This is a genomic window from Pseudomonas sp. 22072, from assembly GCF_052046095.1.
Taxonomy (GTDB): Bacteria; Pseudomonadota; Gammaproteobacteria; order Pseudomonadales; family Pseudomonadaceae; genus Aquipseudomonas; species Aquipseudomonas paracarnis.
Genome location: NZ_JBQEQE010000024.1, coordinates 1 through 57,671, shown reverse-complemented (window position 1 = coordinate 57,671; position 57,671 = coordinate 1). Strand labels below are relative to the sequence as shown.

Sequence of the window (57,671 nt, the reverse complement as noted above, 5' to 3'; positions counted from 1 at the left end):
TTCAGACACGGACTCGGAGGTGAAAAGGGAGTATTCGCTCATCTCGATGTTTTCCTGATATTTACCGATGGTGAGTGTCGCCAGCCGGTCGCTGAAAATGGCGGACCTGAATCTGGAAACCATTACGTAAACCTACATAGAGGCTTTCCCCGGGAACGAGTCCCGCAGCGGTGGCCCAACGGGCCAGATCGTCCTGTTCAAAACCTAGCCAGAGATCACCGCAGGCCTCCTTGGCCCAATTCTGGTTGTGGCTGCATAAATCCGTAACCAGCAGGCTACCGCCGGGGTGCAGCAACCCGGCCATTTGCTTGAGAGCTTCTGCCGGGGCGGCGAAATGGTGCAAGACCATGTTCAGCACCACGCAATCGGCTCGCAGGCCGGTGTCACTCAGGGCGTCGGCCAACTGCAGGCGCACATTGCCCAAGGCTTCGCGCTCACAGAGTTGGCGCGCCAGTTCAAGCATCGCCGGGCTGTTATCCAGCGCGGTGACCTGCTCGAAGCGACGCGCCAGTTCGGGCAGGAAACCGCCGTCGCCAGGGCCGACTTCCAAGGCCGTGGCCTCTTCACTGAAGCTCAGCTTGTCCAGCAGCGCCAGTACGCTTTCGCGGTACTGGGCCAAGCCGGCGATCAGATCCTGCTGGGCGCGAAACTTGTCGGCCACCCGTGAGAAAAAATCCTGGCTGGCGGCGGCGCGTTGTCCGTGCACCTGGCCGATGCGCGATTGCACATCGCCGGGCAGGCACAAGTTATCCACTTCTTCGAGCAGGGCAGCGTGTAATTTGCCGCCAAGCAGTTCGGTATGGGGCAGTGCACGCCGGTAGAAAATCGCATTGCCTTCGCGACGGGTGGCCACCAGGTCGGCCTGGGCCAGCACCTTCAAATGGTGGCTCATGCCGGACTGGCCGATGGCGAAGATCTGCGCCAGCTCCAGTACTCCGAAAGAATCGTTGGCCAGTGCGCGCAGTACGTTCAAGCGCAACGGATCGCCAGCGGCCTTGCACAAGGCAGCCAGTTCATCGCCGTCGTCAGGACGCAGGGAGGGCACGGGTAGGTTCATAAGGCCAGCAGTCTAGTGACGGGTGTAGATCCTCGCAAGGCCAATATCAAAAAGTTTTGATATTGAACGATAAGTGGCGGTTATAAGCCGTCGCTATAACCTTAAGACGAACCGGTTAAAGGTTTCTGCAAGGGATTGATGCCCAAAGCACAGGAAAAACGCCCTCAAGTGACTATCTGTCATTGCCCGCAGGCGGTGGCTGAGGGAAAATGCCGGTCCTTTTTTCCGTTTCTTTTCAGCAAACTCCAGGAGATCAGCGATGCCCAGCCGTCGTGAGCGTGCCAACGCCATTCGTGCCCTCAGCATGGATGCCGTGCAAAAAGCCAACAGCGGCCATCCCGGTGCCCCGATGGGCATGGCGGATATCGCCGAGGTACTTTGGCGTGACTACCTGAAACACAACCCGAGCAACCCGTCGTTCGCCGACCGTGACCGCTTCGTGCTGTCCAACGGCCACGGCTCGATGCTGATTTATTCGCTGCTGCACCTGACCGGCTACGATGTCACCATCGACGACCTCAAGAGCTTCCGTCAGCTGCACAGCCGCACCCCGGGCCACCCGGAATTCGGCTACACCCCGGGCGTCGAGACCACCACCGGTCCCCTGGGCCAAGGCCTGGCCAATGCGGTTGGTTTCGCCCTGGCGGAAAAAGTCCTGGGCGCGCAGTTCAACCGCCCTGGACACGACATCGTTGACCACCACACCTATGTATTCCTGGGTGATGGCTGCATGATGGAAGGCATCTCCCACGAAGTCGCTTCCCTGGCCGGTACCCTGGGCCTGGGCAAGCTGATTGCGTTCTACGATGACAACGGCATCTCCATCGACGGTGAAGTCGAAGGCTGGTTCACCGACGACACGCCAAAGCGTTTCGAAGCCTACAACTGGCAGGTGATCCGCAACGTCGACGGCCACGATCCGGAAGAAATCAAGATCGCCATCGACACCGCTCGCAAGAGCGCGCAGCCAACCCTGATCTGCTGCAAGACCACCATCGGTTTCGGCTCGCCGAACAAGCAAGGTAAAGAAGATTGCCACGGCGCCCCGCTGGGTGACGCGGAAATCGCCCTGACCCGCGAAGCACTGAAGTGGAACCACGGCCCGTTCGAAATCCCGGCAGACATCTACGCCGAATGGGATGCCAAGGAAAAAGGCCTGGCGGCTGAATCCGAGTGGGACCAGCGTTTCGCTGCGTACTCCGCCGAATTCCCGGAATTGGCCAACGAGCTGGTACGCCGCCTGGCCGGTGACCTGCCTGCCGACTTCTCGGAAAAGGCCTCGGCCTACATCGCTGAAGTCGCGGCCAAGGGCGAGACTATCGCCAGCCGTAAAGCCAGCCAGAACACCCTGAACGCTTTTGGCCCGTTGCTGCCTGAGTTCCTCGGCGGTTCTGCTGACCTGGCCGGTTCCAACCTGACCCTGTGGAAGGGGTGCAAAGGTGTCTCGGCCGAAGACGCCAGCGGCAACTACATGTACTACGGCGTGCGCGAGTTCGGCATGAGCGCCATCATGAACGGCGTGTCCCTGCACGGCGGCCTGGTGCCTTACGGCGCGACCTTCCTGATGTTCATGGAATACGCACGTAACGCCGTACGTATGGCGGCGCTGATGAAGAAGCGCGTGATCCACGTCTACACCCACGACTCCATCGGCCTGGGCGAAGACGGCCCGACGCACCAGCCGGTCGAGCAACTGACCAGCCTGCGCACCACGCCGAACCTGGATTGCTGGCGCCCAGCCGATGCGGTGGAATCCGCCGTGGCCTGGAAGCACGCCATCGAGCGCAAGGATGGCCCTTCGGCGCTGATCTTCTCGCGTCAGAACCTGCAGCACCAGGTGCGTACCGACGCGCAGATCGCCGACATCAGCCGTGGCGGTTATGTGCTCAAGGACTGCATCGGCGAGCCGGAGCTGATCCTGATCTCCACCGGTTCCGAAGTGGGCCTGACCGTTCAGGCGTACGACAAGCTGACCGAGCAAGGCCGCAACGTTCGCGTTGTGTCCATGCCGTGCACCAGCGTGTTCGAAGCCCAGGACGCCGGCTACAAGCAATCGGTGTTGCCGTTGCAGGTCAGTGCGCGTATCGCCATCGAGGCGGCTCACGCCGACTACTGGTACAAGTACGTGGGCCTGGAAGGCCGTGTGATCGGCATGACCACCTACGGTGAGTCGGCGCCGGCGCCAGCGTTGTTCGAAGAGTTCGGTTTCACCCTGGAAAACATCCTGGGTCAGGCTGAAGAGTTGCTGGAAGACTAAAGCGCTAACGCGGTGGCCTACTGGNAACGATAACGCAGCGTTTCTGGTTTAACGCGGCGCTCTCAGGTTCTTCGCGAGCAAGCTCGCTCCTACAGTGGTTTGTGTCGCCCACAATGCGAGAACCCCATGCCCCAACCGCGTCCCTACAAAGTTGCACTCAACGGCTACGGCCGCATTGGTCGTTGCGTCTTGCGTGCTCTGTTCGAGCGAGGGGCGGCGGCCGGGTTTGAAATTGTCGCGATCAATGATTTGGCCGACATGGCCAGCATCGAATACCTGACACGCTTTGACTCCACCCACGGCCGCTTCCCTGGCGAAGTGCGGGTTGAAGGCGATTGTCTGCATATCAATGGCAACTGCGTGCAAGTGTTGCGCAGTGCCACCCCCGAAGGCATCGACTGGAAAGCACTGGGCGTCGACCTGGTGCTGGAATGCTCCGGTGTCTATCACACCCGTGCCGATGGCCAGCGTTTTCTCGACGCCGGCGCACCGCGTGTGCTGTTTTCCCAGCCGATGGCCAGCGAGGCGGATGTCGACGCCACCATCGTCTACGGCATCAACCAGGATTGCCTGACCGGCGATGAGCTGCTGGTGTCCAACGCGTCGTGTACCACCAACTGCAGCGTGCCGTTGTTACGCCTGCTGGACCAGGCGATCGGCCTGGATTACGTGTCGATCACCACGATTCACTCGGCGATGAACGACCAGCCGGTCATCGACGCCTATCACCACGAAGACCTGCGCCGCACGCGTTCGGCGTTTCAGTCAGTGATTCCGGTGTCCACCGGCCTGGCGCGCGGCATCGAGCGACTGCTGCCGGAACTTGCCGGGCGAATCCAGGCCAAAGCCGTACGGGTGCCGACGGTGAATGTGTCTTGCCTGGATATCACCATGCAAACCGTCAGTGACACTGACGCGGCCGAGGTCAACCGAATCCTGCGCGACGCCGCCACCAGCGGCCCGCTCAAAGGTCTGTTGGCCTACACCGAGTTGCCCCACGCCAGTTGCGATTTCAACCATGACCCGCATTCGGCGATTGTCGATGCCAGCCAGACCCGCGTTTCCGGCCCCAGGCTGGTGAACATCCTGGCCTGGTTCGACAACGAATGGGGCTTTGCCAACCGCATGCTGGATGTTGCCGAACACTATCTGCACATCGCTTCTAAACAACCTCAACAGTAATTCAGGAACTGCGACCCATGACCGTGTTGAAGATGACCGACCTCGATCTGCAAGGTAAGCGCGTACTGATCCGCGAAGACCTCAACGTCCCCGTCAAGGACGGTGTTGTCACCAGCGATGCGCGAATCCTGGCCTCGCTGCCGACCATCAAGCTGGCCCTGGAAAAAGGCGCGGCCGTGATGGTCTGCTCCCACCTGGGTCGCCCGACCGAAGGTGAGTTCTCCGCCGAAAACAGCCTCAAGCCGGTCGCCGAGTACCTGAGCAAGGCCCTGGGCCGTGACGTGCCATTGGTCGCAGACTACCTGGGCGGCGTGGACGTGAAAGCCGGCGATATCGTGTTGTTCGAAAACGTGCGCTTCAACAAGGGCGAGAAAAAGAACAGCGACGAACTGGCCCAGCAATACGCCGCCCTGTGCGACGTGTTTGTGATGGACGCGTTCGGCACCGCCCACCGCGCCGAAGGTTCGACCCACGGCGTGGCCAAGTTCGCCAAGGTCGCCGCGGCGGGCCCGTTGTTGGCTGCCGAGCTGGATGCGCTGGGCAAGGCCCTGGGCGCTCCGGCCCAGCCCATGGCCGCTATCGTGGCCGGCTCCAAAGTGTCCACCAAGCTGGACGTGCTCAACAGCCTGAGCCAGATCTGCAACCAACTGATCGTCGGCGGCGGCATTGCCAATACCTTCCTGGCCGCTGCCGGCCACCCGGTGGGCAAGTCCCTGTACGAGCCAGACCTGCTCGACACCGCCCGCGCCATCGCCGCCAAGGTCAGCGTGCCGTTGCCGGTGGACGTGGTGGTTGCCAAGGAATTCGCGGAAAGCGCCGCGGCGACCGTCAAGCTTATCGCTGACGTGGCCGACGACGACATGATCCTGGACATCGGCCCGCAAACGGCAGCCAACTTCGCCGAGCTGCTCAAGGCATCCCAGACTATCCTGTGGAATGGCCCGGTGGGCGTATTCGAGTTCGACCAATTCGGCAACGGCACCAAAGTGCTGGCTAAAGCGATCGCTGAAAGCTCGGCGTTCTCCATCGCTGGCGGTGGCGATACCCTGGCGGCTATCGATAAATATGGTGTGGCTGATCAGATCTCCTACATTTCTACCGGTGGCGGCGCTTTCCTCGAGTTCGTCGAGGGCAAGGTGTTGCCAGCCGTGGAAGTGCTGGAAACCCGAGCCAAAGGTTAAGGCTCGCGTGATCAGGAAAAGGAGCGTTCCCATGATCAAGTCGTTGGCACTGGTGATCGCAGCGGGCCTGTTGGCCGGCTGCGGCAGCACACCCAGCGCGGCGCCGGAGGCGGATAACGCCAAGGCACCGTTGAGAAAAAGCTGTTACCAGGCTGACTGGCAAGCCGAGACCATGCCGGTGATCAACAAGCGCATCGGCAACGAACGGCTGGAGAAATACGACTCCGCGCCCAACGGTCAGGAACAGGGTTGCCCATGACGGGTCTGATCCACTAACCGATAGCAACGGTGGCCCCAGGTCGCCCTGCGAGGATTGGCAATGAAAGGCGTTTTCGCCCTGGCAGCCCTGGCCCTGTTGGCCGGCTGCAGCAGCATGAACCTGTTCGACAAGGCAGAGCCAGCCGACAAATGGACCACCTGGACCTGCGACAGCAAAGCCGAGGTCAACTGGCGCTTTGCCAACCAGGCCCGCTCCGAAGTGGATGTACGCCTCGGCGGTTCGGACCAGGTTTACCGTCTCAAGCAAGAGGTAGCCGCTTCGGGCGTGCTGTACAGCGACGGCCAGTTGGCGTTTCACACCAAAGGTGAGGAAGGCCTGGTTTACTGGGTAGCGACGGATGATTTGATTGGGCGCGGCTGCAAAGCCAACTGAACCCAACAGCAATAACGATTCAGCAGCACAAGGCTCAACCCCTTGATCTGCAATAACTTGAATAGCAGCCGCCGCTACGGCAGGCTTGCACGATTAACGACCCTCGACCGGGAGAGACAACACAATGGCACTTATCAGCATGCGTCAAATGCTGGACCACGCAGCCGAGTTCGGCTACGGCGTCCCAGCCTTTAACGTCAACAACCTTGAGCAGATGCGCGCCATCATGGAAGCCGCTGACAAGACCGACTCCCCAGTGATCGTCCAGGCTTCGGCCGGTGCGCGCAAATACGCTGGCGCCCCGTTCCTGCGTCACCTGATCCTCGCCGCCATCGAAGAATTCCCGCACATCCCGGTGTGCATGCACCAGGACCACGGCACCAGCCCTGACGTGTGCCAGCGCTCGATCCAACTGGGCTTCAGCTCGGTGATGATGGACGGTTCCCTCGGCGAAGACGGCAAGACCCCAACCGACTACGAGTACAACGTACGCGTCACCCAACAAACCGTGGCCATGGCGCACGCCTGCGGCGTTTCGGTTGAAGGCGAGCTGGGCTGCCTGGGTTCGCTTGAAACTGGCATGGCCGGCGAAGAAGACGGCATCGGCGCCGAAGGCGTGCTGGACCATAGCCAGATGCTGACCGACCCGGAAGAAGCCGCCGATTTCGTCAAGAAGACCCAGGTCGACGCCCTGGCCATCGCCATCGGCACCAGCCACGGCGCCTACAAGTTCACCAAGCCACCTACCGGCGACGTGTTGGCCATCGACCGCATCAAGGAAATCCACAAGCGCATCCCCAACACCCACCTGGTGATGCACGGTTCTTCCTCGGTACCGCAAGAGTGGCTGGCGATCATCAACCAGTACGGCGGCGACATCAAAGAAACCTACGGCGTACCGGTTGAAGAAATTGTCGAAGGCATCAAGTACGGCGTGCGCAAGGTCAACATCGACACCGACCTGCGCCTGGCATCCACCGGTGCGATGCGTCGCCTGATGGCCACCAACCCGAGCGAGTTCGACCCACGTAAATTCTTCGGCGCCACTGTGACGGCGATGCGTGATGTGTGTATTGCGCGTTATGAAGCCTTTGGTACTGCGGGTAATGCTTCGAAGATCAAGCCGATCTCGTTGGAAGCGATGTACCAGCGGTATTTGAAAGGTGAGTTGAACGCTAAGGTGAACTAAGCCTCAAGTGTTAATAAAAGCCCGCAGCGATGCGGGCTTTTTTATGGACACCATTTAATCAACTTGCAGATGAAGCGCCGAAACCACGGCGTTCTTTGGCTTGTCGCAACGGTGCTGTAGCACCCACACCGGACCTTTAGCCGACGCACGGTCAATGTGGGAGCCGGGCTTGCCCGCGATGGCAGTGTGTCAGGCGCCGAGGATATTGGNCGCCGCCATCGCGGGCAAGCCCGGCTCCCACAGGGTGCAACGGTGTGTTTAAGACTTTGGGTTTATCTGGGAAAAATCCTGTGTCTCACGGGACGATTCACTCGTGATCAATATCCAATTTCGCAAACGTCACCCGCGCACCCTCATTGGTGTCGCCCGTATTGTCCTGCACATACACCCCCGCCTTGAAGTACAACGGCTTGTCGCCCCATGCCGCGCCAATCCGTTCATTCCACTCACTGTCAGCGGCATACACGCTCAGCAGCCCGGCTTTGTTGAGGTTGATCACGTAGGTGAAGCTCTTCTGCAGTGGCACATTGGAGGCGACGATGATCACCTGGCTTTCGGCCTCGTCCGGGCGCATGCGCACTTTGGCGACGATGTTGCCGGTCTGGGTTTTCTCCTTGAATTGGTACTCCAGCTTGATCAGCGGTTTCTGGCTGTCGTAGGCATGGATCTGGCCGATCACGATCTTGCCGGAGGAGGGCACCTGGTTGACGGTGAGGGTGGCGCGCAGGAAGTTGTCGGCCTCGGGGTAGGTCCAGTTACGCAGGCGGCCGTCGGCGTAGGTTTCGCGCAGTTCGCTGCGTGGGTAGATGGCGTTTTCGGTGCGCGAGCCCGTCACAGGTGTCCAGAACTGCACGTCGCTGCCTTCGGCCTGGAAGTATTGATCGTTGAAGCCGCTCAGCAGCCTTGGCGTTTCAATGGTCGTGGGTGGGGAGCCGACCGGAATGCTCAGGTTCCAGGTGGAAAGGTCGATCATGGTGTTGGCCTTTTTACAGAGGGTGTAGGCATTGGCCCAAAGGGCCTTCCAGGTTCTTTATAGGCCGTGCTGGTGAGATTGTTAAACAATTGCTGGCAATTTATTGGCGTCAGCTAAATGTCAAAAAGCCATGTCGCCCGTGAACCGCGGGCTACAGGGCCTTACCGTTAGTCGGCTTCCTGGCCTTTGGCACAATGAGGGCACCCACGTCACTTCTGCTTTTTTGGCCGCGCGGCTAGAGTGAGCCCTCAGTGTTTATCCGGCCTTGGTAGCAAAAGTGACCGGTGCAGCTCCCTAAGGAAGAGACGTAGCATGGATGGCGCTCCACAACACGACGATGCAATTTCGGTTCTGTTGGTGGTCGATGACTACCCGGAAAACCTCGTCAGCATGCGTGCGCTGTTGCAGCGTGACGACTGGCGGGTGATAACCGCCGCGTCTGGCCTGGAAGCCTTGGAGTTACTGCTGGCCCACGAGGTCGACCTGGTGCTGCTGGACGTGCGCATGCCGGGCATGGACGGTTTCGAGGTGGCGCGCCTGATGCGTGGCAGCCAGCGTACGCGCATGACGCCGATTATCTTTCTGACGGCCACCGCCCATTCGCCCGACGCGGTGCTGGAAGGCTACGCCAGTGGTGCGATCGACTACCTGTTCAAGCCCTTTGACCCGCACATCCTCAAGCCCAAGGTGCAGGCCTTGCTCGAGCACCAGCGCAATCGCCGTGCCTTGCAGCGCCTGAGCCATGACCTGGAATTGGCCCGCGCTTTTAATGCCTCGGTGCTGGATAACGCCGCCGAGGGCATTCTGGTGGTGAGCGAAAACAGTGTGATCGAGTATGCCAACCCGGCCATTTCCCGGCTGTTGAATGCAACGATGGCTGAGTTGCAGGGCGAAAGTTTCCTCAGTTTCCTGCAAAAGCCCCATGTGCCAGCCTGGTTGGGCTTTCCCATGTACGAGGCATATCGCCGGGGCGAGACGTGGCGCCAACACGATGCCATTTTGCGCACCGGTCGGGGCCAGCAAGTGCCGGTAGCGTTGTCCTGCGCGCCTTTGCCTGCGGAGCAGAAGGCAATGGTGGTGACGGTGCTGGACATGTCTGAAGTGCGTCACCTGCATCAGCAACTGGAATTCCAGGCCGTGACCGACCCGCTGACCGGGCTGCTGAACCGGCGCGGTTTCCATCAGGCGATGGAGAATACGTTGCTGCGCAGCGAACGTAGCGAGCAGGCGCTGGTATTGCTGTACCTGGACCTGGATGGCTTCAAGCGGGTCAACGATACGTTGGGCCATGACGCCGGGGATCGCGTGCTGCGTTGGGTTTCGGAGCAGATGCAAGCATGCCTGCGTTCCTACGACATTCTCGGGCGCATGGGTGGGGATGAATTCACCGCGTTGCTGGAGCTGGAGTTTCCCGAGCAGGCCGCGAAGATCGCGGAAAAGCTCATCGAGCGGGTATCGGTGTGCCAGCAGGTCGATGGTCTGGAGGTGATGCTTGGGGTCAGTATTGGCATCGCGACGTTCCCGGATTGCGGCTCGGACTTGAGCGGCCTGCTACGGGCCGCGGACATTGCCATGTACGAAGCCAAGCGCGCCGGCCGTCAGCAGTATCGTTACTACGACCAGGAAATGAACGGCCGCGCCCGCTCGCGGTTGATGCTGGAAGACAGTGTACGTACCGCCATCGCCAACAAGGATTTCACCTTGGTGTACCAGCCTCAGGTCTGTCTGGAAGACGGGCGTTTGCGCGGCGTCGAAGCGCTGTTGCGCTGGCAGCATCCCAGCGTCGGCGATGTGCCGCCGGGCCTGTTCTTGCCACTGCTGGAAGAGGCGCGGTTGATCAACCAGTTGAGTGCCTGGATCTACCAGCAAGTCGCAGCCCAGCGCCAGGCCTGGCAAGCCACCTTCGACCCCGAACTGGTGTTGAGCGTGAGCCTGAGCAGCAGCCAGTTCAACATGCCCAACCTGGCCAACCAACTGCAGCAGATGCTGGAGCGACATGGGTTACAGGCGCGACAACTGGAGGTGGAAATCGGCGAAGACTGCTTGATGAGCAATCTCGCCGAGTCCACCAAGCAACTCCAGTTACTGCGCCGGATAGGGGTGCGGATTGCCCTGGACGATTTTGGCTGCGGCCAGTGCTCCCTGGCCCATTTGCGCGACTTGGCGTTCGACACCCTCAAGCTCGACCCTCAACTGGTGGCGCGCCTGCCTGGCTCGGTGCGGGATGCGGCGATGGCGCGCAGCATCATCCAACTGTGTGAGCATTTTGGTGTGCTGGTGATCGCCGAAGGCGTGGAGACCCTTGAGCAAACCCAGTGGCTCAAGGCCAATGGCTGCGCCCATATCCAGGGGCCGTGGGCTGCGCTGCCGTTGATGGCCGAGGACGTTGCCGGCTGGTCGTACCCTCGCGCGCTTTGAATTCGCTACACTGGCGCCCGTCCCAATTGCGTTGCAGAGCCCATGACCGCGTTGAAATACCTCCAGGCATACCCCGCCGCGCTCCAGGAGCAAGTGCGCCAGCTGATCGCCAAGGACCAGTTAGGGGCTTACCTGGACCAGCGTTACCCCGAACGCCATGCGGTGCAGAGCGACAAGGCCCTGTACGCCTATGCCCTGGCCTTGAAGCAGGAGCACCTGCGTAACGCGCCGTCTATCGACAAAGTGCTGTTCGACAACCGCCTGGACCTGACCCATCGTGCCTTGGGTTTGCACACCACGATTTCCCGGGTGCAGGGCGGTAATCTCAAATCCAAGAAAGAAATCCGCATCGCTTCGCTGTTCAAGGAGGCGGCCCCGGAGTTTCTGCGCATGATCGTGGTGCACGAGCTGGCGCACTTCAAGGAATCGGACCACAACAAGGCGTTCTATAAACTCTGCCAATACATGATGCCGGGCTACCATCAGGTGGAATTCGACCTGCGTGTGTACCTCACCTGGCGCGATTTGCAGGGCAAGCCCTAACCCCAAGGCGACTGACCATGGATGTGAGCAAGACCAAAAGCAGCTTCTACCGCCGCCTGTACGTGGCGTACTTGATCGACAGCCAACTGGCCAGCAGCGTCCCGGCGCTGACCGAGGCCACCGGCATGCCTCGGCGTACCGCCCAGGACACCATTGCGGCGTTGGCCGACCTGGATATTGTGTGTGAGTTCGAGCAGGAGGACGGTGCGCGTCACCATGCCGGGCGCTATCGGATTCGGGACTGGGGGGCGATTGATCGGGGGTGGATCGAGGCTAATCTGGCGTCGATCAAGCAGGTGTTGGGCTATCCCTGAAGGTCGGCTTTGGCAGGACTGAGGCTATCGCGGGCAAGCCCGGGCTCCCACAGTCCAATGTGGGAGCTGGCTTGTCTGCGATGGCACCCTCAGATGCGCCGCATACCAATATGTGGAATATCATCTTCCAGGTATTCCTCACCCGCCACCACAAACCCATACCGCCCGTAATACCCCTGCAAATGTGCCTGGGCCGAGAGAAAAATCGGCGTTTGCGGCCAGATATCCTCAATGCGCTCAAGCGCCTCCTCCATCATGTGATGCCCCAGCCCGGTGCCCCGTGCCGCTGGCGAAACGATGACGCGACCAATCACCACATCGCCGCCCTGGGACTCCGGGTCCAGCAGGCGCAGGTAAGCCAATAGCTCATTATCTTGCCAGGCCATCAGGTGATGGGTGTCACCCGCCAGGTCCTGCCCGTCGATGTCCTGATACGCGCATTTCTGCTCGACGACGAATACCTCGCTGCGCAAGCGCAGGACGGCATACAGCTGGTCCTTGCCCAAGTCGTCGTGATGTTTGCAAATCCAATCAACCGTCATGATGTGTGCTCTTGTAAAGACGTGCCTGGATAGTAAGCGCGGCGGGCGCTGCTGTCTAAAATTGGCAAATGTGTGAATGGCGTCAATTTGCCATCATTGAGTGCGTGCGCTGCTGGTTGCTTTGTGTAATCTGCAATGCAGGCTCATTGATGAGCTACTGTTATCAGGCCACCGCCTGCCCGCCAAGGACTTTGAGCATGCCGAGATTGACTCGTGCCGTTGCTTTGATCGCAGTGCTGCTGCTGGCCCAGCCGGTGCTGGCACAACGTCTGCGTCTGGTGGCGGATGGCTGGCCGCCCTTCACCGATGCCACCTTGATCAATGGCGGTTTGGCCACGGATATCGTCAGCACGGCCCTGGCCCGTGCGGGGTACGCCAGTGACTTTGAGCAGGTGCCCTGGGCCCGTGCGCTCAAGGGCGTGGGCGATGGGCGCTACGATGTGCTGATCAACGCCTGGTACGACGAGGCCCGCACGCAGTTTGGCCAGTTTTCTGCTGAGTACCTGCTTAATCGTGTGCGCTTTCTCAAGCGCAGCGACGATGACATTGTTTATCACAGCCTGGCCCGACTGCACGATGAGACCATCGCCGTGGTACGCGGTTACGCTTACTCGGCGGCGTTCGATCAAGACTCCCAGCTACAGAAAGTACCCGTGCACAACTTCGCCATGGCGGTGCGCATGCTCGCTGCGCGGCGTGTGCGGTTGACGCTGGAGGACGAATACGTAGCGCGTTATTACCTGGCTCGGGAGTCGCCGCGGGTGCGCAATGCGGTGGCGTTTATGGGCAAGCCGTTGAGCGAGAACAGCCTGCACATTCTGGTCAGTTTGAAGAACCCCGAGCACGCGCAGATTGTCGCCAGCTTTGATCGGGAGATTGCCAGGATGAAGGCTGATGGCAGTTATGCGCGCTTGATGAAGGCGCATGGGATGTAGCGTGCTTGCGGGCCTCATCGCGGGCAAGCCGGGCTCCCACATTTTGCCCGCATTCTTATGTTGGAACTCGGTCAAATGTGGGAACTGGCTTGCCTGCGATAGCGGTCTAAGCCGCACCGGTATCCTTGATCAGATGCGCCGCCAACGTACGCAACGGCCCTAACTGCCGGCAGATCAACGCCAACTGCGTCTGCACCAACCGCTGCGCCTCATCGATCTCATCGGGCATTTGCTCCAGCTCGGCTGCCAACCCCTCCTCGGCATCACTCTGGATCGCAATCGACTGTTTGTTGGCCAGGCCCGTAGCAATCTCATCGATACTCGCCGCCAGTCTGTTGCCCGCGCCTTCGATCAAGTGCTCGCGCACGTCGGCCGGTAACTGAGTATCGCGGTGCGCACCCAACCCCGACAAATAGCTGAGCAAGGTGTGAGACAGCACCAGGAACCGAAAACCCACGTCGGCTTCCTTACGAAAATGCCCCGGCTCCATCAGCATATTGGCCAGGGTGGTGGACAACGCGGCGTCGGCGTTGTGCGCGTTGCGGCGGGCCAGGCGGTAAGCCAGGTCGTCGCTCTTGCCGGCGGCGTATTGCTGCATGATCTGGCGCAGGTAGATGCTGTTGCAGGTCAGGGTGTTGGCCAGCACTTTGTTCAAGCGCCGGCCTTGCCAGTCCGGCAGGAACAGGAATACCGCCAGGCCAGCGATCAGGCTGCCGAGCAAGGTATCGAACAGGCGTGGCAGGAACAGCCCGTAGCCATCACCCACCTGGTTGAAGCAGAACAGCACCATCAGCGTGATCGCCGCCGTCGCCAGGGTGTAGCGGGTGGTGCGGTTGATAAAGAACACCAGGCCCGCGGCGATAGCGAACATCGACTGCACCACCGGGTTGGGGAACAGATCGAACAGCGCCCAGGCCACGGTGAGGCCGATGGCGGTGCCGATAATCCGCTGGCCGAGCTTGCGCCGGGTAGCGCCGTAGCTCGGTTGGCAGACGAACAGGGTGGTGAGGATGATCCAGTAACCCTGGGACGCGTGGATAGCGTGCAGGGTGGCGTAGCCGACGGTCAACGCCAGGGACAGGCGCAGGGCATGGCGAAACAGCAGCGAGGTGGGTGTGAGTTGGGTGCGCAGGCGCGTCCACATTTCCTTGAGGTTGCGCGGGGCGCGGTCCAACAGGTTACTGTCGGTGGCGTCCGCCAGGGCATCGGGATTGCTGGCGTCGCCCAGCAGGCGGTCGAGTGTGGACAGGTTGGCCGCCAAGGCGCGCAATGAACGCAGCAGGCCGCGCCAGGCCGGGTTGCTCTGGATGCGCAGATGCTCCAGGGACGCGTTGAGGTCGCCCAGGGCCTGGGCAAAACTGTCGTCATAGATGAACGGTTGGCGCAGTTGGATCGACTCGGCCAGGGTCTGGCAGGCCTTGCCTTGCTGGCGCAGCAAGCGCTGGCAGCGAAACAGCACATCGCTATGGAAGAAGGCTTCAGTGAGGGCGTTGTAGGGGTAGTGGGAGGAACTGGCGCGCTCGTGGATGTCCTGGGCCAGGAAGTACAGTTTCAGGTAGCGGCTGACCTTCGAGCCCGGTCGCCCATTGCCGACGCGGTGCAGGATGATTTCCTTCGCGGCATTCAGCGCAGCCACTACCCGGCCATTTTGCTGGGCTAATTCCAGGCGCCGCGCTTCCACGTCCAGCTGCCGGATCGGTTCGAACAACGATGACTTGAGCTTGAGGTAGCGCCCCAGCTCGCGGAACAATCGCGCCAGGCTCTGCTGTACCGGCTGGTTGGAAAACAGCGCCTGCCACAGTACGGACAACACACCGTACCAGGCGGCACCGGCCACCAGCAGCAGCGGCTCATGCCAGAAATCCGTGACGGCGCCACCGCGCTGGTCCACGCCGATCATGGTGTATACCGACAGAATCAAGGTGGCCGAAGCAATCGCGCCATAGCGTTCGCCCAGTGCGCCGAGCATGGTCAGGCCGAAACTGGCCAGGGCCAGGGCGATGGCAAATATCCAGGGGTAAGGGAACAGCAGCTCCACCGACAGCGCGGCAATGCTGAAACACACCAGTGTCACCGCCAGCGCGTTGAGGCGGCCTTGCCAGCTGTCATCGGTCTCGGCCAGGGCGCTGGCGATAATCCCCAGGAAGAGCGGGATCAGCAGCGTCATTTCATCCTGGTACCAACACAACGCCATGCTGCCGGTGAGGGCGATGAACACCCGTACGCTGTAGCTGAATTTATCCAGCGCCCACAGGCGCCGCATGGACTGCTTGAACGAGGTCGATGACATGAAGTCTGGAGTCTTCCGGGACGTTGTCGCTAAATTGAGCCAGTAATGACGCCACGGCAAGCGTAGCGATCACATCGGACAGCAAAATTTTCAGTATCACTGCAAAACCAATGTGGGAGCGGGCATGCCTGCGATAACGATGTGGGATTCACTGCCGCTATCGCAGGCAAGCCAGCTCCCACAGGGGATTGCATCTCAAGGTGCACGTCAGGCGTATTGCGCGGCCGCGTAGCCCGAGGCCCACGCCCACTGGAAGTTGAACCCGCCCAGGTGGCCGGTCACGTCCAGCACTTCGCCGATAAAGTACAGGCCGGGGCTTTTCAGCGATTCCATGGTCTTGGAGGACACTTCCCGCGTATCCACCCCGCCCAATGTTACCTCGGCCGTGCGATAACCCTCGGTGCCGGCCGGTACCAGTTGCCAGCTCCCCAGCTTTTGCGCGATATCGGCAATTTCAGCGTGGGTGTACTGCTTCATAGGCTTGGATTCGAACCAGCTTTGGGCCAGCAGGTTGGCCATCTTCTTGGTGAAGATCTCACCCAACAGGGTTTTCAATTCGCTGTTGGGGTGTTCGGCCTGTTGCTGTTGCAGCCAGGCATGGGCGTCGTGGTCGGGCAGCAGGTTGATTTCTACCGTGTCGCCGGAGTGCCAATACGAGGAAATCTGCAAAATCGCCGGCCCGCTCAGGCCGCGATGGGTGAACAGGATATTCTCGCGAAAGCTCTGGCCGTTGCAGCTCACCAGGCAGTCGACCGAGGTGCCGGACAACTCGCCGCACAGCTCCTTGAGCTGGTCGGTGATGGTGAACGGCACCAGCCCGGCGCGGGTCGGCAGCAGTTCATGGCCGAATTGCCTGGCCACTTGGTAGCCGAAACCGGTGGCGCCCAGCGTCGGGATTGACAAGCCGCCAGTGGCGATCACCAGGGATTCACAGCGCAGCTCACCCAGGGTGGTTTGCAGTTGATAGCCGCTTTCGAGCTTGGCGATTGCCTCGATGGAGGTGTCCAGGTGCAGGCTCACGCCGGTCTGGATGCACTCGTCGAGCAGCATGCCGAGGATGTCGCTGGACTTGTTGTCGCAGAACAGCTGGCCGAGTTTCTTCTCGTGGTATGGCACGCCGTGCTTGGCCACCAACCCGATGAAGTCCCACTGGGTATAGCGGGCCAGGGCGGATTTGCAGAAGTGCGCGTTGTGCGAGAGGAAGTTGGCCGGCTCGGTGTACATGTTGGTGAAGTTGCAGCGGCCGCCACCGGACATCAGGATTTTCTTGCCGGCCTTGTTGGCGTGGTCGATCAACATCACCTTGCGCCCACGCCCGGCGGCGGTCAGCGCGCACATCAAGCCTGCGGCGCCGGCGCCAATGATCACAACTTCGGTCGAGCGCACAGCCATGTCCTCACAAAACTATTGATTTGAAATGCAATCAACACTGTGGGAGCTGGCNCCAGCTCCCACAGTGATTCGGTCCTTGCAGTCACTATGTTGTTACAGGATCCGCACGCGCAGCGAACGACCTTTGATCTTGCCGTCATTCAAACGCTGCAACGCCTGCTTGGCGATGCCGCGTTCCACGGCCACGAAAGCCTGGAAGTCAAAGATCGCGATCTTGCCGACCTGGGCACCCGGAATGCCGGCTTCACCGGTCAATGCACCGAGGATGTCGCCTGGGCGCACCTTGTCTTTACGCCCGGCGGCGATGCACAGGGTGCTCATCTGCGGCAGCAACGGGCCACCGCTTTGCGGCTTGAGGTTGTCCAGTTGGTCCCAGTTCAGCGGCGACTTCTGCAGTTGCTCGATGGCCTGGGCGCGGTGGGCTTCGGACGGCGCCACCAGGCTGATGGCGATGCCGGTCTCACCGGCACGGCCGGTACGGCCTACACGGTGGATGTGAATTTCCGAGTCGCGGGCCAGTTCGACGTTGATCACCATGTCCAGGGCGTCGATGTCCAGGCCGCGGGCGGCTACGTCGGTGGCCACCAGCACCGAGGTGCTGCGGTTGGCAAACATCGCCAGTACCTGGTCACGGTCGCGCTGTTCCAGGTCACCATGCAGGCCAACAGCGGAAATGCCTTTGGACGTCAGGTGGTCGACGGTTTCCTGCACTTGCTGCTTGGTGAAGCAGAACGCCACGCACGAAGCAGGGCGGAAGTGCGCCAGCACCTTGGTCACGGCGTCCATGCGTTCTTCCGGGGAGATCTCGTAGAAGCGCTGTTCGATCTGATCGTCGGAGTGGAACGCTTCGGCTTTCACTTGCTGAGGCGCACGCATGAACTTGGAGGCCAGTTGCTTGATGCTCACCGGGTAAGTGGCCGAGAACAGCAGGGTCTGGCGGCGCGGTGGGGTCTTGCTGATGATGTCTTCGATGGCGTCGTAGAAGCCCATGTCGAGCATGCGGTCGGCTTCGTCGAGGATCAGGGTGTTCAAGCCGTCCAGCACCAGTGAACCTTTACGCAGGTGCTGCTGGATGCGGCCCGGGGTGCCGACGATGACGTGGGCGCCGTGCTCCAGGGAGGCAATCTGTGGGCCGAGGGACACGCCGCCGCACAGGGTCAGTACCTTGATGTTGTCTTCGGCACGGGCCAGGCGACGGATTTCCTTGGCGACCTGGTCGGCCAGTTCGCGGGTCGGGCACATCACCAGCGCCTGGCACCCGAAGTAGCGCGGGTTGATCGGGTTCAGCAGGCCGATGCCGAATGCGGCAGTCTTGCCGCTGCCGGTCTTGGCCTGGGCAATCAGGTCCAGCCCTTTGAGGATCACCGGCAAGCTTTGCGCCTGGATCTGCGTCATCTCGACGTAACCCAGCGAGTCGAGGTTAGCCAGCATGGCGGCGGACAGGGGCAAAGTATTAAAAGCGGTGGCGATGGTAGTCACGGGACTGGCTCTGCAAAACAAAATGTCGCGCAGTGTAACAGGCCCCCTTGGGTTTCTTTGTATGTTCTCGACGAGGAGTAGGGGGGCGCGGCAAGTTATCAGCTGCAAGCCGCAAGCTTGAGGCTTACAACTTGAAGCTTGCAGCTGCTTCAATGCTCGATATCGTGCTCGCGGCTGACCACCCGTTTGCCGTCCTTGGGCGACAGCTGCAGGAAGATCGCCGCTGCCAGCATCGCCATGAGGCCCACGGTGAGGAAGGTCAGTTGGAAGGCGCCCAGCACGGTATTGACCCCGTCATTGCCGGCTTCGGCGGTAAAGCCGCCGAGCAATGCACCGGCACAGGCCACGCCCAGGCTCAGGGACAATTGCGCCACTACCGACAGCAAGCTGTTGCCACTGCTGGCCTGGGCGTCGTCGAGGTCGATCAGGGTGACGGTGTTCATGGCGGTAAATTGCAGGGAGTTGATGGCCCCCAGTACCGCCAGCATGGCCAACAGCAGCGGGTAGGGCGTTTGTTCGCTGACCAGGCCCATGCTCGCCAGCATCAGGCCCAGGGCCAGGGTGTTGCCGGTCAGGACGATGCGGTAGCCGAGGCGCTCGATAAGCGGGCGTGCGATGGACTTGGCGAACATCGCCGCCGCCGCCAGTGGCAACATGCTCATGCCGGCTTCCGACGGCGAATAGCCCAGCGCCACCTGCAGCAGCAGCGGTACCAGGAACGGCAATGCGCCGCTGCCCAGGCGCGCAAACAGATTGCCCAGGATCCCCACGGCAAAGGTGCGCGTCTTGAACAGCACCGGCGAGAACAGCGGGTTATCGATATGCCCGGCGCGCAGCCAGTACGCCGCCAGGCAGGCGAACCCGCCGAACAGCAGCAATATCACGCGCAGATGCGGCAGGTGCAGTTCGCCCAGGCCTTCCATGGCGATGGTGATCAGCACCATCGCCGCGCCGAACAGCAGAAAGCCCAGGCCGTCGAAGCGCGTGCGCTCGCTGCCGCGCAGGTCGGGGATGAATTTCCACACGGCGTAGCAACCGATCATGCCCACCGGCAGGTTGATCAGGAAGATCCAGTGCCAGGTCAGGTATTGCACCATCCAGCCGCCCATTGTCGGGCCAAGCAAGGGGCCGAGCAGGCCGGGAATGGTGATGAAGCCCATGATCCGCACCAACTCGGAGCGCGGATAAGCCCGCAGTACCACCAGCCGTCCGACCGGCAGCATCAGCGCACCGCCCAGGCCCTGGATCACCCGTGCGCCCACCAGCATGCTCAAGCTACTGGACAGCGCACACAGCAGCGACCCGATGCTGAACAGCATGATCGCGCCAAAGAAAATTTTCTTGGTGCCAAAGCGGTCAGCGATCCAGCCCGACGCCGGAATCAGCAAGGCAACGGTGAGCATGTAGGCGATCACCACCCCTTGCATGCGCAGCGGGTTTTCCGCGAGGTCCTGCGCCATGGCCGGTAGCGCGGTGTTGAGAATCGTCCCGTCCAGCGACTGCATGAAGAAGGCAATCGCTACCACCCAGGGGAGCCAGCGGGCGGTCTTGGCATCGAGAGGGGCACGATTCGGCATGGGATCCCTTTTAATTAGCAGGCTATGTGTTGGCGATTATGCGCCATCCGTCGCCGCTTTTCCCACTGGCGGTTCGTCTATATCTGACAATGTCACCTGCTCGCCCACCAGGAAATCCAGCAACGCCCGATGCACTGCCAGCGCGGCTTCGCGGGACTCCAGGTCCAGCAGATGGCCGGTGTGTTCGGCCACCGCAAAGCTGCTGCGGCCTACGTAGTGTTTGAACAGCTGGGCTTCGTCGGCCGGCGTGTATTCGTCCAGCGCGCCGTTGAGAAAGTGCACCGGTGTTTCAATCTGCCGCAGTGCCGGCAAGTAGTTGCCATCGCCCAAGCCCAGCACCTGATGGATATGAAAGCGCGCCTGGCGGTATTCGGTGGTGGCCATGGTCGACAGGTGTCGATGGTTATTGCGCTTGAGGCGCGGCGACAGGTATTTGCCAACCGTTTCGTTGAGCAGATGGCCGACCGCCGACTTGTCATCGGCCTCGATCAGCACACGCACGCGCTCGACATATTCCAGCATCGCCTGGTTGAGGTTGGGCGCCAGGGCCATCACCACCGAGCTTTCGATGGAGGGCGGGTTGTGCGCCAGGGTCAACAGCGTGGAGATGCCGCCCCATGAGGCCGAAACCAGATGGTTGACCGCAAAGCGTGCTACCAAGGCACGCAGGATTTGCACCTCGTCGTCCTTGGTGACTAGGTCGAGTTCGGTGTTGTGCTCGCGTGACAAGCCAGAGAATGGCAAGTCGAACAGCAGCACATTGAAGTGCTCGGCCAGGCATTTGCTGGTGCGGGCAAAGGAGCGTGTGGTGGACAACGCGCCATTGACCATCAGTACGGTTTTTCTATGCGGGTCGTTACCCAGTTGCTCTACGTGAACGTTGTAGTGCTTGTACAGTTTTTCTATGACGAAACTTCCATGGTTCATGTCAACGCTCCAGCTTGCCTTTCCCGGGCAAGGTTATGCTCTCGTGGGCAGGGGTGGCGAGAAGCCATTAACCGTTATAACGAGGAATAAGCAGAGCGACAACATGCCGAACGGCCAAAGTAGGCGGGATAGAAGTTTCGTCGCAGCGCAGGTTATTGAACTGTAGGAGCGAGCTTGCTCGCGAAAAACGACAACGATAACGCAGCGCTGACAGCCAGCCCGCGGTGTCTGTACGTTCTTCGCGAGCAAGCTCGCTCCTACAGTTTATAAAGTCAGCGTCAAACGGTTTACCAAAGCGCCTGGCAACAGGTTGGAAGCGGTGTTGCGCTGGTCATAGGTACTGGCCGACAACAGCAGCTCCCGATCAGCGGTCAGCGCTTCCAATTGCGAACCGAGCAACTGATAGAAACTGTCATCAAAGCGCATGGTGCTGACCGGCGCCTTGATCTCGCCGTTTTCCACCCAGAAGGTCGCAAAGCGCGTCATGCCGGTCAGGCGCGCTGCTGGCAGGTCGGAGTAGTTCAGGTACCAGAGGTTGCTGATATACAGACCGGTGCCCAACTGCTTGAGAATATCGGCCTGGGCCAGGCTGCCGGCCGCCATTTGCAGGGCGCTGGGCGACTCGTCGCTGCTGGCGCCGTTGGTGCTCAAGCCGTATTCGGCGGCGCTGCGCGAGTTGACCAACTGGCCCTCGGCTTTGCCTGCGTTGATCAGGGTGACATCCTCACGCGGGTAGCCTTCAGTGGAAAACGCCTGGCTCAGGGAGCCGCTGATCTGCTCATCCACCGTCACCAGCGGGCTCAATGACTGATCACCCGCGTACAGGCGTTGCAACGAACTGCCTTTGCTCGCGATGGCCTGGGCCGAAAAACCACCCCAGGTGATGATGCTGATGATTTCTTCCAGCGCTGCCGGCGCCAGGTAGGCGCGGTACTGGCCGGGCGCCAGGGTGTGGAGCGGGCGACCGAGAAACGCCAGTTGCTCACGGGCCTGTTGGAAACGGGCGGCGAATTCGGCGCTGTTCCAGGTGTGCCCGGCGTAGCTGGCTTTTACCGCTTCGCCATTGGCGTGGAACAGGCTGAAGTCGAAATTGAAGCTGTTAGCCCGGTGCCAGCCGAACGCCCCCGATGAGCTGGCGAAACCACGGCTGATCGGGCCGGCGGCGTAGAAGCCAACCAGGTCCACGCCATCGGCGGCCTGGCTGATGTCGTCCAGCACTTGGGCCAGTTCCGGCAGCGGGCGCAGCTGTTCGTTATGGCTGTGCCAGGCGTCGGGGTTCAGCAGCAGGTACGGGTCAGGCGGCAACAGCGGCAAGGTCTCGCGCAGTTGTTGCAGGCCATTCGCCAGGCGCTGGCGATCCAACTGCGCCTCGCCCGACAGGGTGATACCCAGGTCGGCGTGGCGCCCATCGTTGATCAGCTTGAGGTTCAGGCTGGCCTGCTGTACCTGGCCGGCCTGGCGTACCTGCGCGTGGTTGAAGCGCACGAACTCGGACGCTTCATCCGCGTAGCCGAGTTGAAAGTGTTCTTGATCGGTGACCGCCTGCTTGAGCCAATCCACCAGAGCCTTGAAGTGGTTCATCAGGCATCTCCCCCAAATACATCGACATTGCTGAATACACAGGCCGGCGACGCATGGCCGACACGGATCACCTGGTTGGGTTCGCCCTTGCCGCAGTTCGGCGTGCCCAAGACTTTGAAGGTGCTGGCGTCGCCTACCGCGCTGAGCTTGCGCCAGAACTGCGCGGAAATCGCCCGGTAGTTGGGGTTCTTCACCACGCCCTTGAGTTCGCCGTTTTCGATCAACTGGCCCCACTCGCAGCCGAACTGGAATTTGTTGCGCGCATCGTCGATGGACCACGAACGGTTGGTCGACATCAGGATGCCGCTCTCAATGCCGCCCACCAATTGCGCGAGGCTTTTATCCCCAGGTTCGATATTCAGATTGGCCATGCGGTCGATGGGCGCACGGTTCCAGCTGCAGGCGCGGCTGTTGGCGACGCCTGGCAGGTTGGCGCGAAATTGCGATAAGGCCCCGCCCAAGGGCTTGAGCAGCAGGCCTTCGCGAATCAGAAATTGCTTGCTGGCAGGCGTGCCGTCGTCGTCATGAGCGTAGCTGGCAAGCTGTTCGGGGATGTCCGGGTCGAAGGTGACGTTGAGCAGCGGTGAGCCATATTGCAGGTGGCCGAAGTCGCTGGCTTTCACAAAACTGGTGCCGGCGTAATTGCGCTCGTCACCAAGGATGCGATCCAGCTCCAGCGGATGGCCGATCGACTCGTGGATCTGCAGGATCATTTGGTCGGGCATCAGCAGCAGGTCACGCGGGCCGTGGGGCGTATTCGGTGCGAGCAGCAATTGCAGGGCTTCGTCGGCCACCTTGCGGGCGGCGCCCACCAGGCCAAAACGCTGGATCACCCCGGCACTGCCTTGCTGGCCGAAGTTGGTACCGCCCAGGGTACGGGTCTGGCTGTCGTTGCCGTCGAAGGCGGTCACACTCAGGCCCGGAAAGACAAAGCGCTGGGCCTGACGCAATTGCGCGCCAGCGCTGTTGAGATAGATCTGTTCAACCCGCGTGGTCCCCAGGCTGACTTCCCAGCTCACCAGGCGCTCATCCTTGGGCACGGCGGCGGACTCATCGCCGAGCAATTGGTAGCAGTCGCTCAGGGATGGGAAGGGCTGGTCGAGGTCGGGCGACAGGTAGTCGGCGACGTCGCTGGACACTGGCTGCTGGTGCAGGTCGAGCAGGGCGTGAGGCTTGATCAACCGGGCTTGCTGTTCAGCGCGCTCAAGGGCGGCTTGCAGGCCGGCAAGGGAAATATCGTTGGTCGCTGCGTAGGCTTCCACGCCGTTGAGACGCACGGTAAGCATGGCGCCTTCGTCGTGGCCCAGGTGAGGCGGCTCGGCGACGTTCTTGCGTACTGACAGGTACTGACCGGATTCGCGCACGTAGCGCAGGGAGAAAAATTCGGCGGTGGTGCGCAGGGCACCGAAGTGTTTCTTGAGCGTGGCGTGGTGTTCGAACATGGGGCCTTCCTTGTGGGCGGCTCGGCGCGGGCAGGCGAACAGAGTAGGCCTGGGCGGGGAGCTGATCAAGGGAGGTTTTGTTGTGTGATCGTTCCCACGCTCTGCGTGGGAATGCCACCCTGGACGCTCTGCGTCCGCTCTTGAAGGGCGTGACGCAGAGCATCACAGGATGCGTTCCCACGCGGAGCGTGGGAACGATCAATCACTGGGGTGTTTCGGTTACTGCGCCAATGGCCCTACTTCACGCATCGGCTTGCCACGCACCGGCGCATCGCCTGCTACGTAGTAGTCAGCGGTGCTGCGCGGCAGTGGCTTGCGGCCACGGATCTTGTCGGCGATTTTCTCGGCGATCATGATCGTTGGCGCGTTCAGGTTGCCGGTGGTGATGATCGGCATGATCGAGGCATCGACCACACGCAAGCCCTGCATGCCATGCACGCGGCCTTCGCCATCGACTACGGCCATCTCGTCGGTGCCCATCTTGCACGAGCAGGACGGGTGGAACGCGGTCTCGGCGTGCTCGCGGATGAACTTGTCCAACTGTTCATCGGTTTGCACTTCAATGCCGGGGCTGATTTCGCGGCCACGGTACGGGTCCAGTGCCGGCTGCTGCATGATTTCACGGGTCAGGCGGATGCCATCGCGGAACTCCTGCCAGTCCTGCTCGGTGGCCATGTAATTGAAGAGGATGCTCGGGTAGTCCCGTGGGTTCTTCGACTTCAGCTGGATACGGCCACGGCTTGGCGAACGCATGGAGCCCATGTGCGCCTGGAAACCGTGCTCTTTCACACCGTTGCTGCCGTTGTAGTTAATCGCTACCGGCAGGAAGTGGTACTGGATGTTTGGCCACTCGAACTCTTCACGGGTACGGATAAAACCGCCCGCTTCGAACTGGTTGCTGGCGCCGATGCCGGTGCCGTTGAACAGCCATTCGGCACCAATCGCCGGCTGGTTGTACCAGAGCAGCGAGGGGTACAGCGACACTGGCTGGGTGCACGCGTATTGCAGGTACAGCTCAAGGTGGTCCTGCAGGTTTTCACCCACGCCAGGCAGGTCGTGAACCACCGGGATGTCGAGGCTTTCCAGCAGTTTGGCCGGGCCGACACCGGAGCGTTGCAGCAGTTGCGGCGAAGCGATTGCGCCACTGCACACCAGCACTTCTTTGCGCGCACGGGCTTCAACGCGTTCTTCGGCAGCGCCGATCAGGTAACGCACGCCGACCGCACGCTTGCCTTCGAACAAGACTTTGTCGGTGAGGGCATGGGTGACGATGGTCAGGGTCGAGCGCTTTTTAGCCGTGTCCAGGTAGCCGCGTGCGGTGCTGGCGCGACGGCCGTTCGGCGTGACAGTACGGTCCATCGGGCCGAAGCCTTCTTGCTGGTAGCCGTTCAAATCTTCGGTACGTGGGTAACCGGCCTGTACGCCCGCTTCAACCATGGCGTGGAACAGCGGGTTGTTGCCCGCTTTCGGCGTGGTCACGCTGACCGGGCCGTCGCCACCGTGCCAATCGTTGGGGCCGATGTCGCGGGTTTCGGCTTTGCGGAAATACGGCAGGCAGTCCAGGTAGGTCCAGTCTTCCAGGCCCGGCAGCTTCGACCAGTTGTCGTAGTCCATGGCGTTGCCGCGGATGTAGCACATGCCGTTGATCAGGGAAGAACCACCCAGGCCCTTGCCGCGCCCGCATTCCATCCGGCGGCCGTCCATGTGTGGCTCTGGATCGGTTTCGTAGGCCCAGTTGTAGCGGCGGCCTTGCAGCGGGAAAGCCAGGGCGGCTGGCATCTGGGTGCGGAAGTCGAGGCGGTAGTCCGGGCCACCGGCCTCCAGCAGCAAAACAGTGACGCCTTCGTCTTCGGTCAGACGGGTCGCCAGGGTGTTACCGGCAGAGCCGGCACCCACAATGATGTAATCGTATTCTTGGGACATGAATGTACCCTCGTAAAATGGGTTCAGGCTGCTTTTGTGGCGAGGGAGCTTGCTCCCGTTCGACTGCGCAGCAGTCGCAAAATCAGCGCTCGAGTTCTGTCTGAAAGAACTACTGGGTCTGGAATGGGGCTGCTTCGCAGCCCAGCGGGAGCAAGCTCCCTCGCCACAGAGGAGCATTCCAGGCCCATAAGGTGTTAGAACACCGAGGCGTAATCGCCCAACTCAACCTGTACCGATTTGATGCGGGTGAAGTTGTTCAGCGAGCTGATCCCGTTCTCACGGCCCACCCCCGACTGCTTGTAGCCGCCAACCGGCATCTTCGCGTCGGACTCGCCCCAGGCGTTGATCCAGCAGATACCGGCTTCCAACTGATGAATCACGCGGTGGGCGCGGTTCAGGTCCTTGGTCACCAGGCCAGCGGCCAGGCCGAAGTCGGTGTCGTTGGCACGGCGGATCACTTCTTCTTCGGTCTCGTAGGTGAGGATGCTCATCACCGGGCCGAAGATTTCTTCACGCACGATCACCATGTCATCGGTGCAGTCGGTGAACACGGTCGGGGCCACGAAGGCGCCTTTGGCGAAGTCACCCTCGGTCAGGCGGTCGCCGCCGCACAGCAGGCGGGCGCCTTGCTCTTTGCCTTTGGCGATGTAGCCCAGCACGCTTTCCATGTGGGCAAAGCTGACCAGCGGGCCGAAGTTGGTGTTTTCGTCTTCCGGGTTGCCGATGCGAATACGCGCCACACGCTCGACGATCTTGGCTTCGAACGCGGCTTGCAGGTGCTTGGGCACGAACACGCGGGTGCCGTTGGTGCAGACCTGACCGGAGCTGTAGAAGTTGGCCATCATGGCGGTGTCGGCGGCGCGGTCGAGGTCGGCGTCGTCGAAAATGATCAGCGGGGACTTGCCGCCCAGCTCCATGGTCACGTCCTTGAGCGAGGAGCTCGACGCGCTGGCCATGACTTTCTTGCCGGTGTCGGTGCCGCCGGTGAAGGAGACTTTCTCAATGCGCGGGTGCTCGGTCAGCCAGGTGCCGACTTCACGGCCGCTGCCGGTCAGTACGTTGAACACGCCCGCTGGAACGCCAGCCTCGGTGTAGATCTCGGCCAGTTTCAGGGTGGTCAGCGAGGTGACTTCGCTTGGCTTGAAGATCATCGCGTTACCGGCAGCCAGGGCCGGTGCGGATTTCCACAGGGCGATCTGGATCGGGTAGTTCCACGCGCCGATACCGGCAACCACGCCCAGCGGCTCGCGGCGGGTGTAGACAAACGAGGTGTCGCGCAGTGGGATCTGCTCGCCTTCGATGGCAGGTACCAGGCCGGCGTAGTATTCCAGCACGTCAGCGCCGGTGACGATGTCGACGTACTTGGTTTCGGAGAAGGCTTTACCGGTGTCCAGGGTTTCCAGGGCGGCCAGTTCATCGTTGCGCTCGCGCAGGATGTCCACGGCACGGCGCAGGATGCGCGAACGTTCCATGGCGGTCATGGCGGCCCAGATTTTCTGGCCTTTTTCAGCGCTGGCCACGGCACGTTCAACGTCGTCTTTGGTGGCGCGTTGCACTTGGGCGAGAACTTCACCGTTAGCCGGGTTGATGGCTTCGAAGGTGGCATCGCTGCCAGCGTCGCTGTAGCCGCCGTCAATGTAGAGTTTTTGCAGGTCGAAACGGGCCATAAAGTCCTCGCAAGTGCATAAGTGGTTGGCGTTACCCGCCGAACAGTGGGCCATGGGGGTGTGGCAACACTGAGCGGCGGACGTTCAGGGGTTGAGCATTTATAAGGGCTCTAACTCACCTGCTTGGCCAATTGGAAATCCATGTATTCGTAAGCGATCCGTTGCGCCTGCTCCGTGTCGAAAGCGTCTCCCGACAGGGCGCCGCGCAACCACAAACCGTCGATCAAAGCCGCCAGCCCGCGGGCTGCGCTGCGTGCCTCGGGTAGCGGCATCGCACGGCGGAACTGGCAACACAGGTTGGAATACAGACGGTGATCGTTGATCCGCTGCAACCTGTGCAATGACGGGTGGTGCATGCTGGTGGCCCAGAAGGCCAGCCAGGTTTTCATTGCCGGGCCGTTGACCTGGCTGGCGTCGAAGTTGCCTTCGATGATCACCTGAAGGTGCGCCCGTGGGCTGTCATCCTTCAAGGCACGCCTGCGCTCTTGCACGTTCTCGATCAGCGCATTCATTAGGTAGCGCATCGTCGCTGCGATCAGGCCGTTCTTGTCCTGAAAGTAGTGGCTGATGATGCCGTTCGAGACGCCGGCCAGACGGGCGATCAGCGCAATGCTGGCATCTCCCATCCCGACCCGATCGATGGCCGTCAACGTGGCTTCGATCAACTGCTGGCGGCGTATGGGTTGCATACCGACCTTGGGCATGTAGCACCTCTCCTTAGGCCTGCCGATGGGCGATCCACGTCCGTCGGCTTGAGGGCCAGTCTATTTTGTTTTGATTGAACGTTCAATCAACAAAGAATAAGATCTGCGACAAATGGTCGCTGCCTACAGATGTTTCCTACCTGCGAGCTGCAACCTTCGACACCTGCAAAAACCCTTGAAACAGGCCACTTCAGAGCCTGATCACCGCTTAGGCGGGCTCAAGAATTTTGGGGTGTCTTTATAACACCCGTCCGTCGACTGCCGAAAAATCGATGTCCCGGGATAACCGTTGCCTTGTGTTTCTCTCTCGCACTGCCTGGAGCATCTGCGCCATGAGTTCTGCCTCTCTTATAAAGACCCCACCGGAAAAGGTCCGGGTCAACGGTTGGGTGTTCTACACCTCCACCGCGCTGATTTTATTGTTGACCGCCATTCTGATCGTCGCCCCGCAGGAGGCCGGGCGCATGCTCGGTGTCGCACAGGCCTGGCTGTCGAAAAGCTTTGGCTGGTACTACATGGTGGTCATCGCCGCCTACCTGGTGTTTGTGGTCGGCCTGGCGTTTTCGTCCTATGGGAAACTTAAGCTGGGTGCGAAGGACGATACCCCAGACTTCAGCTACGGCGCCTGGGCCGGCATGTTGTTCTCGTCGGGTATCGGCATCTCGCTGTTGTATTTCGGTGCGTCCGAGCCGTTGGACCATTACTTCAACCCGCCCGAAGGCGCTGCCGCCAGCAATGGCGCGGCACGCCAGGCGCTGCAGCTGACCTTCCTGCACTGGGGCCTGCACGGCTGGGCGATCTATGCGCTGGTCGGCCTGGCCGTGGCGTACTTTGCGTACCGCCACAACCAACCGCTGGCCCTGCGTTCGGCGCTGTACCCGCTGGTGGGCGAGCGTTGGGTGAAGGGCGCGGCTGGCCATGCGGTAGACGGTTTCGGCATGTTCGTGACCCTGCTGGGCCTGGTGACCAACCTGGGGATCGGCTCGATGCAAGTGTCGTCGGGGCTGGAAAACCTGTTCGGCATGGAGCACAGCAATACCAATTTGCTGATCGTGATCATCGTGATGAGCACCGTGGCGACCATTGCCGCCGTGTCGGGTGTGGAAAACGGTATTCGTCGTCTGTCCAACCTCAACATCGTGCTGTTCAGCGGTTTGCTGATCTTCGTGCTGTTGTTCGGCCCTACCTTGCACCTGCTCAATGGCCTGGTGCAGAACACCGGTGATTACCTCAACGGTATCGTGCTGAAAACCTTCGACCTGTATGTGTACGAAGGCGACGGTGCCAAGACCGAACGCTGGATGGGCCTGTGGACCTTGTTCTACTGGGCCTGGTGGATTTCCTGGGCGCCATTTGTGGGCATGTTCATCGCGCGTATTTCCCGTGGTCGCACCGTGCGCGAACTGGTGGCTGGCGTATTGCTGATCCCGCTGGGCTTTACCCTGGCGTGGCTGTCGATCTTCGGCAACTCGGCCCTGGACCTGGTGCTGAACCACGGGGCGGTGGAGTTGGGCAAGACGGCGCTGGAGCAACCGTCCATGGCCATCTACCAGCTGCTTGAGCATTACCCAGCGTCGAAAGTGGTGATCGGCGTGTCGATCTTCGTGGGCTTCGTGCTGTTCCTGACGCCTGCGGATTCCGGCGCGGTGATGATGGCCAACCTTTCCTGCAAAGGCGGCAATGTGGATGAGGATGCGCCGCACTGGTTGCGTATCTTCTGGTCGGCGGTGATCACCCTGGTGACCATCGGCCTGCTGTTTGCCGGCAACTTCGAAGCCATGCAAACCATGGTGGTGCTGGCGGGGCTGCCGTTCTCTGTGGTGCTGGTGTTCTTTATGTTCGGTTTGCACAAGGCCATGCGCCAGGACGTGGCTACCGAACAGGAGCAGGCGCAATTGGCCGAACGCGGGCGTCGTGGTTTCAGCGAGCGCTTGACCGCCCTGGACCTGCAACCGAGCCAGGCCACCGTGCAGCGCTTTATGGACAAGCACGTAACGCCGGCGTTGGAAGAAGCCGCGAGTGCGTTGCGTGATCAGGGCCTGGAAGTGCAGACCCTGCTGGGCAAATCCAAGCGCTGCATCGGCGTGCGGATCGAGATGGACGAGGGCAACCCGTTTGTCTACGAAGTGAGCCTGGATGGCTACTCGGCGGCACCGGCTGACCTGCCTGAAGAAGAGCGCACCCGTTACTACCGTGCCGAGGTGTACCTGCACAACGGGCCGCAGGAGTATGACCTGATGGGCTTCACCCAGGAACAGATCACCCGGGATGTGCTCGATCAGTTTGAAAGCCATCGGCAGCTCCTTGGCCGGGTCTATAGCTGATAGTTGAAGCCTGGTGGTGTCTTCCCTGACATGATCGTTCCCACGCTCTGCGTGGGAACACCGCCATGGACGCTCCGCGTCCCGCTCTTGAAGTCGTGACGCGGAGCGTCACAGGGTGCATTCCCACGCAGAGCGTGGGAACGATCCACAGGGTTCTAGCCCAGGTTCTTGCCCAGCAGGGCGTGGTAGAGCTCACTGTCTCCCAAAATCCCTACCACCTTGTTGTTGTCATGCAGCACCAGCTTGTTGCCTGTCTGGTAGCGAATCTGCAACGCATCGCGCATGCCGATGTTCGAGTCCACCAACGTCGGTACGCGGCCCAAGCCTTCCACGGCTTGCCCTGGCGCCCAGTTCTGCAGGTTCATCGTCACGCCATTCTGGCGTGCGCCCTGGATGGTGTTGCCTTCAGCCAGGTCCAGCCAGGAGTCGCCACCCGGATCAAGGCACACCGAACCATTCACACGCGTGCAGTTATCCAGGGTGCGCATCAGGCTGCGCCCGCACAGCACGTTCAACGGGTTGGTATGGGCGACAAAGGTGCGCACATAGTCGTCCGCCGGGTTCAGCACGATCTCTTCCGGCACGCTGTACTGGATGATCTTGCCGTCTTTCATGATCGCGATACGGCTGCCGAGCTTGAGTGCTTCATCCAGGTCGTGGCTGACGAACACGATGGTCTTGCTCAATTTGCGTTGCAGTTCCAGTAGCTCATCTTGCAAGCCTTGGCGGATCAGCGGGTCGAGGGCAGAGAAGGGTTCGTCCATCAGCAGGATATCGGCGTCCATCGCCAGGGCGCGAGCCAGGCCGACGCGCTGCTGCATACCGCCGGACAACTCGTCGGGCTTCTTGTTGCGCCATTGGCTCAGGCCCACCAGTTCGAGTTTCTCGTCCACCAGTGTGCGTCGTTCTTTCTCTGGGCGGCCCTGCATCTCCAGGCCGAAGCTGATGTTCTCGCGCACCGTCAGCCATGGCATCAGGGCGAACTTCTGGAACACCATGGCGATGCGTTTGGTGCGCATCATTTTCAGCTCTGCGGGGGTGCAGGAGGCGATGTCGATCTGACGCCCTTCATGCTCCACAAACAGCTGGCCACGGCTGACGGTATTGAGGCCGTTGATGCAGCGCAGCAAGCTGGATTTGCCTGAGCCCGAGAGGCCCATCAGCACACAGATCTCGCCTTTCTCGATATCCAGGCTGGCGTTCTCGACGCCGACGATCTGCCCGGTCTTCTTCAGGATTTCGTTACGGCTCATGCCCTGGTCCAGCAGCTTGAGCGCTTCGCGTGGGTCTTTGGAAAAGATCACGTCGACTTTGTCGAATCGGATAATGCTCATGCATCACCCCCTACTTTAGCGTCGGGTTGTTTGCAGATACGGTCGAGCATGATGGCGAGCAACACAATGGCCAGGCCCGCTTCAAAGCCCAGCGCAATATCGGCAGTGTTGAGTGCGTTGACCACTGGCTTGCCGAGGCCGTCGGCGCCTACCAGGGCGGCGATCACCACCATCGACAGCGACAGCATGATGCATTGGGTAATGCCGGCGGCGATGCTCGGCATGGCGTGGGGCAGTTCAATGCGTGAGAGCAACTGGCGGCGCGAGCAGCCAAAGGCCTTGCCGGCGTCCATCAGCTCTTGCGGCACATCGCGGATACCCAGGTAGGTCAGGCGGATCGGCGCGGCAATCGCGAACACCACCGTGGAAATCAGCCCAGGCACCACACCCAGCCCGAAGAGGGTCAGGGTAGGGATGAGGTAGACGAAGGTCGGCACGGTCTGCATCAGATCGAGTACCGGCCGCATCATGGTGTAGAACATCGGCTTATGCGCGGCAACAATGCCCAGCGGCACACCGATGACCACGCAGACCAGGGTGGCGAACAGCACCTGCGCGAGGGTTTCCATGGTTTCCTGCCAGTACCCCAGGTTGAGGATCAGCAGGAAGGAGGCGATGACAAAAACAGTCAGTCCCCATTTACGTTGAATAAAGTGAGCCAGCAGCGCAATCAGACCGATCAATGCCAGTGGATTGAACCAGGTCAGCGCAAACGTCACGCCGTGGATCATCGTTTCCAGTGTCGATGCGATTGCGTCGAAGTAGTTGGCACCGTGTTGGGTCAACCAGTCGACGAAGGCAGCGATGTACTGGCCTAGTGGGATTTTCTGTTCAGTCAGCATGGTAGTGAATGTCCACATGCGAAGGGGAAAACATCCCAGGCCAGCGCACCGGCCTGGGGTCAGCGGGTGCTATTTGGCGAGGTAAGCTTTAACGGCATCGAGCCCTGGTTTGCCATCAACGGTGGTGACACCGGCGAGCCAGGTGTCGAGCACTTGCGGGTTCTTCTGCAGCCAGGCCTTGGCGGCAGCATCGGCCTTCATCTTGTCGTCCAGGACGTTACCCATCAGGGTGCTTTCCATGTCGAGGGCGAACACCAGGTTTTTCAGCAACTGACCAACGTTGCTGCATTCCTGGGTGTAGCCTTTGCGGGTGTTGGTGTAGATGGTGGCCTGGCCGTAGTTGGGGCCGAACGAGTCGTCACCACCGGTCAGGTACTTCATCTTGAAGCGAGTGTTCATCGGGTGCGGTTCCCAGCCGAGGAACACGATGGCCTGGTTGCGCTTGGAGGCGCGTTCAACCTGGGAGAGCATGCCGGCTTCGCTGGATTCGACCACCTTGAAACCGGCGGTTTTCAGGCCGAAGGCATCTTTGTCGATCAGCGTCTGGATGGTGCGGTTGCCATCGTTACCCGGCTCGATGCCGTAGATCTTGCCGCCCAGCTCATCCTTGAATTTGGCGATGTCGGCGAAGTCTTTCAGGCCCTTCTCATACAGCGCCTCTGGGACCGCCAGGGTGTACTTGGCGTTCTCCAGGTTGGCGCGCACGGTTTCCACGGTGCCGGCATCACGGTACTGCTTGATGTCGTTTTCCATGGTCGGCATCCAGTTGCCGAGGAAAATGTCCATGTTCTTGCCGTCGGCCAGGGACTTGTAAGTCACAGGTACCGAAATCATCGTGGTGCGCGGCTTGTAGCCCAGGCCCTTGAGGATCTCGCTGGTGGTCGCGGTGGTGACGGTGATGTCGGTCCAGCCGACATCGGAGAAGTTGACGGTCTTGCACTGTTCCGGTTCTGCGGCGTATGCCACGACTGGCAGACTCAGCATGGCGGCCAACAACAACGAGGGTGAACCTTTCATGTGGGTAGACTCCTGTGTCTTTTCTGGCGGCATTCGCCGCGCTTTATAAGTGTTGCGGTTGGAGCGTGCGACAACAGCTCTGGCGCGGTGCCTTGCAAACGAGTCGAGACTGATCATGTACCAGTGAAAATCTGACGCCTACAGGGGGCGTCGTATCCAGTACAGGGAGGGTCGCATCCAGTACCGATGACGTCGCTTACAGGTTTTTCCGAAGGTAAAACTGCTGTTTTTACCCTTCTGCACCGCAAAAAACGGCCAAAACTGGCGTTCGCACGCGAGCGCCGCTGGTGAGCATGAGTGCGTCGGTGTGAGACGCCGTGATGACGAATAAAAGCTTGATGATGCCGCCATCTGGGCGATCTGAGCGTAGCACCTCGTTCAAGCCCGGCCCGTGCTTATCGAGGAGTTCCACGTTAATGGCTATCAGCGTTTTCGACCTGTTCAAGATCGGCATCGGGCCTTCGAGTTCCCACACCGTGGGGCCCATGCGCGCCGCGGCGTTGTTCGTTCAAGGGTTGCGTGAGCGTGGGTGGCTGGAACAGGTGCAGCGTGTCGAAGTGCAACTGTACGGCTCGTTGTCGGCCACCGGCATCGGCCACGGCAGCGACACCGCCACCATCATGGGCCTGATGGGCGAGTGGCCAGACGCAATCGACCCCACGCAAATCGGCGCCCGTATCCACACCCTGCGCGAAACCGACACGCTGCTGCTGGACGGGCGTTTGCCGGTGCCCTTTGTATGGGCGCGGGATATGCGCCTGCTCGATGAGAACCTGCCGTTCCATCCCAATGCCATGACCCTGGTGGTGTTTGGCGAAAACGGCGAGTTGCACCGCGACACCTATTACTCGGTGGGCGGCGGTTTTGTGGTGGATGAAGCCCAGGCCCAAAGCGGTGTGGCGGACATGGACCGCACCGAGCTGCCTTATGACTTTTCCAGTGCCGTGGAGCTGTTGCAGTTGTGCAAGATCCACAACCTGCGCGTTGCCGAACTGATGCTGGCGAATGAAAAAACCTGGCGCAGCGAAGAAGAAATCCGCAGCGGCCTGATGAAGCTCTGGCGCGCCATGCAAGATTGCGTGGAGCAGGGCCTCAAGCACGAAGGCATCCTGCCCGGCGGCTTGAACGTGCGCCGTCGCGCTGCCAAGTTGCACCGCAGCTTGCAGGAGCTGAACAAGCCCAATGTGATCGGCTCGACCTTGAGCGCCATGGAATGGGTCAACCTGTTCGCCCTGGCGGTCAACGAAGAAAACGCCGCCGGTGGGCGCATGGTCACGGCGCCCACCAACGGCGCGGCGGGAATCATCCCGGCGGTGTTGCACTACTTCATGAAGTTCAGTGAAGAAGTCACCGAAGCCAACGTGGTCGACTACCTGTTGGGCGCGGCGGCGGTGGGCATCCTGTGTAAAAAGAACGCCTCGATCTCCGGTGCCGAAGTCGGTTGCCAGGGCGAGGTCGGTTCCGCGTGTGCCATGGCCGCAGCCGGGCTGGCGGAGATCCTTGGTGCCACGCCGGAGCAACTGTGCAACGCTGCCGAAATCGGCTTGGAACACAACCTCGGCCTGACCTGCGACCCGGTGGGCGGCCTGGTGCAAGTGCCGTGTATCGAGCGCAATGCAATTGCGGCGGTGAAGGCGATCAACGCGGCGCAAATGGCGTTGCGGGGCGATGGCCAGCACTTCATCTCGTTGGACCGGGTGATCCGCACCATGCGTGATACCGGGGCCGATATGCATGACAAGTACAAAGAGACATCACGCGGTGGGTTGGCGGTGAGTGCGGTTGAATGTTGAGTCAGTGACATGATCGTTCCCACGCTCCGCGTGGGAATGCCGCCCCGGACGCTCCGACCATGGGTGACGCAGAGCGTCACAGGATGCATGCCCACGCAGAGCGTGGGAACGAGCTGAACAGAGGAGCATCATTGCTCACAAAGTGAACACCCCAGCCAAAATCGCCACCTTTTAGCGCGTCGCAAATAGATAAGTAGCTTCCGAACGAATTCCTACACGATCACACGCCTGATGTGCTTTGGGTGACAGACTCCTCCTACGCCCGCAAAGCGCCTTCCCACAAGTGCTACCGATCTGCTCACCCCCCTTGAACCCCGCCCGTTATGCGTCATATCCCGCACTTCACGCGTGGGCTCATATAGACGCATAAACAGGTCGTTTTCAGGAGTTCTTGAATAGCCATTCAATTTTAGGCATGGCATTTGCTCTATCAATTACAAAGCCTCTCCTTTTCAGGACGAGCGCAATAACAAGAGCCTCGCCTGAGGCCGCCACCCGCTTTGTGTGATGTGAGGAGATACCGCGATGACGTCGACCAACTCCGGGGCCCAACCCCAGAACCGTGCGCCTCAATCCATCGGCTTTTTGCTGCTGGACAATTTCACGCTGATTTCCCTGGCGTCAGCCGTGGAGCCACTGCGCATGGCCAACCAGCTGTCCGGCCGCGAGCTGTATCGCTGGACAACCCTGAGTGTCGACGGCAACCAGGTGTGGGCCAGCGATGGCCTGCAAATCACACCCGATGCCTCCATGCACAAAGCACCCGTGCTGGACACGGTCATCGTGTGCGGCGGCGTGGGTATCCAGCGCACCGTCACCCGTGAACATGTGTCGTGGCTGCAAAGCCAGGCACGCCAGTCTCGTCGCCTCGGCGCAGTGTGCACCGGCAGTTGGGCCCTGGCCTGCGCCGGCTTGCTCGACGGCTTTGATTGCAGCGTGCACTGGGAATGCCTGGCGTCGATGCAGGAAGCCTTCCCGCGGGTGGCCATGAGCACGCGCCTGTTCACCCTCGACCGCAACCGCTTCACCAGCTCCGGTGGTACCGCGCCCCTGGACATGATGTTGCACCTGATCAGCCGCGACCACGGCCGTGAATTGTCGGCCGCCATCTCCGAGATGTTCGTGTACGAACGCATCCGCAACGAACAGGATCACCAGCGTGTGCCGCTCAAGCACATGCTTGGCACCAACCAGCCGAAGCTGCAGGAAATCGTCGCGCTGATGGAAGCCAACCTCGAAGAGCCAATCGACCTGGACGAACTGGCGGTGTATGTCGCCGTGTCGCGCCGGCAGTTGGAGCGGCTGTTCCAGAAATACCTGCACTGCTCGCCGTCGCGCTACTACCTCAAGCTGCGCCTGATTCGTGCGCGGCAGTTGCTCAAGCAAACGCCGATGTCGATCATCGAGGTCGCGTCGGTGTGCGGGTTTGTGTCTACGCCGCACTTTTCCAAGTGCTACCGCGAATACTTCGGCATTCCGCCGCGGGATGAACGCGTAGGCTCCAACACCACCCAGCAAGTGGCGATGATGCCGATTCCGCCGGCACTGGTGTTGTCACCGTTGTCGGGGCCGATGTCGGCGTTGAGCCAGGCCAGGAACGAGTCGACGTTTGCCAGTGTAAGGCTCTAAACCGAGTCGTCTGCATCGCAGGCAAGCCAGCTGCCACCTTGGAATGCGTTCTCCTGTGGGCGCTGGCTTGCCTGCGATAGCGGTATTTTCAGGCGCCGGAGTTCTGTTTGAATTGCATCAGCGCCGGCAACAACTGCTTGTCGATCGCCTGGCGCACGGCCGGCAAAATGGTCGCCTTGCCGGTGTACATTTGCTCCACCATTCCCTTGAGCGCCTTGGCCCGCGCTTCGCTCAAACCGCGCACTGCACATTCACACGCCTGCTCGGCGCTGGCGCCGCTGGACACTTCAAAACCCAGTGAGCGCAGTTGGCTCAGCAGGTCATCCTGATCAATCAAATCCGCGTGCATCATGACGTTTATCCTGGTGTAGGGAACAGGGATTGACCTGGATTCTGGTAGGCCCTTGCTGGGTGGGCAAGAGCAGAATCGAGCGATGGCTTGGATGGCTATGAACAGGTCGTTTTCGGGTCACTTGGCAATACGGTTAATAGGCACACTGAACCCAGGCACGCAGCTTGACGGTTTGGTCACCCTCCAGATGCACAGCTCACACAAGGCCCCTCTGCCCCGATCCAGTCACGGCTGGCTCGGGGCTTTTTTTGCCGGTAAACCGATGACACGGCCAAGCAGGGCAGGCCTTGGCAGCTCGGCCTGGGCAGCGCTGATCGCGGCAAGCCGTTGCAGCGTGGCCTCGGTGAACAGCGTGGCCTGCGGCCCGGCCAGGTCGACGTGCATCAGCATCTGTTCATTGCCGGCCAGTTCCTTGTCGTCTCCCACCCGGTGCAGGCTGTGATAAAGGTGCAGGCGCTTGGCGTCATGGGCGATCAGTTGGGTATGCACCTCAACCTCGGCCCCGAGCTTCACCTCATGCAAGTAGTTCAGGTGCAGCTCCAGGGTGAACAGCGAGTGGCCACTGGCTTCGCGGTTTTCGCTGTCCAGCCCCAGGGTGTCCATCAGCGCATCGGTGGCGTAGCTGAAGATCAGCAGATAGAACGCGTCACGCAGATGGCCGTTGTAGTCGACCCAGTCGGGCAGGATTTTCGTGGTGTAGGTGGTCAGTGCGGGCATGGCATGAATCCAATTCAGTGTGCGGTCAAATGTGCTGGCCGGCCTGCGATAGCAATGGTGAGGCCAACACCGCCATCGCAGGCAAGCCAGCTCCCACAGGGTTATTCGGCGAAGTTCATGCCGTGCTTGGCCTTGGTTGTTTTTACGGCTTCCAGCACCGCCAGCAGGCAGTCATCACGATAGCGCTCCAGCGCCGAGATGCTGTGGTTACCCAACTGCTCAGCGGTGCCATCGACCACATCATCAATCAGCTTTTCAGTCAATTCAGGCGCCGGTAGATAAGTCCACGGCAGCTGCAACGCCGGGCCGAACTGTGCCATGAAGTGGCGCATACCGGCGTCGCCGCCCGCCAGTGTGTAAGTGAGGAAAGTGCCCATGAACGACCAGCGCAACCCGGCACCAAAACGAATGGCGTCGTCGATTTCGCCGGTGGTCGCCACCCCGTCATTGACCAGGTGCAGCGCCTCACGCCACAGCGCTTCCAGTAGGCGGTCGGCAATAAACCCCGGCACTTCCTTGCGCACATGCAAAGGACGCATGCCCAGGGATTCATACACCGAGATCGCCGCCTGGATTGCCTCTGGCGCGGTGTTTTTGCCGCCCACCACTTCTACCAGTGGCAACAGGTAGACCGGGTTGAAGGGGTGGCCGACCACGCAGCGTTCCGGGTGGGTAGAGCTTTCATAGAATTCGCTGGGCAATAGCCCTGAGGTGCTGGAGCCGATCAATGCGTTCGGCTTGGCCGCGGCGCTGATCTGGCGGTGCAATTGCAGCTTCAGCTCCAGGCGTTCTGGGGCGCTTTCCTGGATGAAGTCGGCGTCTTTTACGCAGTCTTCGATGGTAGTGACAAAGCGCAGGCGGTCCTGGGAGGCACCTGCCGCCAGGCCCTGTTGTTCAAGGGCTGGCCAGGCGTTGGCGACGCGTTTGCGCAAGGCCGCCTCGGCACCGGGCGCGGGGTCCCAGGCCACCACATCCAGACCATGGGCAAGGGCACGGGACACCCAACCGCTGCCGATGACACCGCTGCCCAACGCAGCAAAGGTTTTGATTTCGGTGATAAAGCGCATGGCATATTCCTAAAGTGTTCGATGATCCTTTGTGGGAGCCGGGCTTGCCCGCGATGGCGGCATTGCANAGGCTACAAAGATGTGGCAGATTTACTGGCCTCATCGCGGGCAAGCCCGGCTCCCACAGGAGTGGTGGTGTCTGTGTTAGCCGCGTTGGGTCAGGCCCATCTTGATGCGGCCTTCGGCTGGGGTCAGGACCCTCGCGCCTAACCGGCTGAGAATTTCACTGGCGCGCTCCACCAACTGCCCATTGGTGGCGAGCACGCCTTTGTCCAGCCACAGGTTGTCTTCCAGGCCCACCCGTACGTTGCCGCCCAGCAGCACCGCCTGCGCGGCCATTGGCATTTGCATGCGGCCAATGCCGAAGCCGGCCCACACCGCGTCGGCGGGCAGGTTATCGACCATGGCTTTCATGGTGGTGGTGTCGGCCGGTGCCCCCCAGGGAATGCCCAGGCACAGTTGGAACAGCGGGTTATCCAGCAGCCCTTCCTTGATCATCTGCTTGGCGAACCACAGGTGGCCGGTGTCGAAAATTTCCAGCTCGGCCTTTACGCCCAGTTCCTGGATACGTTTGGCGCCGGCACGCAGCTGCGCCGGGGTGGACACGTAAATGGTGTCGCCATCGCCGAAGTTCAGCGTGCCGCAGTCCAGGGTGCAGATTTCCGGCAGTAGTTCTTCGACGTGGGCCAGGCGGGTCAGCGGGCCCACCAGGTCGGTATTGGGCCCGAACTCCATGGGATTCTCGCCGCCACCGATCTCCAGGTCGCCACCCATGCCGGCGGTGAGGTTGACGATGATGTCGATGTCGGCCTCGCGGATGCGCTCCATCACTTCGCGGTACAGCGCGACGTCGCGACTGAACTTGCCGGTCTCGGGGTCGCGTACGTGGCAATGCACGACCGTGGCGCCGGCCTTGGCGGCCTCCACGGCAGCGGCGGCGATTTGCTTGGGAGTGACCGGCACGTGGGGGCTTCTGGCGGTCGTGTCGCCAGCACCGGTGAGTGCGCAGGTGATGATGACGTCGTGGTTCATGGGGCGGTTCCTTACAGGCGGGTGATTTCAAGGCGCAGGGCGCCGTTCGCAACCTTCAGGGGTTGCGAAGCGGTGATCTGGATGGGTTATTTCGTGGTCAATTGCAGGTTGGCGGCAGCCGGTTTGCCGTCGAAGGTGGTGACACCCTCCAGCCAGCGCGCCTGGTCTTGCGGGTGATCCTTGAGCCACTGCTTGGCGGATTCGATGGCATCCTTGTGGTCCAGCAGCGGTTGCATCATGCGGCTTTCGTCGGCGGCGGTGAACGTCAGGTTGGTCAGCAGCTTATGCACGTTGGGGCACTGCTCGGCGTAGGCCGGCGCGGTCACGGTCCACACGGTGGCCATGCCTTCGTTCGGGCCCAGGGCGTCTTCGCTGCCGGTGAGGTAAGTCATCGCCACATTGACGTTCATCGGGTGCGGTGCCCAACCAAAGAACACCACGGCTTCCTTGCGGCGCACGGCACGGTCTACGGCCGCCAACATGCCGGCTTCGCTGGACTCCACCAACTGGAACTTGCCCAGGCCGAACTGGTTGTTGGCGATCATCGCCTTGATCTGCGTATTGGCCCCCGAGCCCGGCTCGATGCCATAAATCTTGCCGCCCAGCTCTTTTTCGAACCTGGCGATGTCAGCAAAGGTTTTCAGGCCCTTGTCGGCCAGATAAGTCGGCACCGCCAGGGTGGCGCGGGCGTCTTCCAGGCTGGGTTTTTCGAGGACCTTGACTTGCTTGGCGTCGACGAACGGCGTGATGGTCTGGGTCATCAGCGGGTTCCAGTAACCCAGAAACAGGTCCAGGCGCTGGTCGCGGATGCCGGCAAAGATGATTTGCTGCGAGGCGCTGGTTTGTTTGGTCTTGTAGCCGAGGCCATCGAGCAGCACCTGGGCCATGGCGCTGGTGGCGATGACGTCGGTCCAGTTGACCACGCCCATGCGTACGTTCTGGCATGAAGCGGCATCCGCTGCCAGGGCGTTAGTGCTCAAAATGGCGCTGGCGCTGAGTGCAAGTACGCAGCGGCTGATCAGTCGGTTCATGGGTGGAGCCCTCGGCAGTCGTTATTGTGGGAGCCGGCGTCTTTGTGCGCCGTGGGATCACGTTACGCAGCTTGGCGCCCCGCAAAGCGCACGGCGGCGACCCACTCTTGCACTGCAGCGACCTGGGCTCTTGAATGGCCGGTTGAACTGGCGTATCACAGTGATCACGCTGCCCGTATGACGAGAGCGCCACCATGTCCCAGGATGTCTATTTCTTGCTGATGCCGGGGTTCTCGGCCCTCGGTTTTATCTCCGCGCTGGAACCGTTGCGCGTGGCCAATCGCTTTCGCGGCGAGCTGTACCGCTGGCACATCTTGAGTGCCGATGGCGGCGCGGTACTGGCGAGCAACGGCATGTCGGTCAACGCCGATGCCGCGCTGGAACCGTTGAAAAAAGGCGCGACCTTACTGGTGGTGGCCGGCTTCGAACCCCTGCAGTTCGCCACGCCCGCCCTGGAGCATTGGCTGCGCCGCCTCGACCATGAGGGTGTGACCCTCGGTGCCATCGACACCGGCGCCTGCGTGCTGGCCGAGGCGGGCCTGCTTGACGGCCACCGCCTGACCTTGCACTGGGAAGCCATCGACGCCTTCAAGGAGGCCTATCCGCACCTGAGCGTGACCCAGGAACTGTTCGAAATCGACCGGCGCCGCATCACCTGCGCCGGCGGCACCGCGTCCATCGACTTGATGCTCGATCTCATCGCCCAGGCCCACGGCCCGGCACTGGCGATCCAGGTTTCCGAGCAATTCGTACTCGGCCGCATCCGCCCGCGCAAGGACCACCAGCGCATGCAGATCGCCACGCGCTACGGCATCAATAACAAGAAACTGGTGCACGTGATCGGCGAAATGGAACAGCACACCGAACCGCCCCTGAGCACCTTGGCCCTGGCCGAAACGATCAAGGTCACCCGGCGCCAACTGGAGCGGCTGTTTCGCCTGCACCTGAACGATACGCCGAGCAATTTCTACCTGGGCCTGCGCCTGGAAAAAGCCCGCAAACTGCTGCGCCAGAGCGACATGAGCGTGCTGGAAGTGAGTATCGCGTGCGGGTTTGAGTCACCGTCGTATTTCACCAGGAGCTATCGCGCAAGGTTTGCCAAATGCCCGCGGGAGGATCGGCGGCGGGAGGTGGTTTGACGGACAATTATAGTCAATTATACTCTTAGCTATAATTTATAGTCATTTAGATAATTGAGTATAAAACCATGTCCAAGCACAGCGGCTTTGTGTTTCGCCGCCCCACCCTGGCAAGCAGTATTGCCGATGGCCTGGTGGGGGCCGGTATTCAGGATTTCACCTCCGGCCTGTTTCTCGCGGCGCCCCGACGCACGGGCAAAAGCACTTTTTTGCGCGAAGACCTGATTCCGGAATGTCAGCTGCGGGGCTGGCTGGCGGTGTATGTCGACCTGTGGGCCGACAAGGAAAAAGACCCCGCCAAGCTGATCGCAGGTGCCATTGCGGGGGCGTTGGTGCCGTTTGAAAAGGGCATTCGCAAACTGGCAAAGAGCATTGGCATCGAGAAACTAAGCTTTCTGCGTACGCTTTCCTGGGACTTTACCAAGCCACGATTGCCTGTCGGTGCGACGCTGACCCAAGCGTTGGAATTGCTCCATAGGGCTGCAGAAAAACCCGTTGTACTGGTGATTGACGAAGCACAGCACGCATTAACCACCGAGTCAGGTATCAATGCGATGTTCGCGTTGAAGGCTGCCCGGGATCAGCTCAACCAAGGCCGTGACGAGGAGGGCAGCGGTTTGCGCTTGGTGTTTACCGGCTCCAATCGCGACAAACTCGCCCATTTGGTATTGGGTAAAAGCCAGCCATTCTTCGGTTCCAGCATCACGCCGTTTCCGCTGCTGGGCAAAGCGTTCACCCAGGCCTACACCGTGCACCTCAACGCGCACCTGGCCAAGAACAACCAATTCAACGCGGCTGACATTGATGAGGCGTTTGAGCTGGTAGGTCGGCGTCCCGAGATGTTGCGCACGATCATCGGTGAAGTCGCATTGGAGCTGGGCGAGGCGAGCAATCTTGGCCAACTGCTGCACAGTCGCGCAGAACTGCTGCGCGCGGGTGTATGGACCGAGTTCGAAAGCGCCTGGAACGCCCTGACCATCCCGCAGCGTGCGGTGTTGCAGGTGATGGTGGTGCGTTCGCAAAGCAATGAGCCATTTGCGCCGTTTACCGACAGCACGATTACCGCAGTCAGCAAGGCATTGGAGGTTATGCGCAGCGATGTGGTGCCCGGGACCCAGACCATTCAGGCCTGTATCGATGCCCTGCGCGACAAGGAATTGGTATGGAAGTCGAGCCGGGGAGGGTATGCCCTGGAAGACAAGTCGTTCGGGGATTGGCTGCTGCACAAAACCTGCATACCGACTAACGAGTGAAACCCGATGTAGCGCAGTTTATAAGGGAATCATGGAAGGTGTAGGAAGTTTCTTTTTTTCATCGCTAACGGAGACTTATAGCCAAGGACTGCTAACGTCCTATGGGTCTTAGAAATGGCTCTTGACCAAATGCTTTTGAAATGAAGCACGCAGGCCAGGAAGTCACTACTTAACCAGAAGAGGTTGGCATGCTTAGAAAACTAGTTACTGTCATCGCGTTCGCGACCACCCCGGCGTGGGCAGCCCAGGCGTCTGCACCTTTCACCGGAGCCGACTACAGCGGGCGCTATGAATGTACCGGCCAGGATAAACATATAGGCAGCTATAAGGGTGTTGTTGATATGGCACTCGACGCCAAGCAAAGTACTGGCAAGTACGCCGCCTACACCTTCACCTTGACCTTGGAAGACAAGTCCCGTTATGACGGAATGGCCGCCGGGACTTCGGACGCGCTGGGCGTTTATTTTGCTCACACCGACCCTGTCTTGAAAGACTTCGGCGTGGGGGTCGCACAAATGACGTCAACCCCGGAGGGCAAAGTGTCTTTCGTTAAGTACTACTACACGCCTGAATACGAAGGCGGTGGTCACGGCTTGGAACACTGCGTCAAAAGCTGATGGGTAATTACTTTTTCATCAGGGTTGAGCAGGCTGTTTTATAAGCTTCATGCTGATACTTGTTCAACGTCGTCGGCAGATCAAAGCTGTGCTTCTTGTTTTGCGCATTGATGGTCTGCGGCGACAGCAGCGTCACCTCCACCCCATCCAGCAACTGAAACACCCCTTCGATCTTGAACGTCGTCGGGCCACCGGCGAACTCGCCTTTTTTACTGCGTTTCTTGATGGCAATGCGCGTGATGCCGTTGGCTTGAACGAACGCCTTCACCTGGGCGGCGAAAGCTTTTACGTTGGCCGCTTCGTCGTCATCGTCGAGGGCGATTTTCTTGGTGGCCAGGGCGACGTGGGTCAGCGTCTGGTTGTCCAGGGAGGCGACGGCGATGATGGCTTCGCTGCCTTTGATTTCGATGCCGCAGATGGTCATGAGCGGGTCCTTTGCGAGGGAGAGGCTTCAGGAAAGGGCTTATTGAAATGCAATTCAAAGAGCTGCTCTATTGTCTTGCTCATTGGTTGAAGTTGGGAAATTTCTATCTTAAGTTTCAATAAGCTTGCTTCTTTGATTTTAATATCTAGCTCATTCAGTACTTCGCCGGGCTTTTGTATTTTCTGAAACCAGCGGCTAAAACCTATCACCGTGCACAGTGACGTGAGCGTCGCGTACAGACCGATGAAAATATAAAACTCTTTTTCGTGGACGAGCAGATAGTCCATGAACGTGTCGAGGTTATCTTTCTCTCGTTCTTTGTATGTAGAAAGTTTTCTTTCTTGTATAGCGAGGCTGTTCTTCAGGAAGGTGACGTCGTTGTTGAATGACTCCGGCAGATCTGCGATTTTATGCAGCTCCGGTGTGCCTTTCTCAAGTGCTTCAATGCGTTTAGTGAAGTCGTTTACCATTTGCTCCGTTTGCGAATGGTGGCTTTCCTCGCGTGTTTCTTTTTGGAATCTGTAGTCCAGATAAGAAAAAATAGACACCAGTGTCAGCGCACCTGCAATTAGCCATAAACCAAATACAGCAAGCAACTTATAAATATTGTCGGTGGGTGGGGATGGAAGCCATTGCATGCCGAAAATTCCTTAAATCAGCGTCAGGTAGCGAAAAGCGACAGTGGGACGCTTCTATTGTAGGAATATAGTTACTATTCTTGGCCAATCGACTCCAGAAACTCCGACCGCTCATCACTCATGCGCGCCAGGCAGTCGTTGTGCGCAATCGCATAGGCCTTGGTGCCGGTCACTGCCGGGAAGGTGTCCACTGCACAATCGGCGTCGCGCAGTTTTTCCCACTTCTGCTGCGCATCCTTCAGACGGGCGGTAATGTCCGCCAGTTTGGTCTTGTCGCTGCCGTAGGTCGAACCCATGCGCTCCAGCAACCCCTGATAGTTATCTTTGAGCAATTGCTCGGCGGTGGTCTTGTTGTAGGTGGCGCATTCCAAGGTTTGCTGGTCGTTCTCGATACCGTCGCACGGCGTGCTGTCGGTGTCTTCGGCCGCGTGGGCGGTGGTTGCGATGAGTGCCAAAGCCAGGAAAATCGATTTCATTGCGCCGTCTCATATCACGTGATGCGCAATTCTGGCTCAAGCGTAAGACAAAGAACAGCCGACCGTGGGGCCTGTCTTCGCAGGCTTTGTCGCGGATTGACGCTTTCGGCAATTCCCCTGTCGTTTTTGCACCCGGCTCCGTCGGTCCCTGGGCATATGCTGGCCCCAAAGCGCCGGCAGACGATTCGGCGCATGAATCGCCAATAAGGGGACGCCTGATGAGCCCAGCCGAGTTGCACGCCGACAGCATCGTTATCGACGGTCTGATTATTGCCAAGTGGAACCGCGACCTGTTCGAAGACATGCGCAAAGGTGGCCTCACCGCCGCCAACTGCACGGTGTCGGTGTGGGAAGGCTTCCAGGCCACGATCAATAACATTGTCGCCAGCCAGACCCTGATCCGTGAGAACAGCGACCTGGTGATCCCGGTGAAAACCACCGCCGACATCCGCCGCGCCAAGGAGCAGGGCAAGACCGGCATCATCTTCGGCTTCCAGAATGCCCATGCCTTTGAGGACCAGCTCGGCTATGTCGAGATCTTCAAGCAGCTCGGCGTGGGGGTGGTGCAGATGTGCTACAACACCCAGAACCTGGTGGGCACCGGCTGCTACGAGCGTGATGGCGGCCTGTCGGGTTTCGGGCGTGAGATCGTCGCCGAGATGAACCGCGTCGGCATTATGTGCGACCTGTCCCACGTGGGCTCCAAGACCAGCGAAGAGGTCATCCTCGAATCGAAAAAGCCGGTGTGCTACTCCCACTGCCTACCGTCCGGGCTTAAAGAGCACCCGCGCAACAAGTCCGATGAAGAGCTGAAGTTCATCGCCGACCATGGCGGTTTTGTCGGCGTGACCATGTTCGCGCCGTTCCTGGCCAAGGGCATCGACTCGACTATCGACGACTACGCCGAAGCCATCGAATACACCATGAACATCGTCGGCGAAGACGCCATCGGCATCGGCACCGACTTCACCCAGGGCCATGGTCAGGATTTCTTCGAAATGCTCACCCATGACAAGGGCTACGCCCGCCGCCTGACCAGCTTCGGCAAGATCATCAACCCGCTGGGCATCCGCACCGTGGGTGAGTTCCCCAACCTCACCGAGACCCTGCTCAAGCGCGGCCACAGCGAGCGTGTGGTGCGCAAGATCATGGGCGAGAACTGGGTCAACGTGCTCAAGGACGTCTGGGGCGAATAAGCCACTGCTCGCTTAATCCTTCACCCGCCGCCATCCGCGTGGCGGGCATCAAAACGAATTTTCTGGAGTTAAGTTTCCATGGCCAAGATCGCCCCGCAATTGCCAATTGAAGTCGACAGCGAAACCGGTGTCTGGACCTCCGACGCCCTGCCGATGCTGTACGTGCCGCGTCATTTCTTCGTCAACAACCACATGGGTATCGAAGAAGTGCTGGGCGCTGATGCCTACGCCGAGATCCTTTACAAGGCCGGCTACAAGTCCGCCTGGCACTGGTGTGAAAAAGAAGCTGAATGCCACGGCCTGGAAGGCGTCGCGGTGTTCGAGCACTACATGAAGCGCCTGTCGCAACGCGGCTGGGGCCTGTTCAAGATCCAGGACATCGACCTGGATAAAGGCACCGCCAGCGTCAAGCTTGAGCATTCAGCTTTTGTGTATGTCTACGGCAAGGTCGGACGCAAAGTGGACTACATGTTCACCGGCTGGTTTGCCGGCGCCATGGACCAGATCCTTCAAGCGCGTGGCAGCAAGATCCGCACTGTCGCCGAACAAGTCTACGGAGGCTCCGAAGAGGGCCACGATGATGGTTTGTTCACCGTCAAACCGTTGTAAGCCGAGGACCGTGCCATGGCTTTCGAAGCAATGTTCCAGCCGATCCAGATCGGCAAACTGACCATCCGCAACCGGGTGCTCAGCACTGCGCATGCCGAGGTGTATGCCACCGACGGCGGCATGACCACCGACCGCTATGTGAAGTACTACGAAGAGAAAGCCAAGGGCGGTATTGGCCTGGCGATCTGCGGTGGCTCCTCCGTGGTGGCCATCGACAGCCCGCAGGAATGGTGGGCGTCGGTGAACCTGTCCACCGACCGCATCATCCCGCACTTCCAGAATCTGGCCGATGCCATGCACAAGCATGGCGCCAAGATCATGATCCAGATTACCCACATGGGCCGGCGCTCGCGTTGGGACGGCTTCAACTGGCCGACCCTGATGTCGCCGTCCGGTGTGCGTGAGCCGGTGCACCGTGCCACCTGCAAGACCATCGAGCCGGAAGAAATCTGGCGTGTGATCGGCAACTACGCCCAGGCTGCGCGTCGGGCCAAGGCCGGTGGCCTGGACGGGGTGGAATTGTCGGCCGTGCACCAGCACATGATCGACCAGTTCTGGAGCCCGCGGGTCAACAAGCGTACCGACGAGTGGGGCGGCAGCTTCGAGGGCCGCATGAAGTTCGGCCTGGAAGTGTTGAAGGCCGTGCGTGCCGAAGTGGGGGATGACTTCTGTGTGGGCATGCGCCTGTGCGGTGACGAATTCCACCCGGACGGCTTGTCCCACGAGGACATGAAGCAAATCGCCAAGTACTACGATGACACCGGCATGCTCGATTTCATCGGCGTGGTGGGCTCGGGTTGCGACACCCACAACACCCTGGCCAACGTCATCCCGAACATGAGCTACCCGCCGGAGCCGTTCCTGCACCTGGCGGCCGGCATCAAGGAAGTGGTCAAGGTTCCGGTGCTGCACGCGCAGAACATCAAGGACCCGAACCAGGCCACGCGTATTCTGGAAGGCGGCTATGTGGACATGGTCGGCATGACCCGTGCGCACATCGCCGACCCGCACCTGATCGCCAAGATAAAGATGGGCCAGATCGACCAGATCAAGCAGTGCGTGGGCGCCAACTACTGCATCGACCGCCAGTACCAGGGCCTGGATGTGCTGTGCATCCAGAACGCTGCGACCTCCCGTGAATACCTGGGGGTGCCGCACATCATCGAGAAGTCCACCGGGCCCAAGCGCAAGGTGGTTGTGGTGGGGGCCGGCCCGGCCGGGATGGAAGCCGCGCGCGTGGCGGCTGAACGTGGCCACGACGTGACGCTGTTCGAGAAAAAGGAGTTTATCGGCGGGCAAATCACCACGGCATCGAAAGCGCCGCAGCGTGACCAGATCGCCGGTATCACCCGTTGGTATCAATTGGAGCTGGCGCGTTTGAAAGTCGACCTGCGCCTGGGTGTTGCAGCCGATGCCGAGACCATCCTGGACGTGCGTCCGGACGTGGTGGTGCTGGCGGTGGGCGGGCACCCGTTCATCGAGCAGAACGAACACTGGGGCGCCGCCGAAGGCTTGGTAGTGAGCAGTTGGGACGTGCTCGACGGCAAGGTGCTGCCTGGCAAGAACGTGCTGGTGTACGACACCATCTGTGAATTCACCGGGATGTCGGTGGCCGACTTCCTGGCCGACAAAGGCAGCCAGGTGGAGATCGTCACCGACGACATCAAGCCGGGCGTGGCAATCGGCGGTACGTCGTTCCCCACGTACTACCGCAGCATGTACCCCAAGGAAGTGATCATGACCGGCGACATGATGCTGGAAAAGGTCTACCGCGAGGGCGACAAGCTGGTGGCCGTGCTGGAGAACGAATACACCGGCGCCAAAGAGGAGCGGGTGGTCGACCAGGTCGTGGTGGAGAACGGCGTGCGTCCGGACGAGGCCATTTACTACGGGCTCAAGGAAGGTTCGCGCAACAAGGGCCAGATCGACGTTGAAGCGCTGTTTGCGATCAAGCCGCAGCCATGCCTGAGCGAGGCGGGCGAGGGGTACTTGCTGTTCCGCATTGGTGACTGTGTGGCCCAGCGCAATACCCACGCCGCCATCTATGACGCCCTGCGCTTGTGCAAGGATTTCTGACGCACCTGATCGTTCCCACGCTCTGCGTGGGAATGCCGCCCTGGACGCTCCGCGTCTGCTTTTAAGGTCGTGACGCAGAGCGTCACAGGATGCATTCCCACGCAGAGCGTGGGAACGATCTTCGTGGGAGCTTCACCATGTTGAATACCTTGCTGCCTATTCTCTTGTTTGCCGCCCTGGGCCTCGCCGTCCTCGGCGCCTTGCGCCGGGTGAACATGTGGCGCCGTGGCCGCGCGTCCAAAGTCGACCTGCTGGGTGGCCTCTTGGCCATGCCCAAGCGTTACATGGTCGACCTGCACCACGTGGTCGCCCGTGACAAATACATCGCCAACACCCACGTAGCGACGGCGCTGGGCTTTGTGCTGTCGGCGCTGCTGGCGATTGTGGTGCACGGTTTCGGCCTGCAGAGCCGCATTCTTGGTTATGCCCTGCTGCTGGCGTCGACATTGATGTTTGTCGGCGCGATCTTCATGTACCTGCGCCGCCGCAATCCGCCTGCTCGCCTGTCGAAAGGCCCGTGGATGCGCCTGCCGAAAAGCCTGATGGCCTTCTCGGTGAGCTTCTTCCTGGTGACCTTGCCGGTGGCCGGGATTCTGCCCGCCGATTTCGGCGGCTGGCTGCTCGCGGCATTGCTGAGCGTGGGCGTGTTGTGGGGCGTGTCCGAAATGTTCTTCGGCATGACTTGGGGCGGGCCAATGAAACACGCGTTTGCCGGAGCCCTGCACCTGGCCTGGCACCGTCGCGCCGAACGCTTTGGCGGCGGCCGCTCCACCGGTTTGAAACCCTTGGACCTGAGCGATAAAACCGCACCGCTGGGCGTGGAAAAACCCAAGGACTTCACCTGGAACCAACTGCTCGGCTTCGACGCCTGCGTGCAGTGCGGCAAGTGCGAAGCGGCGTGCCCGGCGTTTGCCGCGGGCCAGCCACTGAACCCGAAAAAACTCATTCAGGACATGGTGGTCGGTTTGGCCGGTGGCACCGATGCCAAGTTTGCCGGCAGCCCGTACCCCGGGAAACCGGTGGGCGAACACGGCGGCAACCCGCACCAGCCGATCGTCAACGGCCTGGTGGGCGCCGAGACCCTGTGGTCGTGCACCACCTGCCGCGCTTGCGTGGAAGAGTGCCCGATGATGATCGAGCATGTGGACGCTATCGTCGACATGCGCCGCCACCTCACCCTGGAAAAAGGCGCCACGCCGAACAAGGGCGCTGAAGTCCTGGAAAACCTGATCGCTACCGACAACCCCGGCGGGTTTGCCCCCGGTGGGCGCCTGAACTGGGCGGCAGACCTGAACCTGCCGTTGCTCAGCGACAAAGGCAGTTGCGATGTGCTGTTCTGGGTCGGCGATGGCGCCTTCGACATGCGTAACCAGCGTACCCTGCGCGCTTTCGTCAAAGTGCTCAAGGCCGCCAAGGTCGATTTCGCCGTGCTCGGCCTGGAAGAACGCGACAGCGGCGACGTGGCGCGGCGCCTCGGTGACGAAGCGACATTCCAGTTGCTGGCCACGCGCAATATCCAGACCCTGGCCAAGTACAGCTTCAAGCGCATCGTCACCTGCGATCCGCACAGCTTCCATGTGCTGAAAAACGAATACGGCGCCTTCAACGGCAACTACCGCGTGCAGCACCACAGCACCTTCATGGCCGAGCTGATCGGCGAGGGCGCGCTGAACCTGGGCCAGCACAAAGGCAACAGCGTGACCTACCACGACCCGTGCTACCTGGGCCGCTACAACGGCGAATACGAGGCGCCGCGCCAAGTGCTGCGGGCTTTGGGTATCGAGGTCAAGGAAATGCAACGCTCGGGCTTCCGTTCACGCTGCTGCGGTGGCGGTGGCGGTGCGCCGATCACTGACATCCCCGGCAAGCAACGTATCCCCGATATGCGTATGGACGACATACGCGAGACAGGTGCCGAACTGGTGGCCGTGGGTTGCCCGCAATGCACGGCGATGCTTGAAGGCGTGGTCGAACCGCGCCCGTTGATCAAGGACATCGCCGAACTGGTAGCCGACGCGTTGCTTGAAGACGCCGCGCCGGCCAAAGCCCCCGTCAAGCGTGAACCTGCGGAGGTGCACTAATGAGCGATATTATCCGCCGCGACCCCCGGGCCGAATGGATCGCCCGTAACCGCCTGCACCCGTTGCACGCGGCGATGCAGCCGGTGCAACACAGCTGGATGGGGCCCAACGGCATCATTCGCAAAAACGTGCATGGTGTCGGTTTTATCGGGCCCAACGGCATCAAGCGCATCGACCGCAGCGGTGCCCAGCAGGGCGGCGCGGCCAAGCGCACCGCGGCAGTGGAAGTGCAATTGCCGCTGCATCAAGTGCCGACCCCGGCGTTCTACATCAACGTGGTGCCGGACATGGTCGGTGGCCGCCTGAGCAGCCACGACCGCGACCTGCTTGGCTTGGCGCGCCAACTGGCCGGTAATGACGGCGCGGTGTTGGCAGTGGTGTTCGGTGAACATAAGGAAAGCGCCTTTGCCACGGCCGGCGTCGACCGGCTGCTGGTGCTGGAGGGGCATGAGTTCGAGGGTTATGCACCGGAGCAACGCGTGCAGGGCCTGCGCGCTGTGGATAACCAATTCAGCCCGCGCCACTGGTTGCTGCCAGACAGCCGCAGCGGTGGTGGTGAGCTGGGGCGGCGCTTTGCCGCCAGCCTCAAGGAGCGCCCGGCGACGCGGGTGTGGCAGATCAAGGGCGAGGAATGCATCGGCCGTGCCGGTGCCGGCCAGGAAGACCTGGCGCGGCCGTTGCCCCGTCTGATCCTCGCTGCCGCCGAATGTGCCGACCCGGTCAGCGAGACCCGCCACGAAGTCTTGCCCGTGGAGTTATCCACAAGCCTGGCGCGCAGTTTGCCTCGTATCGAAGACCTCGGCGCGGTGGCGGTCGATCCGGCAGCGATTCCGATGGCCGAGGCAGAGTTCATTTTCTCCGGTGGCAACGGCGTGAAGGATTGGGCGCTGTTCCACCAGACCGCCGCGGCCCTGGGCGCTACTGAAGGCGCCTCGCGGGTGGCAGTGGACGATGGCTTCATGGCGCGTGATCGCCAGGTCGGCGCCAGCGGCACCTGGGTGACTGCGCGGGTGTACGTGGCGGTGGGCATTTCCGGGGCGATCCAGCACCTGCAAGGCATCGGTGCCTGCGACAAGGTGGTGGCGATCAACCTCGACCCAGGGTGCGACATGATCAAGCGTGCCGACCTGTCGGTGATCGGCGAAAGCGCCGCGATACTGCACGCCTTGATCGCGGCGGTCGAGACCTACCGCAACGGCGCCAAGCGCGATGCAGCCTGAGGATATGACCATGACGAACACTGTATTCAGCCTGGTGTCCATCGGTGCTCACCCCACCTCCGGGCGTCCACGCCGCGCCGAGCAGGATGCGCGCGCGGTTGAGCTGGGGCTGCAACTGGCTGGGGATAAGTTGCAGGTGCTGCACGCTGGTGATGTCAGCGAGCCGACCCTGCGCAGCTACCTGGGCATGGGCCTGCCGCAACTGCAGGTACTGGAACAACCGGCCGGCTCGGATGCCTTGCCGGTGCTCAGTGAGTATCTGCGCGACGCCGGTGCTCAGGTGGTACTGACCGGGAGCCAGGCAGAAACCGGCGAAGGTTCGGGAATGCTGCCGTTCCTCTTGGCCGAGCAACTGGGCTGGCCGCTGATTGTGGGGCTGGCCCAGGTGGAGTCCATCGACGCCGGCGTAGCCCTGGTGCTGCAGGCGCTGCCTCGCGGCCAGCGACGGCGCTTGAAGGTGCGCCTGCCGTTTCTCGCCACTGTGGATAACGCCGCGCCCAAGCCACGTCAGAGCGCCTACGGCCCGGCGCAACGGGGTGAACTGGCCGCCCATGACGTTGAGATTGAACACGACGAGTTATTCACAGGCGCACTGTTGCAACCGGCCAAGCCACGGCCAAAGCGCCTCAAGGTGATCAAGGCCAAGAGTGGTGCCGACCGTATGAAGGCCGCAACGGCCAAGGCCAGTGGCGGCGGTGGGCAGGTGCTCAAGGGCGTGAGCGCTGAAGAGGGCGCGCAAGCGATTCTCAAGCTTCTGGTAGAAGAGGGCGTCGTACGCTGAACCCTGACCACCACCAAACCTTGTGGGAGCTGGCTTGCCTGCGATAGCGGTAGGTCAGCAACCCATGCATCCGTTGACGTATTGCAATCGCGGGCAAGCCCGCTTCCACATTTTCCTGCTTTATCTTGGGCTTACCCACAATGCCTGTTGATCCGCCTGTGGATAACCTGTTCGCGGGTGTCCACAAGCCCGGCATATCAAGCTCTGCAGCCCTCTGTACGAAAAACAACCAACCTAACTTGCGGTTTTTGCTCGGGTTTTCACCGGGTTTAGGCCTCGACTTGCCCCCAAAGTCTGTTGGCGCTTTTGTGGATAAGATGTTCGCTATCCGCTACAGGCCTTGTAAAGCGTGGTCTTCGAGGGGTTGGTCAATAATTGATCAAATCTCGCTTAATCGCCGTTTAAACGGCTCGATATCCCCGATTCATGAGGGTTTCAAGGGCTTTTCCACAACCCGGAAAAAGTTGCCCCCAAAGTCTGTTGGTGCATCTGTGGATAAGGTGTTCGCTTACCGCTGGAAGCCACGCTAATCAAGGCTATTGGAGGGTTGATCAATAAATGAGCAGCTCAAGATAAAACCTGCAAGTTTGAATAAGTCACGGATTTTCTTGATTTAATTTGCGTGCGCGGCGCACTTGCCCACAATTGCTGTGGGTGGCTTTGTGGATAAGTTGTTGGGTAAAGGCTGGAGGGCAGGGTGGTAAAGGGTTGCATCGGAGCTGATCGAATTTTGAACAGTTAACCTGTCCAAATGTGGGAGCTGGCTTGCCTGCGATAGCGGTCTGTCAGCCAATACAGGCTTTGACAGACACAATGCCATCGCGGGCAAGCCCGCTCCCACACAAGCGTTATTCGTGAGCAGCTACGCCTTTGAGATAAGGCGCTGGCGCCGCGCCCAGGTTGTTGAGCATCCGCTCGCTGTACCAATCCACAAAATTCACCACGCCAAACTCATAGGTCTTGGAGTAAGGGCCTGGCTGGTAGGCGGTGGAGTTGATGCCGCGCTGGTTCTCTTCGGCCAGGCGGCGGTCCTGGTCGTTGGTGGCATCCCACACCTGGCGCATGCGCTCCACGTCGTAGTCCACGCCTTCCACGGCGTCCTTGTGCACGATCCACTTGGTGGTAACCATGGTTTCCTGGGCGCTGATGGGCCACACGGTGAACACAATGATGTGGTCGCCCATGCAGTGGTTCCAGGAGTGCGGCAGGTGCAGGATGCGCATCGAGCCCAGGTCCGGGTTCTTGATGCGGCCCATCAGTTTGGCGCAGCCCTGCTTGCCGTCCAGGGTCATCGACACAGTGCCCTTGAGCAGTGGCATGCGCACGATGCGGTTACGCAGGCCGAAGCTGGCGTGGGCGTAAGGGATCTTCTCGGCGTCCCATGCGGCAGCAGAAGCAGCCACGTGGTCCTTGAACGCCTGGTCGGCACGCGGGTCGGTGACGTCGTCCCATTCCAGCAGGGTTTTCAGCAGTTCCGGGTGCGAGGCGTTGCAGTGGTAGCACTCACGGTTGTTTTCCAGCACCAGCTTCCAGTTGGCTTTTTCGAACAAGGTGGTCTGGATCGCCACCTTGGTGTTCTCCATGTCGTAGGGCTCCATGTAATGGTTGAGCGTCGACAGGAAGTCATCGATGGCCGGTGGGTTTTCGGCCAGGCTGATAAAGATGTAGCCGCCAGCAGTCTTCACGTTCACCGGCTTGAGGCCGTACTGCTTCATGTCGAAATCGGCGCCCATCTCGGTGCCGGCGAACAGCAGGCGGCCGTCCAGCTCGTAGGTCCACTGGTGGTAGTGGCACACCAATTTGGCGACCTTGCCCTTGTCGCTGGTGCACAAGCGCGAGCCACGGTGGCGGCAGACGTTGTGGAACGCATGCACCACGCCGTCGGCACCCCGGATCACGATGATTGGGTTCTTGCCCACTTGCAGGGTCAGGTAGTTGCCCTTGGTGGGGATTTCGCAGGTCATGCCGGCGATCAACCACTCTTTCTGGAAGATCTCCTGCATGTCGATATCAAACAACCGCTCATCAGAGTAGAACGGCTGCGGCAGCGAAAAAGTGCGCTCGCGCTCTTGCAGCATTTGCGCGGTGGCCTTGCGTGCGGGTTCCAGCGGATCGCCCAAGCTTAAGGTTGCGGTGACGTCCATCGTGTGTGTCCTCATGGCCATTCTGTGTGGCCGGCGAATAGTGGCTACGGTTGGTGCTGTGCAAGGCGTAAAGAACGCGTCTTTGTTGGGAGCGAGTGTGGGCCCGGCGTAACGTCGAACCTTATCCATGGGCGACATGGCCCAATCTGATCCCGACGCGCAAGCCCCTGTCTTTGGGGGCTGGTCGCCGTAAGTATGTGAATGTCGCAGATAGGTAAATGGGTGGTTCTCGCGTTACGCAGAATCGCCACCACAAGGCCGACGTCGGCGGTGGAGAACAACATGTCCAATAATTTCCTGAATCCGGTAACCACCCAGACCTGGGCCAATGGTCGGCACATCGTCCGCTGCGTCAAAGTCATCCAGGAAACCTGGGATGTGCGCACCTTCTGCTTCATGGCCGATCAGCCGATCCTGTTCTTTTTCAAGCCAGGGCAATTCGTCACCCTGGAGCTGGAAATCGAAGGCCAGCCGATCATGCGTTCGTACACGATTTCCAGCTCACCGTCGGTGCCTTACAGCTTTTCGGTGACCATCAAGCGTGTGCCGGGCGGCCGTGTCTCCAATTGGCTGCACGACACTTTGCACGAAGGCCAGGAGCTGGCGGTGCACGGGCCGGTCGGGCTGTTCAATGCCATCGACTTCCCGAGCCCGAAAGTGCTTTACCTCAGCGGCGGCGTTGGGATCACGCCGGTGATGTCCATGGCGCGCTGGTTCTACGACACCAATGCGAACGTCGACATGACCTTTATCCACAGCGCCCGCTCGCCCAAGGACATCATCTATCACCGCGAGCTGGAGCACATGGCGTCGCGGATCGACAACTTCAGCCTGCACCTGATTTGCGAAAAACACGGCCTAGGCGAGCCTTGGGCCGGGTATCGCGGCTATCTGAATCACAAGATGCTGGAGCTGATGGTGCCGGACTTCCTGGAGCGCGAAGTGTTCTGCTGCGGCCCTACGCCGTACATGAACGCGGTGAAGCGTTTGCTGGAAGTTGCCGGTTTCGACATGACGCGTTATCACGAAGAATCCTTTGGCGCGACACCGCCCGAAGCCCGTGCCGATGCGGTGGAGCAGGCCGAGCAAGCGGCGGATGCGCCGGAGATCGACCTGGCAGACCTGCATCAAGTGGAATTTATCGCGTCCGGCAAGAGCATTCGCGTGGCGCCGGGGGAAACGGTGCATGCTGCGGCGGCCAAGCTCGGCCTGCTGATCCCCAAGGCCTGCGGCATGGGCATCTGCGGTACGTGCAAGGTCATGAAGCTGGGCGGCGAAGTAGAGATGGAGCACAACGGCGGGATTACCGAAGAGGACGAAGCCGAAGGCTATATCCTGTCGTGCTGCAGTGTGCCGAAGGGTGATGTACGCATCGAGTTCTGATCTGCTCGTTCCCACGCTCTGCGTGGTAACGCCTCCCAGGACGCTCCGCGTCCCGTCGCAACTGAAGGGTGACGCGGAGCGTCCTGGGCTGCATTCCCACGCGGAGCGCGGGAACGATCTTTCCGGCAGCAGGCACATGCTCGTTCCCACGCGCTGCGTGGTAACGCCTCCCAGGACGCTCCGCGTCCCGCCGCAGTTGAGGGGTGACGCGGAGCGTCACGGGCTGCATTCCCACGCGGAGCGCGGGAACGATCTTTCCGGCAGCAGGCAC

The 57,671-nt window shown here is 60.7% G+C and carries 49 protein-coding genes (1 of these 49 running past the window's edge); 23 read left to right on the top strand and 26 right to left on the bottom strand.

Annotation, left to right across the window (positions count from 1 at the left end):
- On the bottom strand, positions 1–42 hold the beginning of the coding sequence (gene metK, locus ACTJLA_RS21525) for a methionine adenosyltransferase (protein ID WP_003194964.1). It extends 1,149 nt beyond the left edge of the window; only the first 42 of its 1,191 coding nucleotides appear in the window; its start codon is at positions 40–42; its stop codon lies beyond the left edge, outside the window.
- A gap of 19 nt (positions 43–61) precedes the next feature.
- Positions 62–1,057: an ArsR/SmtB family transcription factor gene (locus tag ACTJLA_RS21520; RefSeq protein WP_054899040.1), complete on the bottom strand. Its 996-nt coding sequence runs from the start codon at positions 1,055–1,057 to the stop codon at positions 62–64.
- A 259-nt stretch (positions 1,058–1,316) separates the two neighbouring features.
- Here ACTJLA_RS21520 and tkt point away from each other — a divergent pair, with 259 nt between their 5' ends.
- The 6 genes from tkt to fba all read left to right on the top strand — a co-directional run bounded on the left by tkt (position 1,317) and on the right by fba (position 7,518).
- The gene (gene tkt, locus ACTJLA_RS21515) at positions 1,317–3,314 is read left to right on the top strand and encodes a transketolase (RefSeq protein WP_034128906.1); all 1,998 of its coding nucleotides are present in this window, start codon (positions 1,317–1,319) and stop codon (positions 3,312–3,314) included.
- A 126-nt stretch (positions 3,315–3,440) separates the two neighbouring features.
- The gene (gene epd / locus ACTJLA_RS21510; RefSeq protein WP_003194958.1) at positions 3,441–4,496 is read left to right on the top strand and encodes an erythrose-4-phosphate dehydrogenase; all 1,056 of its coding nucleotides are present in this window, start codon (positions 3,441–3,443) and stop codon (positions 4,494–4,496) included.
- 17 nt (positions 4,497–4,513) lie between these two features.
- Positions 4,514–5,677, top strand: coding sequence for a phosphoglycerate kinase (locus ACTJLA_RS21505; RefSeq protein WP_003194956.1), 1,164 nt, complete (start codon positions 4,514–4,516; stop codon positions 5,675–5,677).
- A gap of 31 nt (positions 5,678–5,708) precedes the next feature.
- Positions 5,709–5,936: a hypothetical protein gene (locus ACTJLA_RS21500; protein ID WP_003194953.1), complete on the top strand. Its 228-nt coding sequence runs from the start codon at positions 5,709–5,711 to the stop codon at positions 5,934–5,936.
- Positions 5,937–5,996: 60 nt separating this feature from the next.
- Positions 5,997–6,329, top strand: a complete 333-nt coding sequence (locus ACTJLA_RS21495) for an MliC family protein (RefSeq protein ID WP_054898180.1) — start codon at positions 5,997–5,999, stop codon at positions 6,327–6,329.
- A 124-nt stretch (positions 6,330–6,453) separates the two neighbouring features.
- The gene (gene fba / locus ACTJLA_RS21490) at positions 6,454–7,518 is read left to right on the top strand and encodes a class II fructose-bisphosphate aldolase (protein WP_003177554.1); all 1,065 of its coding nucleotides are present in this window, start codon (positions 6,454–6,456) and stop codon (positions 7,516–7,518) included.
- Between the two features lie 307 nt (positions 7,519–7,825).
- Here the strand turns inward: fba and ACTJLA_RS21485 are convergent, their stop codons facing one another.
- Entirely contained in the window at positions 7,826–8,491 is a 666-nt protein-coding gene (locus tag ACTJLA_RS21485) for a polysaccharide lyase family 7 protein (protein WP_003194947.1), read from the bottom strand.
- A gap of 312 nt (positions 8,492–8,803) precedes the next feature.
- Between ACTJLA_RS21485 and ACTJLA_RS21480 the strand changes: the two genes are divergently transcribed.
- From ACTJLA_RS21480 to ACTJLA_RS21470, 3 genes are read left to right on the top strand one after another with little or no spacing between them, the layout of a single operon-like run.
- Entirely contained in the window at positions 8,804–10,909 is a 2,106-nt protein-coding gene (locus ACTJLA_RS21480) for a putative bifunctional diguanylate cyclase/phosphodiesterase (protein WP_197900345.1), read from the top strand.
- A 42-nt stretch (positions 10,910–10,951) separates the two neighbouring features.
- Positions 10,952–11,452: a M48 metallopeptidase family protein gene (locus ACTJLA_RS21475; protein ID WP_034128904.1), complete on the top strand. Its 501-nt coding sequence runs from the start codon at positions 10,952–10,954 to the stop codon at positions 11,450–11,452.
- Between the two features lie 17 nt (positions 11,453–11,469).
- The gene (locus ACTJLA_RS21470; protein WP_014720272.1) at positions 11,470–11,766 is read left to right on the top strand and encodes a winged helix-turn-helix domain-containing protein; all 297 of its coding nucleotides are present in this window, start codon (positions 11,470–11,472) and stop codon (positions 11,764–11,766) included.
- 89 nt (positions 11,767–11,855) lie between these two features.
- On the opposite strand, the gene ACTJLA_RS21465 is transcribed toward ACTJLA_RS21470, so the two are convergent.
- Positions 11,856–12,308, bottom strand: coding sequence for a GNAT family N-acetyltransferase (locus tag ACTJLA_RS21465; protein ID WP_054898182.1), 453 nt, complete (start codon positions 12,306–12,308; stop codon positions 11,856–11,858).
- 197 nt (positions 12,309–12,505) lie between these two features.
- Between ACTJLA_RS21465 and ACTJLA_RS21460 the strand changes: the two genes are divergently transcribed.
- On the top strand, positions 12,506–13,243 hold the full coding sequence (locus tag ACTJLA_RS21460) for a substrate-binding periplasmic protein (protein ID WP_314549024.1): 738 nt from the start codon (positions 12,506–12,508) through the stop codon (positions 13,241–13,243).
- A gap of 106 nt (positions 13,244–13,349) precedes the next feature.
- On the opposite strand, the gene yccS is transcribed toward ACTJLA_RS21460, so the two are convergent.
- From yccS to betI, 10 genes are all read right to left on the bottom strand, one after another.
- Positions 13,350–15,533, bottom strand: a complete 2,184-nt coding sequence (yccS, locus tag ACTJLA_RS21455; RefSeq protein WP_314549026.1) for a YccS family putative transporter — start codon at positions 15,531–15,533, stop codon at positions 13,350–13,352.
- 207 nt (positions 15,534–15,740) lie between these two features.
- Positions 15,741–16,919, bottom strand: a complete 1,179-nt coding sequence (locus tag ACTJLA_RS21450; protein WP_034129071.1) for an NAD(P)/FAD-dependent oxidoreductase — start codon at positions 16,917–16,919, stop codon at positions 15,741–15,743.
- A 99-nt stretch (positions 16,920–17,018) separates the two neighbouring features.
- Positions 17,019–18,356, bottom strand: coding sequence for an ATP-dependent RNA helicase DbpA (gene dbpA, locus ACTJLA_RS21445; RefSeq protein ID WP_229999345.1), 1,338 nt, complete (start codon positions 18,354–18,356; stop codon positions 17,019–17,021).
- A gap of 197 nt (positions 18,357–18,553) precedes the next feature.
- Positions 18,554–19,981, bottom strand: coding sequence for a multidrug transporter subunit MdtD (gene mdtD / locus ACTJLA_RS21440; RefSeq protein ID WP_034128900.1), 1,428 nt, complete (start codon positions 19,979–19,981; stop codon positions 18,554–18,556).
- A gap of 36 nt (positions 19,982–20,017) precedes the next feature.
- Entirely contained in the window at positions 20,018–20,908 is an 891-nt protein-coding gene (locus tag ACTJLA_RS21435; protein ID WP_054898184.1) for an alpha/beta fold hydrolase, read from the bottom strand.
- A 264-nt stretch (positions 20,909–21,172) separates the two neighbouring features.
- Complete coding sequence (locus ACTJLA_RS21430) at positions 21,173–22,489, bottom strand: TldD/PmbA family protein (protein WP_314549032.1); 1,317 nt, start codon at positions 22,487–22,489, stop codon at positions 21,173–21,175.
- Complete coding sequence (locus ACTJLA_RS21425) at positions 22,489–23,931, bottom strand: TldD/PmbA family protein (protein WP_054922362.1); 1,443 nt, start codon at positions 23,929–23,931, stop codon at positions 22,489–22,491. Before ACTJLA_RS21425 ends, ACTJLA_RS21430 begins: the two co-directional genes overlap by 1 nt.
- A gap of 219 nt (positions 23,932–24,150) precedes the next feature.
- Positions 24,151–25,854, bottom strand: coding sequence for a choline dehydrogenase (gene betA / locus ACTJLA_RS21420; protein WP_054898187.1), 1,704 nt, complete (start codon positions 25,852–25,854; stop codon positions 24,151–24,153).
- Between the two features lie 194 nt (positions 25,855–26,048).
- On the bottom strand, positions 26,049–27,521 hold the full coding sequence (gene betB, locus ACTJLA_RS21415; RefSeq protein ID WP_054922365.1) for a betaine-aldehyde dehydrogenase: 1,473 nt from the start codon (positions 27,519–27,521) through the stop codon (positions 26,049–26,051).
- 110 nt (positions 27,522–27,631) lie between these two features.
- A complete protein-coding gene (gene betI / locus ACTJLA_RS21410) occupies positions 27,632–28,225 on the bottom strand; it encodes a transcriptional regulator BetI (protein WP_054898188.1) in 594 nt (197 codons plus the stop codon).
- A 389-nt stretch (positions 28,226–28,614) separates the two neighbouring features.
- Here betI and ACTJLA_RS21405 point away from each other — a divergent pair, with 389 nt between their 5' ends.
- The gene (locus ACTJLA_RS21405) at positions 28,615–30,549 is read left to right on the top strand and encodes a BCCT family transporter (RefSeq protein ID WP_230633881.1); all 1,935 of its coding nucleotides are present in this window, start codon (positions 28,615–28,617) and stop codon (positions 30,547–30,549) included.
- Positions 30,550–30,704: 155 nt separating this feature from the next.
- Here the strand turns inward: ACTJLA_RS21405 and choV are convergent, their stop codons facing one another.
- The 3 genes from choV to ACTJLA_RS21390 all read right to left on the bottom strand — a co-directional run bounded on the left by choV (position 30,705) and on the right by ACTJLA_RS21390 (position 33,742).
- Entirely contained in the window at positions 30,705–31,883 is a 1,179-nt protein-coding gene (choV, locus tag ACTJLA_RS21400; protein WP_054922367.1) for a choline ABC transporter ATP-binding protein, read from the bottom strand.
- A complete protein-coding gene (gene choW, locus ACTJLA_RS21395) occupies positions 31,880–32,725 on the bottom strand; it encodes a choline ABC transporter permease subunit (protein WP_003194913.1) in 846 nt (281 codons plus the stop codon). Before choW ends, choV begins: the two co-directional genes overlap by 4 nt.
- 69 nt (positions 32,726–32,794) lie before the next feature.
- Entirely contained in the window at positions 32,795–33,742 is a 948-nt protein-coding gene (locus ACTJLA_RS21390) for a choline ABC transporter substrate-binding protein (protein WP_314549046.1), read from the bottom strand.
- 416 nt (positions 33,743–34,158) lie between these two features.
- Here ACTJLA_RS21390 and ACTJLA_RS21385 point away from each other — a divergent pair, with 416 nt between their 5' ends.
- Both ACTJLA_RS21385 and ACTJLA_RS21380 read left to right on the top strand, forming a co-directional pair.
- Positions 34,159–35,535: an L-serine ammonia-lyase gene (locus ACTJLA_RS21385; RefSeq protein WP_236452412.1), complete on the top strand. Its 1,377-nt coding sequence runs from the start codon at positions 34,159–34,161 to the stop codon at positions 35,533–35,535.
- Between the two features lie 525 nt (positions 35,536–36,060).
- Positions 36,061–37,164 (top strand): GlxA family transcriptional regulator, encoded by a 1,104-nt coding sequence (locus tag ACTJLA_RS21380; protein WP_003194907.1) that lies wholly within the window; start codon positions 36,061–36,063, stop codon positions 37,162–37,164.
- An 88-nt stretch (positions 37,165–37,252) separates the two neighbouring features.
- Here the strand turns inward: ACTJLA_RS21380 and ACTJLA_RS21375 are convergent, their stop codons facing one another.
- The 5 genes from ACTJLA_RS21375 to ACTJLA_RS21355 all read right to left on the bottom strand — a co-directional run bounded on the left by ACTJLA_RS21375 (position 37,253) and on the right by ACTJLA_RS21355 (position 41,363).
- Positions 37,253–37,516 carry a hypothetical protein gene (locus ACTJLA_RS21375; protein ID WP_034128891.1) on the bottom strand — a complete coding sequence of 88 codons (264 nt, stop codon included), beginning with the start codon at positions 37,514–37,516 and terminating at the stop codon, positions 37,253–37,255.
- A gap of 225 nt (positions 37,517–37,741) precedes the next feature.
- Positions 37,742–38,233 (bottom strand): thioesterase family protein, encoded by a 492-nt coding sequence (locus ACTJLA_RS21370; RefSeq protein ID WP_054898191.1) that lies wholly within the window; start codon positions 38,231–38,233, stop codon positions 37,742–37,744.
- 101 nt (positions 38,234–38,334) lie between these two features.
- Positions 38,335–39,300, bottom strand: coding sequence for an L-carnitine dehydrogenase (locus ACTJLA_RS21365; RefSeq protein WP_089041455.1), 966 nt, complete (start codon positions 39,298–39,300; stop codon positions 38,335–38,337).
- Positions 39,301–39,444: 144 nt separating this feature from the next.
- On the bottom strand, positions 39,445–40,332 hold the full coding sequence (locus ACTJLA_RS21360) for a 3-keto-5-aminohexanoate cleavage protein (protein ID WP_034128888.1): 888 nt from the start codon (positions 40,330–40,332) through the stop codon (positions 39,445–39,447).
- Between the two features lie 86 nt (positions 40,333–40,418).
- Complete coding sequence (locus ACTJLA_RS21355; RefSeq protein ID WP_054922376.1) at positions 40,419–41,363, bottom strand: choline ABC transporter substrate-binding protein; 945 nt, start codon at positions 41,361–41,363, stop codon at positions 40,419–40,421.
- A 194-nt stretch (positions 41,364–41,557) separates the two neighbouring features.
- On the opposite strand from ACTJLA_RS21355, the gene ACTJLA_RS21350 reads away from it, so the two are divergent.
- The 3 genes from ACTJLA_RS21350 (at position 41,558) to ACTJLA_RS21340 (ending at position 44,372) form a co-directional block, all read left to right on the top strand.
- Positions 41,558–42,502, top strand: coding sequence for a GlxA family transcriptional regulator (locus ACTJLA_RS21350; RefSeq protein ID WP_034128886.1), 945 nt, complete (start codon positions 41,558–41,560; stop codon positions 42,500–42,502).
- Between the two features lie 68 nt (positions 42,503–42,570).
- Entirely contained in the window at positions 42,571–43,755 is a 1,185-nt protein-coding gene (locus ACTJLA_RS21345) for a hypothetical protein (protein WP_314549063.1), read from the top strand.
- 188 nt (positions 43,756–43,943) lie between these two features.
- A complete protein-coding gene (locus ACTJLA_RS21340; protein ID WP_072445575.1) occupies positions 43,944–44,372 on the top strand; it encodes a hypothetical protein in 429 nt (142 codons plus the stop codon).
- Positions 44,373–44,379: 7 nt separating this feature from the next.
- Here ACTJLA_RS21340 and ACTJLA_RS21335 read toward each other — a convergent pair whose 3' ends face one another.
- From ACTJLA_RS21335 to ACTJLA_RS21325, 3 genes are all read right to left on the bottom strand, one after another.
- On the bottom strand, positions 44,380–44,796 hold the full coding sequence (locus tag ACTJLA_RS21335; RefSeq protein WP_054898197.1) for a DUF3010 family protein: 417 nt from the start codon (positions 44,794–44,796) through the stop codon (positions 44,380–44,382).
- Positions 44,793–45,434 carry a hypothetical protein gene (locus tag ACTJLA_RS21330; RefSeq protein ID WP_054898198.1) on the bottom strand — a complete coding sequence of 214 codons (642 nt, stop codon included), beginning with the start codon at positions 45,432–45,434 and terminating at the stop codon, positions 44,793–44,795. Before ACTJLA_RS21330 ends, ACTJLA_RS21335 begins: the two co-directional genes overlap by 4 nt.
- A 74-nt stretch (positions 45,435–45,508) precedes the next feature.
- Positions 45,509–45,910, bottom strand: a complete 402-nt coding sequence (locus ACTJLA_RS21325) for a lysozyme inhibitor LprI family protein (protein WP_014720247.1) — start codon at positions 45,908–45,910, stop codon at positions 45,509–45,511.
- Between the two features lie 218 nt (positions 45,911–46,128).
- On the opposite strand from ACTJLA_RS21325, the gene ACTJLA_RS21320 reads away from it, so the two are divergent.
- From ACTJLA_RS21320 to etfB, 6 genes are all read left to right on the top strand, one after another.
- The gene (locus tag ACTJLA_RS21320; protein ID WP_032879065.1) at positions 46,129–47,106 is read left to right on the top strand and encodes a dipeptidase; all 978 of its coding nucleotides are present in this window, start codon (positions 46,129–46,131) and stop codon (positions 47,104–47,106) included.
- Positions 47,107–47,184: 78 nt separating this feature from the next.
- Positions 47,185–47,715, top strand: coding sequence for a DUF5943 domain-containing protein (locus ACTJLA_RS21315; protein WP_008033249.1), 531 nt, complete (start codon positions 47,185–47,187; stop codon positions 47,713–47,715).
- Between the two features lie 15 nt (positions 47,716–47,730).
- Entirely contained in the window at positions 47,731–49,791 is a 2,061-nt protein-coding gene (gene dgcA, locus ACTJLA_RS21310; protein WP_205548373.1) for an NADH:flavin oxidoreductase, read from the top strand.
- 137 nt (positions 49,792–49,928) lie between these two features.
- Positions 49,929–51,872, top strand: coding sequence for a dimethylglycine demethylation protein DgcB (gene dgcB, locus ACTJLA_RS21305; protein WP_314549080.1), 1,944 nt, complete (start codon positions 49,929–49,931; stop codon positions 51,870–51,872).
- On the top strand, positions 51,872–53,092 hold the full coding sequence (gene etfA / locus ACTJLA_RS21300; protein ID WP_054898202.1) for an electron transfer flavoprotein subunit alpha: 1,221 nt from the start codon (positions 51,872–51,874) through the stop codon (positions 53,090–53,092). Before dgcB ends, etfA begins: the two co-directional genes overlap by 1 nt.
- A 4-nt stretch (positions 53,093–53,096) precedes the next feature.
- On the top strand, positions 53,097–53,873 hold the full coding sequence (etfB, locus tag ACTJLA_RS21295; protein WP_372441717.1) for an electron transfer flavoprotein subunit beta: 777 nt from the start codon (positions 53,097–53,099) through the stop codon (positions 53,871–53,873).
- A gap of 848 nt (positions 53,874–54,721) precedes the next feature.
- On the opposite strand, the gene gbcA is transcribed toward etfB, so the two are convergent.
- Positions 54,722–56,017 (bottom strand): glycine-betaine demethylase subunit GbcA, encoded by a 1,296-nt coding sequence (gbcA, locus tag ACTJLA_RS21290; protein WP_089041451.1) that lies wholly within the window; start codon positions 56,015–56,017, stop codon positions 54,722–54,724.
- Between the two features lie 282 nt (positions 56,018–56,299).
- Here gbcA and gbcB point away from each other — a divergent pair, with 282 nt between their 5' ends.
- Positions 56,300–57,400 (top strand): glycine-betaine demethylase subunit GbcB, encoded by a 1,101-nt coding sequence (gbcB, locus tag ACTJLA_RS21285; protein ID WP_014720237.1) that lies wholly within the window; start codon positions 56,300–56,302, stop codon positions 57,398–57,400.
- The last annotated feature ends 271 nt before the right edge of the window (positions 57,401–57,671 follow it).

Bases quoted from the DNA above. Each gene is read 5' to 3' on its own strand.
- ACTJLA_RS21520 (WP_054899040.1), bottom strand. From the start codon at position 1,057: ATGAACCTACCCGTGCCCTCCCTGCGTCCTGACGACGGCGATGAACTG.
- tkt (WP_034128906.1), top strand. From the start codon at position 1,317: ATGCCCAGCCGTCGTGAGCGTGCCAACGCCATTCGTGCCCTCAGCATG.
- epd (WP_003194958.1), top strand. From the start codon at position 3,441: ATGCCCCAACCGCGTCCCTACAAAGTTGCACTCAACGGCTACGGCCGC.
- ACTJLA_RS21505 (WP_003194956.1), top strand. From the start codon at position 4,514: ATGACCGTGTTGAAGATGACCGACCTCGATCTGCAAGGTAAGCGCGTA.
- ACTJLA_RS21500 (WP_003194953.1), top strand. From the start codon at position 5,709: ATGATCAAGTCGTTGGCACTGGTGATCGCAGCGGGCCTGTTGGCCGGC.
- ACTJLA_RS21495 (WP_054898180.1), top strand. From the start codon at position 5,997: ATGAAAGGCGTTTTCGCCCTGGCAGCCCTGGCCCTGTTGGCCGGCTGC.
- fba (WP_003177554.1), top strand. From the start codon at position 6,454: ATGGCACTTATCAGCATGCGTCAAATGCTGGACCACGCAGCCGAGTTC.
- ACTJLA_RS21485 (WP_003194947.1), bottom strand. From the start codon at position 8,491: ATGATCGACCTTTCCACCTGGAACCTGAGCATTCCGGTCGGCTCCCCA.
- ACTJLA_RS21480 (WP_197900345.1), top strand. From the start codon at position 8,804: ATGGATGGCGCTCCACAACACGACGATGCAATTTCGGTTCTGTTGGTG.
- ACTJLA_RS21475 (WP_034128904.1), top strand. From the start codon at position 10,952: ATGACCGCGTTGAAATACCTCCAGGCATACCCCGCCGCGCTCCAGGAG.
- ACTJLA_RS21470 (WP_014720272.1), top strand. From the start codon at position 11,470: ATGGATGTGAGCAAGACCAAAAGCAGCTTCTACCGCCGCCTGTACGTG.
- ACTJLA_RS21465 (WP_054898182.1), bottom strand. From the start codon at position 12,308: ATGACGGTTGATTGGATTTGCAAACATCACGACGACTTGGGCAAGGAC.
- ACTJLA_RS21460 (WP_314549024.1), top strand. From the start codon at position 12,506: ATGCCGAGATTGACTCGTGCCGTTGCTTTGATCGCAGTGCTGCTGCTG.
- yccS (WP_314549026.1), bottom strand. From the start codon at position 15,533: ATGTCATCGACCTCGTTCAAGCAGTCCATGCGGCGCCTGTGGGCGCTG.
- dbpA (WP_229999345.1), bottom strand. From the start codon at position 18,356: ATGCTGGCTAACCTCGACTCGCTGGGTTACGTCGAGATGACGCAGATC.
- mdtD (WP_034128900.1), bottom strand. From the start codon at position 19,981: ATGCCGAATCGTGCCCCTCTCGATGCCAAGACCGCCCGCTGGCTCCCC.
- ACTJLA_RS21435 (WP_054898184.1), bottom strand. From the start codon at position 20,908: ATGAACCATGGAAGTTTCGTCATAGAAAAACTGTACAAGCACTACAAC.
- ACTJLA_RS21430 (WP_314549032.1), bottom strand. From the start codon at position 22,489: ATGAACCACTTCAAGGCTCTGGTGGATTGGCTCAAGCAGGCGGTCACC.
- ACTJLA_RS21425 (WP_054922362.1), bottom strand. From the start codon at position 23,931: ATGTTCGAACACCACGCCACGCTCAAGAAACACTTCGGTGCCCTGCGC.
- betA (WP_054898187.1), bottom strand. From the start codon at position 25,854: ATGTCCCAAGAATACGATTACATCATTGTGGGTGCCGGCTCTGCCGGT.
- betB (WP_054922365.1), bottom strand. From the start codon at position 27,521: ATGGCCCGTTTCGACCTGCAAAAACTCTACATTGACGGCGGCTACAGC.
- betI (WP_054898188.1), bottom strand. From the start codon at position 28,225: ATGCCCAAGGTCGGTATGCAACCCATACGCCGCCAGCAGTTGATCGAA.
- choV (WP_054922367.1), bottom strand. From the start codon at position 31,883: ATGAGCATTATCCGATTCGACAAAGTCGACGTGATCTTTTCCAAAGAC.
- choW (WP_003194913.1), bottom strand. From the start codon at position 32,725: ATGCTGACTGAACAGAAAATCCCACTAGGCCAGTACATCGCTGCCTTC.
- ACTJLA_RS21390 (WP_314549046.1), bottom strand. From the start codon at position 33,742: ATGAAAGGTTCACCCTCGTTGTTGTTGGCCGCCATGCTGAGTCTGCCA.
- ACTJLA_RS21385 (WP_236452412.1), top strand. From the start codon at position 34,159: ATGGCTATCAGCGTTTTCGACCTGTTCAAGATCGGCATCGGGCCTTCG.
- ACTJLA_RS21380 (WP_003194907.1), top strand. From the start codon at position 36,061: ATGACGTCGACCAACTCCGGGGCCCAACCCCAGAACCGTGCGCCTCAA.
- ACTJLA_RS21375 (WP_034128891.1), bottom strand. From the start codon at position 37,516: ATGATGCACGCGGATTTGATTGATCAGGATGACCTGCTGAGCCAACTG.
- ACTJLA_RS21370 (WP_054898191.1), bottom strand. From the start codon at position 38,233: ATGCCCGCACTGACCACCTACACCACGAAAATCCTGCCCGACTGGGTC.
- ACTJLA_RS21365 (WP_089041455.1), bottom strand. From the start codon at position 39,300: ATGCGCTTTATCACCGAAATCAAAACCTTTGCTGCGTTGGGCAGCGGT.
- ACTJLA_RS21360 (WP_034128888.1), bottom strand. From the start codon at position 40,332: ATGAACCACGACGTCATCATCACCTGCGCACTCACCGGTGCTGGCGAC.
- ACTJLA_RS21355 (WP_054922376.1), bottom strand. From the start codon at position 41,363: ATGAACCGACTGATCAGCCGCTGCGTACTTGCACTCAGCGCCAGCGCC.
- ACTJLA_RS21350 (WP_034128886.1), top strand. From the start codon at position 41,558: ATGTCCCAGGATGTCTATTTCTTGCTGATGCCGGGGTTCTCGGCCCTC.
- ACTJLA_RS21345 (WP_314549063.1), top strand. From the start codon at position 42,571: ATGTCCAAGCACAGCGGCTTTGTGTTTCGCCGCCCCACCCTGGCAAGC.
- ACTJLA_RS21340 (WP_072445575.1), top strand. From the start codon at position 43,944: ATGCTTAGAAAACTAGTTACTGTCATCGCGTTCGCGACCACCCCGGCG.
- ACTJLA_RS21335 (WP_054898197.1), bottom strand. From the start codon at position 44,796: ATGACCATCTGCGGCATCGAAATCAAAGGCAGCGAAGCCATCATCGCC.
- ACTJLA_RS21330 (WP_054898198.1), bottom strand. From the start codon at position 45,434: ATGCAATGGCTTCCATCCCCACCCACCGACAATATTTATAAGTTGCTT.
- ACTJLA_RS21325 (WP_014720247.1), bottom strand. From the start codon at position 45,910: ATGAAATCGATTTTCCTGGCTTTGGCACTCATCGCAACCACCGCCCAC.
- ACTJLA_RS21320 (WP_032879065.1), top strand. From the start codon at position 46,129: ATGAGCCCAGCCGAGTTGCACGCCGACAGCATCGTTATCGACGGTCTG.
- ACTJLA_RS21315 (WP_008033249.1), top strand. From the start codon at position 47,185: ATGGCCAAGATCGCCCCGCAATTGCCAATTGAAGTCGACAGCGAAACC.
- dgcA (WP_205548373.1), top strand. From the start codon at position 47,731: ATGGCTTTCGAAGCAATGTTCCAGCCGATCCAGATCGGCAAACTGACC.
- dgcB (WP_314549080.1), top strand. From the start codon at position 49,929: ATGTTGAATACCTTGCTGCCTATTCTCTTGTTTGCCGCCCTGGGCCTC.
- etfA (WP_054898202.1), top strand. From the start codon at position 51,872: ATGAGCGATATTATCCGCCGCGACCCCCGGGCCGAATGGATCGCCCGT.
- etfB (WP_372441717.1), top strand. From the start codon at position 53,097: ATGACCATGACGAACACTGTATTCAGCCTGGTGTCCATCGGTGCTCAC.
- gbcA (WP_089041451.1), bottom strand. From the start codon at position 56,017: ATGGACGTCACCGCAACCTTAAGCTTGGGCGATCCGCTGGAACCCGCA.
- gbcB (WP_014720237.1), top strand. From the start codon at position 56,300: ATGTCCAATAATTTCCTGAATCCGGTAACCACCCAGACCTGGGCCAAT.